We start from the raw sequence: 57,671 nt of genomic DNA, 5'->3' as shown, positions 1-57,671 counted from the left end.
TTCGGTCGCCGACCTGGCCGAGGAGCACGGCGTCCCGGTCGTCATCCGCAACAGGCCTGACGACGAGGAGCTGTTCCAGCGACTCAAGGAGGCAGACCCGGACATCATCGTGGCCAACAACTGGCGCACGTGGATCCCGCCGCGGATCTACGACCTCCCCCGCCACGGCACGCTGAACATCCACGACTCGCTGCTGCCCAAGTACGCCGGCTTCTCGCCGCTGATCTGGGCCCTCATCAACGGCGAGAAGGAAGTCGGCGTCACGGCCCACATGATGGACGAGGTGCTCGACGCGGGCGACATCGTGGACCAGCGCGCGGTGCCGGTGGAGCCCACGGACACCGCAACCGACCTGTTCCACAAGACGGTCGACCTCATCGCCCCGGTCACGGTCGGCGCCCTGGACCTGATCGCCTCCGGGCGGACCGAGTTCACCAAGCAGGACCGCTCCCGGGCCAGCTTCTTCCACAAGCGGGCCGAGGAGGACATCCGCATCAACTGGGACTGGCCCGCCGACGTCCTGGAGCGCCTGGTCCGCGCCCAGTCCGCGCCGTACCCGAGCGCCTTCACCTTCCACAAGGGCAAGCGCGTGGAGGTCCTGACCGCGGTCGTGTCCGAGGGTCGCTACGGCGGCACCCCCGGCCGCATCTTCTACCGCGAGGGCGACGGCGTGGTGATCGTCGCCGGCGCCGACGCCCGCACGGGCCGCAACCACGGCCTGGCCATCACTCGCGTACGGACCGAGGACGGCCAGGAGCTGCCCGCGACCGAGTACTTCACCTCCATGGGCGGCTACCTCACCAGCCGCCCCTGACGAACCCCTGAACTCCGGCGCCCCCCAGACGGTCCTGGGGGGCGCCGGCATTATTTCCGACTAGTTGGGTTAGGTTCACCTAACCTGCATGTGAACAGAGGTCAATCGATGAAGCAGCGGGTCACCTCGGGTACGGCGCAGGACGCGAACGGCGCGAGGTTCACCATCGTCGGCATATCGAACATGCCGACGGACTGGTCACAGGTCTTCAGCTCGCTCGCGAACGCCGATCTGACGATCGACAGCGGCACGGGCGCGCTTCCCGGCGCCCTGTCCGCCCTGGCCGCCCCGTCCGACGCGGGACGCGGAGGCGGCGCGGAGAGCGCCGACCCGGCCCAGGACGAGGAGCGTCCGTCCGGCCCGCGGTCCCTGCGCATGACACCGCCCAGTGTGCTGGACCTCAACGCCTACCTCATGTACGCGATCGGCAAGGCCGCACGCCGCAGGCTCAGCGAGAAGCTGACCGCCCACGGACTGCGCCTGTGGCATCTGACCGTGATGGCGATGGTCGCCGATCTCGGCCCCCAGATGAAGACCGTCCTCGCGTCGCGGCTGGACATGAACGCCAGCGACCTGGTGAAGATCGTCAACGATCTCGTCAGGACCGGCCATGTCGACTGCGGCCGGGATCCGGCGGACCGGCGCCGCGTCGTCGTACGGCTGACGCCGGCGGGCCGGTCCTTCCTCGCCCGGCTCAGCGCGGACATCGCATCGACCGACGACGAGGTGCTTGCCCCGCTGAGCGAACAGGAACGCGATCTGCTCGCCTCGCTCCTGCGCCGCGTCCACCGCCACCTCGACCCCACCCCGGCCGGCGTGGTCCACGTGCCCGCCCGGGAGGCGGAGACGGCTGCCCCGGGAGACTCGGTCGAGGACGGGCGGATCGACTGGACACGACCCGCCGAGGAGATCGCCCACCTCGTCGAATCCCGGCGCCTCAGGTACCCGACGGCCTACACCCACCACGACGGCCGCCGCCTCGAACTGCTGGCGGCGACGGTCTCCGAGGGCAGCTACGCCGGCGCCCCCGGTCTCGTGCTCCATCAGGAGAACGAGGGCTTGGTGATCGTCACGGGAACGGACGGGCCCACGGGCGGCGGACGCGGCCTCGTCCTGAGCCGCTTACGCACCGAAACGGGTCAGGAGATGTCGGCGCAGGAGTACTTCCCCTCGGGGGGCGCGGTGCTCGCCGCCCAGCCCTGACCCGAGCCAGGGGTACGGGGCGCCGGGCGTCGGAGCCCTCGGCCCCCCTACCCGGCGATCTCCGTACGCTCCCACCACTCGTACACCCGAAGCGTCCCCTCCTCGGTGTCCTGCCGGCGCGAGGTCTCCCTGAAGTGCTCGTATCCGCCGAGATACGGGATCTTCAGGTCCTCGCCGGGAGTCTCGATCGGGACGATCCGCTCGGGGAGGTCGCCCGGACCGCCCTCCAGAAATGCCTTGTGCGCCATGGCACCAGTCTCACCACCCCCGGCGCGCGTCGCATCCGGGGAGCGTCCGACTGACGAGCGGAGGCCCCCCGTCGGGCAGAGGATCCGCCGGTGACGGTGGCCGGCACCGGCGAGACCGCGCAGTCAGGCGGTGGCGTGACCCTGTCACGACCCCGCGCCGACTCACTGCCCGTCACATTGCTAACCTCGCGGCGAGTTGATCTTCAAAGCAAGGGAAGCGAACATGCGAGCAGCGAAGGCCACGGTCCTGGCCGTGCTGACGGCCGCTGTGCTGGCCGGCTGCAGCAACGCTCAGAGTACGGACGGCAAGAACGACCGCGACGCCCCGGCGGGCACCGAGGCGAAGCCGCTCGCCGCGATGAGCGTGCCTCCGGCGTACGACGGCGCCAAGGGCTGGGACGAGACCCTTCCCTGGGTGCCCGGGTCGGCGGACGCGGTGCCGGTGGCCGTGGTGCCGGGCGCCAAGGCCGTGGCCGTGCTGACGTTGGCCTCGAACGGGTTCGCCGTGCAGTCCAAGGCCGCCGACAGCGGGAAGGTCCGCTGGGTCTCCGCGACGTGGAGTCCGCCGCTGCAGATGGACGGCGCGAAGGAGGCGGGCGAGATCCCCGAGGTGACCGGTGTCGAGCAGGACGGCCAGGCCTTTGTCGTCGTGTCCGCGCACGGGATGGCCGGCAAGGACGACCTCCACGAGGGCACTGAGGTGGTGCGTCTCGCGGTGTACGCCGCCGAGGGCGAGGGCACCGGGCTCAAGCCGCTGCGGGAGATCGACGTGCCGGTGTCCGCGGACGCGGGTGACGTGCGGGTGAGCGCCGAGGGAAGCCGTCTGCTGGTGGCCTACGGCGAGCCGGGACCGTACCCGCAGCGGTCGGCCGCCGTGGACGTGGTCACCGGCAAGGTGACCCCGTACAAGAACGCCGGCGAGCTGCTGCCGCAGTGCGCCGGGAAGAGCCTCGAGTGCGGCTGGGCCCGCGTGGTGGCGGCGGGCTCCACGGGCCCGCTGGTCGGACTGGGCCGCGGTTTCGGTGTTCCGGGGGCCTGGTTCAGTGACGCCGTCCGGCCCGAGGGCGCGGACGCGACGTACGGCTTCGGCAGCTGGAACGGCGACGTGTACGGCGTGGAGGGTGGACGGTTCCTCGCCCAGTGGCACCGCTCCGACAAGGACGGCTCGAGCGAGCCGTCCGCGTGGTCGGTGCACGAGGTCGCGTCGGGCAAGCTGCTCGCCCGTACGGAGTGCGATTACGACGCGCTCCCTACGGTCACCTCGCAGGGCAACTTCCGTGATTTCCCGGTCGTTTCCTCTCCCTCGGGCCGCTTCCTGGCCGCCGGACCCGTCGCCTTCGACATGGAGCGCAAGCAGGGCATCTGTCTGCAGGGCGACGGCAACCGCAAGACGATCACGGTGAGTGCGATCGCCGACGACGGCGTCGCCTACGGCGAGATCGACGACGACGCCTCCGGGGCGAAGGTCGCGAAGGTCGCGCGGCTCGACCTCACCACCGACACCGGCGAGGCCGAGGTGCTCGGCGCCGGAGTCGAGATTCCTCTCCACACGGACCTGGGCGGAGCGGGCCTGTTCGTCGTCCGCGACCAGGACGAGAACGTCCGGGTGTCGGTACGAGCCCGCCGCTGAGCCCACGCGACGAGAAGCGGCCCCTCCTTCCGGTTCGGGAGAGGGGCCGCTCGTCGTCCGGCGACGCCGCGGGCTCGCGCCTACAGCTCCTTCACCCGGATGTTGCGGTAGGAGAAGACATCGGTCGTGCCGTGCACCTGGAGGCCGATGTAGCCGGAGGCGTAGCGGCGGCCGTCGGTGCCCGGGTCGTCGGAGCGCGGCGGCTCGAAGACCTGTCCGCCGGTGTTGTCGAACTCGTTGATCAGCTTGCCGTTGCGGAAGACCGAGTAGTGCTGGCCCTCCACCCGGATCTCGTAGTCGTTCCAGGTGCCCTTGGGGGTCACCGCGGCGCCGGCGAGGCCCACCCGGTCGAAGCCGTAGACCGAGCCGGTCTTGTACATGTCTCCGTCGGGCCGGTCGAGGACCTGGATCTCATGGCCGTACTTGATGGCGACCCACTCCGGTCGGGGCTCCTCGGGGTTGTCGTGGACGTACGGGAAGCGCACGAAGACACCGCCGTTGGCGTTGCCGGCGCCGGGTGCGTCGTCGCGCCACTGGAGCTTGAGGGAGAAGTCGCCGTACTGCCGCTGCGGGAACCACAGCATGCCCATGCCCGGCACCGTGGTGCTGCTGGTCATGGCCCCGTCCGCGCTCAGCGCGAACTTCCCGCCGCCGACGTGCTGCCACTTCGAGAAGGTGGCCTCGGTGCCGTCGAACAGATCGCGGTAGCCCTCGGTCTGGCCCGGCTTGCCGATGCCCGACTGCTTGGCGGCGCGGTAGATCTTCCGGTGTTCGCGCGTGTCGATGACGCCGTCGGCGAGCAGCCGGTCGACCACCGTGTCGACGTGCTTGAGGAACAGCGCGTGCGACGACCAGTCCTTCTCGTCCTCGATGAGTTCGTTGATGGTGCAGCGGCTGTTCGTCATCCGGTTCGGGACGCCGGTGTCCACGGTGCCGACGATCACCGTCGACCGCTCGTCGAACTCGGGGCAGTTCGGTGCGGGCACCCCGCCGCCCTCGGCGACGGAGAAGGCGACGGACTTCGCCGTGGAGGTGTTGCCCGCCTTGTCGGTCGCCCGGTACAGCACCGTGTGGTGGCCGACGCGGTCGACGATCACGGGGGTGGTGTACGCGAGGTACGGGCCGCCGTCGAGCGAGTACTCGATCCGCTCGACGCCCGAGTCCGCGTCGGTCGCCGACAGCGTCACCGTGGCGCTGGTGATGTACGCGCCGTCGGAGTTGCGTACGCCCGTGACCGAGGCGGTTGCCTCGGGGGCGGTGGTGTCCGGATCGGGCTGCGTCACGACCGTGAAGTCGACCGACTTCACGGCGGCGGCGTTGCCCGCCTTGTCGGTGGCCTTGTAGCGGACGGTGTGGGTGCCCGCCTCGTGCACCATCACGGGGGCGGTGTACGGCTGCCAGGCGCCGTCGCCGATCGCGTACTCGATGGTGTTGACGCCCGAGCCGGTGTCGGACGCGGTCACGGTCACCGTTGCCATGTCCAGGTAGCGGCCCTGGTCGTCCTGTTCGCCGGTCACGGTGGCCGAGGTCTCCGGCGCCGTGGTGTCGTCGGTCGGCGCGGCGACGACCGTGAAGGCGGCGGTCTTCGCGGTCTCCGTGTTGCCGGCCTTGTCGCTCGCCCGGTAGCGGATCGTGTGCGCGCCGACCTGGTCGACGATCACGGGCGCGGTGTACGGCTGCCAGGGGCCGTCGGCGCCCACCGCGTACTCGACCCTGTCGACGCCGGATCCTGCGTCCGTCGCGGCGAGCGTGACCGTGGCCTGGCCGATGTACGCGCCGTCGGCGTTGCGGTCCCCCTCGACCTTCGCGGTCGTCTCCGGCGCGGTGGTGTCCTCGCCGCCGCCTTCGGTGACCGTGAGGATGCCCTGCATCTGGCCGTGGCCGGGGATCGTGCACTTGAACAGGTACCGGCCCGGGGTCAGCGTCACCTCGGCCGTGTGCCGGCCGCCGTTCGCATCGCTCGGGTTGGCGAGGATGTTGAGCGGGACGTCGTTGTTGTACTCGGGGTCGGAGACGTCGAACGTCAGCGTGTGCGGCATGCCGGTCGTGTTGCCGGTGGCCGTGCTGTTCTCGAAGACGATGGTGGTCGGGCCCGCCACGGCCGTGGTGGGGAACTCCAGGTAGCGGTCGATGGGGTCGCCGGCCTTCCAGGTCAGCACCTGGGCGGCGGTCCGGGGGGTGTCGTCGGTCCTGCCGTACGCGGCGGCCGAGGTCAGCCCCACGACCATCGCCACGGCGGCCAGCAGGGCCGTCCACAGGCTCGCGCCTCTGTGTCTCGGGGTCACCGTGCCGCCTTCCTCGCGAGCTGGTCCGCGGCCGGGGTGGGCCCGCCGCCCTTGTAGGTCACGCGCCACAGCGCGGAGTCGGGGTGGGAGGTGAAGAAGCCGCGACCGTAGTCGAGGACGTACAGCGAGCCGTCGGGGGCGAACTTCCAGTCCATCAGGTTGCGGATGCCGCCCTGCCCGACCGGGATGATCCTCTTCAGGGACTCGGCGTGCACCGGCAGGCCGCCCTTGCCGACGGTCCTCGGGTCGGTCAGCACGGCGTGCCGCGGCTGCTCCCCGTCGTAGAAGTCGCCGACGAACCACTTGCCGTCCCAGTACGACGGCCACTTGACGGTCGAGTCGCTCGCGGGGTCGTAGCGGTACACCGGCCCGTTCATGGTCGCCTGGCCGCCACCCTTGAGCCACGGGAGCAGCAGCTTCTGCTCCTCCTGCTTGTAGCTCGGAACGCCGTCGGCATCCCTCGGGTAGTCCACGCCGCCGCCCTGCGGCGAGTACCAGATCGTGTTCCCCGTCACCGGCGGCAGGTTCACCAGACCGTCGTTGTTCGGCGACTCGTTCTTCGGGGCGTCGCAGTCGTACCAGCCGAGCGGCGTGTTCGGGTCGGGCAGATTGCGGTCCCGGTAGGGCTGCTTGTTGCCCATGCAGTACGGCCAGCCGTGGTTGCCCGCCTTGGTGATCGCGGCGAAGGTGTCGTACTTGGCCGGGCCCCAGGTCGTCGACGGCGCGCCCGCGTCGGGGCCGACCCAGCCGGCGTAGAGGATGTCGGTCTGCTTGTCGACGGAGATGCGCGCCGGGTTGCGCACGCCCATCACGTAGATCTCGCCTCGGGTCCTGCCGCCGCCCTCGGCCGTCTCCTCGCCCGTGAAGAGGTTGCCCTCGGGGAGGGTGTACGTGCCGTCGTCCTCGGGGTGGATCCGCAGGATCTTGCCGTTGAGATTGTTGGTGTTGCCCGCGGTGCGCCGCGCGTCCGCGAAGGAGACGCCCTTGAAGTTCGGCGCCGGGTTGTTGCCCGAGTAACCACCGCTGAATCCGGAGGAGTTGGTGTCACCGGTGGCGATGTAGAGGTTGCCCTTGGAGTCCCAGGCCATCCCGCCGCCCGCGTGGCAGCAGCTGTGGATCTGCACCGGCCAGCTCAGCAGCACCTTCTCGCTCGCGAGGTCGAGCGTGTTCTTCGCGAGGTCGAGGGTGAAGCGGGAGACCCGGCGCTCGCCCATGTGCGCCTCGCGGTCGATCCGGGAGTGCGGCGTGTAGTGCAGATAGACCCAACCGTTGGTCATGAAGTCGGGGTCGAGCTCGATGCCGAGCAGCCCTTCCTCGTTCTTGACCAGCTCGTCGCCGCCTCCTTTGTTGCCGAAGACGGTCAGCGCCCCGGCCTTGGTGACCTGCTTGGTCTTCGGGTCGTAGACGTGGATCTCGCCGTTGCCCTTGCCGATGTCGGGGTTGTTCCAGTCGGTGACGACCGGCACGCTGGCGTCGGCGCCGCCGCGGCCGATGTAGAGGATGCGCCCGTCGGGGGCGGCGACCAGACCGTGCGGCTCGCCGATCTGGTCGTTCCGGCCGGGCTGGTTGGGCTTGGTGACGCGCTCGGCGGTGTAGTTGGCGTCGATAGCCGCCGTGCAGTCCGCCCGGGAGATGCGGGAGGTCCAGGCGATCGCGCCGCGCAGATGGTCGCGGAAGTCCGCCTCTGCGAAGCTGTCGACGGTGCCGCCCATGGCGGTGTAGAAGGACCGGCCGCCGTCGTAGTCACGACACCAGGACACCGGGTGGTCCCAGCCGTTCGGCTTGGCCGCGGGTGTGTACGAGGCTTCCCGGACCCGCGCCACGGTGTGCACCGTGCCGGAGGGGTTGCGGTCCCAGTTGAACCACTTGTCGGGTCGCTTCCACTCCAGGGGAAGGGACTTGGTGGCCGGGTGCTGCCGGTCGCCCACCTCCACCACGGCACGCTGCGTACCGCTCGGGGCTCCGGTCGGCCGTGCGCCGATCAGGCCGGTGAACCAGGCCGAGTACGGCTCGGTCCGCGCGGCCTCGTGGACGCCGACGAACCCGCCACCGGCCTCCATGTACGCCTCCAGGCCGGCCTCCTGCTCCGGGTCGAGCACATCGCCGCCGCCGGTCAGGAACACGATCGCGTTGAAGCGGCCGAGGCGGGTGGCGTCGGTGAAGACGGCCGGGTCGTCGGTGGCCTCGGTGCGGAAGCGCCCAGCGGTCGGACCGGAGAGCCCGACGCTTTCGACGGCCGCGATCCCGGCGTCGACCGTGGGCGATTCCGGGGTCGCCGAGCCGTGGAAGACGAGGACGCGCACGTTCGCGCCGCCTGGCGGAGAAGGTAAGGACAACGTTGTCGCCGCACCGCTGGACGGCGGGTCCGGGTACGGCCTGGCGGAGGCGGGGGCGCCGCCGAGCAGGGAGGCGGTCAGCGCGCCCGCGCCAAGTACCGCCGTCACAAAGCCTGTTCTCGATCTCGACCGGTGATGTGGTGTGCGCTTCATGTGGTCACCCATCCCTCTGAGGTCACAACGACAGCCGTTGAAGCTAGACGTCTTTTCGCGGTTCGCCAAGAGCTATGACCACAGAAGGACGAACTTTGTCCTGACCGTGGATAAACCACGGGCACCCCGCTACGGTGTGGGCGTCCCCAGGGGCCCCACGCCCCGTCAATCTCCACCGCAGACCGGAGAGTTCGACATGGACAGACGCAGCTTCAACCGTCGCCTGCTCGCGGGCGGAGCCGTCGCCGCGGCCGGCGTGACATCGTTGTCGCTCACCTCCGCCTCCAATGCCGCACCCGGCGCGGCCACCGCTCTCAGAACTGCCCCCGCGGGCGGGGTGGTACGCCATCTCAGGCTGTACGCGGAGAAGTTGGCCGACGGAACCATGGGATACGGCCTGGAGAAGGGCAAGGCCACCGTCCCGGGACCCCTGATCGAACTCAACGAGGGCGACACCCTTCACATCGAGTTCGAGAACCTGATGGACGTGCCGGTGAGCCTCCACGCGCACGGGGTGGACTACGACATCGACAACGACGGCACGAGGATGAGCGGAAGCCACGTCGAACCGGGCGCCATCCGCACCTACACCTGGCGCACCCACACCCCCGGCCGCCGCTCCGACGGCACCTGGCGCCCGGGCAGCGCCGGTTACTGGCACTACCACGACCACGTCGTGGGCACGGATCACGGCACCGGCGGCATCCGCAAGGGTCTGTACGGCCCCTTGGTGGTGCGCCGCAAGGGCGACATCCTCCCGGACAAGCAGTTCACGATCGTCTTCAACGACATGACGATCAACAACCGCCCGGCCGACGATTCCCCCGACTTCCTTGCCACGGTGGGTGATCGGGTCGAGATCATCATGATCACGCACGGCGAGTACTACCACACGTTCCACATGCACGGGCACCGCTGGGCCGACAACCGCACGGGCCTGCTGGCGGGCCCGGAGGACGTCAGCCGGGTCGTCGACAACAAGATCACCGGGCCCGCGGACTCGTTCGGATTCCAGATCATCGCGGGCGAGCACGTGGGGGCCGGTGCATGGATGTACCACTGCCATGTCCAGAGCCACTCCGACATGGGCATGGCCGGTCTCTTCCTGGTGGCCAAGCCGGACGGGACCGTACCGGGTCACGAACCGCACCATCCGGCGAAGACGCCGGAGAAGCCGACCGACTCGGCATCCGCCGGCGCCCACCACCACTGAGGGCCGGATTCCCGGGGTCAGGCCCCGCCCGACGACTGGGCCTCGGCCTCGGCCCGGTACAGCCGCCGCAGGCGCACCACACCGAGGTCGTGCTGGTACAGGTTCTCCCGCTGGTCGGCGTCCGCGGGCATGGCCTCCAGCATGACGCGGTCCTGCTCGAGAACCTCCCAGTGCCGCCTCTCGATCAGCGTCCGGTACAGGAAGCGCCAGGAGTCGCGCTGCCAGTCCTGGACCCTGCGGTAGCGCCAGAAGAAGACTCCGGTGCGGGCGGCGTCCACCGGGCAGACCATGCCCACGATGCCGAACGGGCCGCCGGGGCCCGCGGACGGCGGGTACGGTATCGACAGGTCGACCCAGTCCACCCCGGTGCGGCACAGCTCCACCCAGTCGAAGTTGACGCCCCGCTGGTCGGTCTTCTCGAAGAAGTAGCCGCGGTCGGTCTCGCGGATGCGGAACTTGGCGGTGGTGTCGCCGTCGAACATCGTGTGCGACTCGTGGTGCAGGAAGGCGCCGTGCATCGGGTCGAGGAGGTTCTCCACCGCGTACCGCCACGGCACGTTCCACTCGGCGTAGCAGAGGAACGCCTCCGTCTGCGGGTCGACGAGCGGTTCGGGAAGTTCCAGAGGCACCGGCTCGGGATGCTCCTCGTCGCCGAAGTACGCGAGCACCGCACCCGCCACCTCGCGCACCGGCAGCGAGGTGACCAGCTTCTTGCCCTCGAGATTGCAGCCCGGCAGCCCCGGCACGGACGACACGGTGCCGTCCGTCTCCACCTCGACGCCGTGGTACCAGCAGGCCACCCGGTCGCCCAGGTGCTTGCCGAGGGACAGTGGCGCGCCGCGGTGCGGACAGCGGTCGGCCAGCATGGCGAGGGTGCCGTCGGAGCGGCGGAACAGGAGCCACTGCTCGCCGAGGGCGGTGACCTTGCGCATCGCGCCGGGGGCGACGAAGTGCGAGGGGACGACGGCATGCCACTGGTTGCGCAGGCCGTGGGCGTGGATGTGGTCCGCGGATGCGGTCGTGGACAGCGTCATGGTCAGGCTCCCAGTCGGTGCATCTCGGCGCGGAAGGACGTCTCGGTCCACGGCTGTCCGTCGGGGGCGTGGACCGTACGGGCGTTGAGCCCGCGCACGACGTCGGACAGTTCGTGGCCTTCGTGCGTGAAGACCTCCTCGAGCGTGGCGGCGAGCTTGTACTCGTACGGGCTCGGCTCGCGCGTACGGCTCTGGTGGATCTCCAGGTACGGCCAGGTGTCGGTCACGGTGTCTCCAAGGGGGAGGGCGAGGCGAAGGGGGTCAGAGGTCGAGGACGAGCCGGCCGGAGGCGCACCGCGAGACGCAGATCATCATCGTGGCGTTCGCGGCGTGCTCCGCCTCGCTCAGCAGGAAGTCGCGGTGGTCGGGGACGCCGTCGAGCACGCGGGTCTCGCAGGAGCCGCAGATGCCGTCCCGGCACGAGCTCCGCACGTCCAGACCCGCGGCCTCCGCGGCGTCGAGGATCGAGGTGTCCGCGCCGACGGCGAGTGTCAGTCCGGAGGCACGGCACTCGACCTCGAACCCGTCGTCCTCTCCCCCACGTTCGACGACGGGCGCGGAGAAGCGCTCCAGCCGCAGCCGCTCCGCGGGGCAGCGCTGCTCGACGGCGGTCAGCAGCGGCCCGGGGCCGCACGCGTAGACGAGGGTGTCCTCGGGCAGGTCGGCCAGGGCCGCGTCCAGGTCGATGTGCCCTTCCTCGTCCTGGGGTACGAGGGTGAGGGCGCCGCCCAGCGCTGCCAGCTCCTCGGTGAACGCCATCGAGTCGCGGCTGCGGCCGCCGTACACCAGCCGCCACCCGGCGCCGCGCCGGTCCGTCTCTCTCGCCATGGCGAGCAGCGGCGTGATGCCGATGCCGCCGGCCACGAACACATAGCCGCCGGCGTCCTCCAGGGCGAAGTGGTTGCGCGGCTCGGACACGGTGACCTGCTGTCCGGGGCGGAGCACGGTGTGCACATGGCGTGAACCGCCGCGAGAGGCGGGCTCGTCGAGCACACCGATCCGGTAGACGCCGACCGACCGCGGGTCGCCGCACAGGCTGTACTGCCGAATGTGCGCGCCCACGTGCACGTCGACGTGGGCTCCGGGCGTCCATGCCGGGAGCGGCTTTCCGTCCGGGTGGACCAGGTCGACGGAGAGGACGCCTTCCGCCTCCCACGTCATGCGGTGGACGACCAGCCGCAGCGACTTCTCGCTCATGGTCTGCTGCCTCCTGACTGTCTTGGGGAAGGGCCTACTGGCCGGGTATCCGCACGGGCGGGGTGAACGGGTTCTTCATGGGGCCGAGCGCCGCGAGGTCGACCTCGACGAGCACCGGCCCGTCGGAGGCCACGGCCTCCGCGACGACCGGCCCCGCGTGCTCCTCGGCCGCGATGCGCAGATACGGCAGACGACAGGCGCGGGCCAGTGCCTCGAAGTCGGGGGTGGTGAGGTCGACGCCGGAGCGGCGCTCGCTGTACCGGTCCTGCATGTTGCGCAGGACGCCGTAGCCGCCGTCGTTGAAAACGATCAGGGTGAGCCGCGGGCGCTCCTGGGCGAGCGTGAGCAGTTCGCCGAGGTGGACGGCGAGACCGCCGTCACCGGCGATGACGACGGTGGGCGTGTCGGGGCGGCCGAGCGCCGCGCCGATGCCCATGCCGAGCCCCTGCCCGATGCCGCCGCCGCGCGGGAACACGTTGTCCCGCGGGTCGTGGATGTCGAGGAGACGGTTGCCCCAGCTGCTCGACGGGATCGTGACGTCACGGGCGACGACCGCCTCGCGGGGCAGGGTGGCCCGGATGGCGTCGCAGATCGCGGCCTGGGGGCCGATGGCGTCGTGCAGCGCGGCCCGTACCTCCGTGCGTACGGAGGCGACGCGCTCGGTCCAACCGTCCTCGGCCGGCCGGGCGTACGGCAGCAGGCCGTCGAGGACGCCGGCGGCCTCACCGTGCAGGGGATGGGTGACGGGGTGGACCCGGCCGAGGGCGGCCGCGTCGGCGTCTATCTGGATGTGGGCGGCGGGCAGCGGGAGCGTGTAGTCGGCGGTCTCGTTGGAGCGGAAGTGCGTGCCGATCGTGAGGAGCAGGTCGGCGTCCGCGAGGAGGGCCCGGACGGCGGGCGTGGTGGCGAAGTTGCCGACGACCTGCTCGTGGTCCTCGGGGATCGCACCGCGCCCGGAGTTGGAGGTGACGAGGGCCGCGCCGGTCGCCTCGAGGAGTCGGGCGAGCTCTCGGCGGGCCCGGACCGCTCCGCCACCGGCCCAGATCACCGGTCGGCGGGCGGAGGCCAACAGGGCGCCGGCCGACTCCAGTTCACCGTCGGTCGGCACCGGAAGGACAGGGGCCGGGAGTGGGGACGGGAGGTCGGTCTGGGCCGCGTACTGGAGGTCGATCGGCCACTCGACGCTCGCCGGGCCGCCCGGTGTGGCCAGCGCCGCGTGCGCCGCCTCGCGCAGGATCCGTCCCGCCTGTTCCGTGTCGGGGATGCTCGCCGCGTACGCCGACACGGCGGTCAGCATGCCCAGCTGGTCCTTGGTCTCGTGGATGAACCCCCTGCCGCTGCCGAGGAATTCGCTCTCCACCTGTCCGGTGACGTGCAGCACCGAGCTGCCCGCGCTCAGCGACTCGATCAGCGATCCGGCGGCGTTGCCCGCGCCGGTGCCGGTCGACGTCAGCGCGCAGCCGATCGAGCCGCGCGCCCGGCCGTACGCGTCGGCGGCGTTGACGGCGGACGCCTCGTGCCGCACGGGCACGAACCGCAGTTCACGGTCGACGGCCTTCACCAGCGGCAGGTTGTGCACGCTGACGATGCCGAAGACGGTGTCGATGCCGAGTTCGCGCAGGACGGCGACCAGGAGGTCGCCTCCGTTGTCGTGACGCATGGTGTCTCCTCAGAGGATGGAGCGGCCGACGCCGCCACAGACGTCGATGCCGGTGCCGGTGATGTACGAGGCGCGGGGCGAGAGCAGCGCGACGACGGCGTACGCGACCTCCTCGGCGCGGCCGAGGCGGCCGAGCGCGATCCCGCGGTCGGCGGCGATCTCCGCCTGCCAGTCCTCGTAGCTCGTGCCGGAGTCCGCGGCGGCGTACCGGCGGGTCCACTGGCCGGTGTCGACGAGGCCCAGGCAGACGGAGTTGACCCTGATGCCGTCGGCGGCGAGCTCGATCGACAGGGACTTGGAGAGGTTGAGGATGCCGGCGCGTGCGGCGCTGGTGGTGAACAGGCGTGTCTCGGGCTGCTTGGCGAGTACGGCGTTGATGTTGACGATGCTCGCCGCGTCGGAGGCGGTGAGGTACGGGCGTGCGGCGTGCAGCGGGTTCAGGACCCCGGCGAACTTGAGCTCCAGCTCGTCGCGCCAGTCCTCGCGCGTCGAGTCGTCGAGCCCCTTCATCCGGGACTGCCCGGCGTTGTTGACGAGTCCGTCGACACCACCGAACTCCTCGACGGTACGCCGGACGAATCCGTGGACGGCGTCGGCGTCCCGTACGTCGCACACCGCGGTCAGCAGCCGGTCGCGTCCGGCACCGAGCGTTGCGGCCACCTTGTCCAGCCGGTCGGCGTCGCGGCCGCAGGTGGCGACGCGGGCGCCTTCGTGGAGCAGGGCGCGGACCGTGGCCAGGCCGACGCCCGAGCTGCCGCCGGTGACCACGATGGTGCGGTCGGCGAGGCCCAGATCCATGACTCGTTTCTCCTACAGCTCAGTTCATGGTGAAGCCGCCGTTGACGGCGATCACCTGTCCGGTCAGATAGCGGGACTCCTCGCCGAGCAGGAAGGAGACGATCCCGGTGATGTCGTCCGCCTGCTGCGGCCGGGAGACGGCGCGGTTCGCGCGGTAGAGGGCGTGCCGCTCGGCGGGCACGGTCTCCGTCGCCTCCACCTCGGTCAGACCGGGGGCGATCGCGTTCACGGTGATCCCCTTGTCGCCGAGCTCCCGGGCCATCGCCCGGGTGAGCGCGATGACCGCTCCCTTGGAGGCGATGTAGTGGGCCAGGCGGGGAGAGCCGTAAAGGGCCGCGTCCGAGGCGATGTTGACGATCCGTCCGGGGGTGGCGAAGAGCGGGTACAGCGCTTTCGCCACCAGCCAGGGACCACGGGCGTTGACCGTCATCAGCCGGTCCCACACCTCGATGTCGATGTCCTGGAACTCCTTGCCGCCCACCCCGTTGGCGAGGGCCGCGTTGTTGACCAGTCCGTACAGCGGTCCCATGGCCCGTACGGCCGCCGCGAGCGCGTCCACCGACGCGGGATCGGCGACGTCGCAGCGTACGAAGCGCGCGTCGACGCCCGCGCCGCGCAGCTCGGCGGCGGCGTGCTCGCCCCGGTCCTCGTCCAGTTCGGCGACGACGACCCGGAAGCCGTCGGCGCCGGCCCGGCGGGCCATGGCCAGTCCCAGGCCGCGGCCCGCCCCGGTGACGACGACGGTGCGGCCGTCGCCGGCCGGGCGCTCGTCGGCCAGGGGCTCGTCAGCCACGGGTGACGCCGTGCATCGGCGAGTACTCGGGGTAGGTCGGCACCTGCGGCTTCTGCGTGCCGATGACGACACAGAACAGCGCGTCGGTGTCGCCCTCGTTCTTCAGGGAGCGGGTCACGCCGGCCGGGACCACGATCATGTCGCGGTAGCCGAGGGTGCGGTACTCGGCCTCCTCGGGGCCGCGGTGGATGCCGACCTTGACCTCGCCCTCCAGGACGAAGAAGGCTTCCTCGACGTCGTGGTGGGTGTGGGCCGGGCCCTCGGCGCCGGGCGGCAGCAGCATGTTGGAGAAGGTGAAGCCGCCGGACGGGATGATGCGGCTGTCGCCCTCGTGATTGCCGGTGGCGCCCGAGCCGACGTAGCGGATCTGGCCGCGCCGGTACTGCGGGCCGGCCTTCTCCTGGAAGGAGAGGGTGTCGAAGTCCGCCACACGGGACTCCTTGGTGGCGATGAGGGAGTCGGTGTACGCGGCGAGGTCGCCGCCGTCGTCGTACGCGGTGGTGGTCAGAGGCATGGGAACAGCTCCTGTTCGGGGAGGGATGCGGTGATGCGGAGGTGGGCGAGCACCCAGGCGTTGAAGCGGCCCGGCTGCTCCTGGTTGGCCAGGTGACCGGCGTCCTTGACGATCACGAAGGCGGTCTTGTGGAGGGCTCCGGCGATGTCCTGGCTCGCCGCGATGCCGGTGACCGTGTCCTGGTCGCCGCAGAGGACGAGCGAGGGCGCGGCGATCGAGGGCAGTTCGGCGCGGAGATCGGCGGAGGCCATGGACTCGGCGGCGTACGCGTATCCCGGCAGCCGCACCGAGGCGGCCATGGTGTCGACGACCCGCCGGACCAGCGCCTCCGGGGCGCCGGGTGACACCAGGCGCGGTCCGCGGGCCTCGGCGAAGGCCCGTGGGCCCAGCTCGGCGAGTTCGGTGGCGCGCGCCCGCATGCCGGTCGCCCTGGCCTCGTCGGTGCCCGAGCCCGGGCTGGAGTCGGCGATGACGAGGGAGTCGACGAGATCGGGGTGGCGGGTGGCGAGCCGCAGCGCGATCACTCCGCCCCAGGACACGCCGAGGACGTGCGCGCTCGCGCCGCGCTCACGGATGACGGCGGCCGCCGCGTCCGCGAAGTCGTCGAGAGTGAGGGGGACTTCGGGGTCGGGGGAGGCGGCGTAGCCGGGGGCGTCCCAGGCGACGACCCGTACGTACGAGGAGAGCTCGGCGAGCTGCGGCGCGAAGGCGGCCGAGGACGACCCGATGCCGTGGAGGCACAGCAGCAGCGGACCTCGGTCGCCGGCTTCCTCCACATGGACGTCGACGCGCCGCTCGGCGGGGACGCCGGCCTGGACGGGGACAGCTCGCCCGGCGCGGTCGTGGGCCCGCGCCTCGGCCTCGACGTCGGCCTGGACGGCGGCGCGCGTGCTCACAGGATCTGTCCCGTCCGTCCGGCGAGCGCCGCGAGGGAACGGAGCACCGCGTACGGCACGACCTGGCTGGTCGCGGGGTTGTCGGCGTCCGGCACGTGCGCCACCTCGAAGCGGTACGCGCCGTGTGGGCCGGACGCCTCGATCACATGTCGCGTGTGGTGCGCCGCGGGATCGGCGACGACCCGGACCCGCACAGCGTCCAGGTCGCCGACGGCCAGCGCGACCGACGCGGCCACGTTCGTCGACTTGGGGAACTTCACCGGAACCTCGCGAGCGGTGCCGGCCATGACCTCGACCGGTCCGGTCGCCGTCCGCATGCGGGCCAGCAACTCCTCGTCCATCCACGGCTGTTCGAGGGTCGAGGGCAGCTTGGTGGTGGTCAGGCGGACCTCGTCGAGCGGACCGAGCGAGCGGGCCGCCTGGAGCAGGTCGAGACCACCGACGGCGCCGCCCGTGAAGTACACCCGCCCCGGTCCGGCCGCGAGCAGCCGCTTGGCGAGCTCGTCGTCGGTCATCGCCCCGCTGGAGGCGACGAGCAGATCGGTGCCGGAGGCGAGCACGCGCTCTCCCCACTCCCGTACGACACCCTGGCCCGCGGCCTCCACGATCAGGTCGCAGAGCTCCAACGCCTCCTCGAAGGGGACCTGGGGGGCGGGCGCCGCATCACCGAGCGGACGGTTGTCGACGACGCAGACCAGCTCGGCGCCGTCCACTCGGCCGTCGACGAGGGCGGTGCCGACGATCCGGCCGATCGCGCCCCAGCCGACCACTCCGACCTTGCGTACGGTGCTCATGCGATGTCCTTCCGGGCGTCGAACGGGGCGAGCGGGCCGGGGTCCGGCGTGCCCGCCATGTGGCGGCGGATCTCCTTCGACGGCGGTCCCGCCGTGCCCCACAGGTCGGAGAGCTCCGGCACGCGGCGCCACACGCGGGCGATCCAGGCGTCCTCGACGATCTGGGCGACCTCGGAGGTGTACTCGCAGACGAGGCCGGACGGATCGGTGAAGTAGGAGAAGGTGTTGTTGCCGGGGCCGTGCCGGCCGGGGCCCCACTGGGGGGTGATGCCGTGGTGGCGCAGGCGTCCGAGGCCCCGCATGAAGTGGTCGACCGAGCTCATCTCGTACGCGACGTGATTGAGCGAGGTCCACTCGGCCTGGTTGAAGGCGATGCAGTGGTGGTCGGCGTTGCAGCGCAGGAACGCCATCTGGTGCTCGGACCAGTCCGAGACGCGCAGCCCGAGGACGTCGGTGTAGAAGGCGACGGCGGCGTCGATGTCGGTGGTGTTGAGCACGGCGTGCGTGACGCCGACGGGTACCGCGCCGTCCCGTCCGCGCGGGGCGACGGCCTCGACCTGGGCGCTGATCTCGACGAGGCGCTGCTCGGGGTCGGTGAACCGCAGGCCGTATCCGCCGCCCGCCTGGTCGAGAGGTCCGGGGCCGAGGACGGGGACGATGCCCCGTGCTTCGAGGCGCCGGGCGGCCTCGTCGACCTCGGCGGGGGTGGCGACGGAGAACGCGAGCCGGCCGAGGCCCACGCGCTCGTGCTCCGTCAGGTGCAGGACGTGGTGCTCGTCGCCGGTGCCGCGCAGCCAGCGGGCTCCGCTGTCGGACTCGACGGTCTCGAGCCCCCAGACCTCCTCGTAGAAGTCGGCGGCCTCGGTGAAGGCGGGCGTGTGCAGCTCGACGTAGCGCAGTGAGCGGAGGCGGGCGATCGGGCCGGGCGGTGCGTGGTGCATGAGTCTCTCCAGAGGGGCGGATGCCGGTTCAGTTGGCCCAGGGAAGGGGAGCGTCGGAGGTGCCCCAGTACAGGGACTTCTGGCGCTGGTAGGCGCGGATCGCGTCGCGGCCCTTCTCGGTGCCGAGGCCGCTCTCCTTCCAGCCGCTGAACGGGGTGGAGGCGCTGAACTGCTTGTACGTGTTGATCCAGACGGTGCCCGCGTCGATCCGGCGGGCGAGCCGCCACGCGGCCCGGGCGTCCCGGGTCCAGATGCCGCAGGCGAGCCCGTAGACGGAGTCGTTGGCCTGGCGGACCAGGTCGTCCTCGTCATCGAAGGGGAGCGCCACGAGGACCGGGCCGAAGATCTCCTCCTGGCAGGTGCGGGAGGAGTTCGGCAGGCCGTCGAGGACGGTCGGCAGGTAGTACGCGCCGTCCCGGTAGCGCTCACCCTCGGGCTCGGCCCCGCCGCACAGGACCCGGGCGCCCTCGGACCGGGCGAGGTCGACGTAGGCGGCGACGGAGTCGCGGTGACGGTGGTGCACGAGGGGGCCGACCTGGGTGGACGGGTCGGTGCCGGGTCCGACGCGCAGTTTCCTGACGCGCTCGACGAGCTCGCCGACGAAGGAGTCGTGGATCTCGCGGGCCACGAAGAGCCGCGATCCGGCGATGCAGGACTGGCCGCTGGACGAGAAGATCCCGAACAGCACACCGGCCAGGGCCTGCTCGATGTCGGCGTCGGCCCGGACGATGGTCGGCGACTTCCCGCCCAGTTCCAGCGAGGCGGGGATCAGCTTCTGCGCCGCGACGGCGGCGATCGACCGGCCCGTCGAGGTGCCCCCGGTGAAACCGATACGGGCGACGAGGGGGTGGCGTACGAGGGCGTCGCCGACCACCCGGCCGCTGCCCGGGAGCACGGACAGCAGCGCGGTCGGCAGACCGAACTCCTCGAGGGCCCTCGTGATCAGCCGGCCGAAGGCGAGGGAGACGAGCGGTGTCCAGGCGGCCGGCTTGAGAAGGACCGCGTTTCCGGCGGCGAGCGCGGGCGCGATCTTCTGCGCGTCGCTGGCGATGGGCGAGTTCCAGGGGTTGATCGCGCCGACGACACCGATGGGCTCGTGCACGCTCATCGTCATGTACGCGCCGCGGGAGGGGGTGACGGCGTCCTCGGCGGTCTCCAGGACGGCGGCGATGTAGCGGAAGGTGCCCGCGGCGCTGAGGGCGAGCGCCCGGGTCTCGGTGAGGGTCTTGCCGGTGTCGGCGGTCTGCAGTGCCGAGAGCTCGTCCGCCGCCTCCTCGGTGAGCGCGGCGATCCGGTGCAGGAGACGGGCGCGCTCGTGCGGGAGGAGCTCCCGCCACCTGGGGTCGGCGGCCGCCTCGGCCGCCGCCTCGGCCGCTTCGGCGACCTCCTCGGCGGAGGCGGAGTGCACGGTGGCGAGGAGGCGGCCGGTCGCCGGGTCGACGGTGTCGAGCGGTTCGCCGGCGCCACGCCGCCACTGGCCCGCGATCAGGATGTCGGTGGGGTGGTGCAGCACGGGCGGACCTCCGGGCGAGGCGGGGCGGGTGGGGAGCTTCGGGGTTCTTCTCGAAGCGCTTGAAATCTAAGCACTTAACTATCTCGACGCAAGACCCCCGGATCGAAATCGTTGCCCGGCAGGTCTTGAGCGTGGAGTGCGGCCCTGTGAAGGATGGAGGCCGAGTCTGCGGATTCTAGATTCCTAAGCCCTTAACCATTGACCACTTAGACACCTGAACCTACTGTCTCCGCAACTCCTCTGCTCGCGGAAGGACCCCCTCCATGACGACTGTGGCCGGCAAGCCAGCCCTTGGCTCGATAGCCGCGCGACTCGAACGACTGCCGCACTCGCGCTGGCACGTCAAGGTCCGATTCCTGATCGGCGCCGTCACCTTCTTCGAGGCGTTCGATCAGCTGTTGGCCGCCTCCGCACTACCCGTCCTGATGAAGGAATGGGACCTGACCACCGCGCAGGCCACCTTCGCCGTGACCGCCGCCTCGATCGGCATGCTCCTCGGCGCCCTCGCCGCCGGATGGCTCGGCGACCGGATCGGCCGGGTGCGCACGGTCGCCCTCGGTGTCGCCGTCACCGGCCTCGCCAGCCTCGCCGTCGCCTTCTCCGATTCCATCGAGACCTTCGCGCTCTTCCGGTTCGTACAGGGGCTCGGCATCGGCGGCGTGGTCCCCGTCGCCGCGACCTACATCAACGAGATCGCCCGCTCCGACAAGCGCGGCCGCTTCGTCCTGCTGTACGAGATGATCTTCCCTGCCGGCCTCGCCGCGGCGACGCTGGTCGCGGTATGGGTCGTGCCGAACCTCGGCTGGCGCGCCATGTTCGTCATCGGCACCTTCCCCGTGCTGATCGCCGCCGCGCTCCCCCGCCACGTCCAGGAGTCGCCGCGCTGGCTGCTGGCCCGGGGGCGTACGCAGGAGGCCGAGGAGGCCATCGCCCGGATCGAGGCGGAGGTCGCCCGCGCCACCGCCGGACCGCTGCCGTCGCCGGCACCGTCGCAGTCGCAGTCGCAGTCGCAGTCGCAGTCGCAGTCGCCTGCCGCCGGAGCTCCCGACGACACCGCGCAAGGCCGACTGCGGGACCTGTTCCGGGGCCGCTACCTGCGGCGCACGGCGGTGCTCTCCGGACTGTGGTTCGTCGCGTACTACGTCAACCACGGCATCTCCACGTGGCTGCCGTCGCTCTACACCAAGCAGTTCGGCCTGGATCTGACCACGGCCCTCGTCTACACCCTGCTCAGCAATGTCACGGGTCTGCTCGGTACCTTCCTCGTCGCCCTGCTGATCGACCGCATCGGCCGCCGGCCGGCCCTGATGGGCGCACTCGTCGGCGGCGCTCTCTCCCTGGGTGTGCTCGCCCTGGCGGGTGCGAGCTCGGGCGGCCAGGTCGCCGTCTTCGCCTCCTGCACGACCTTCTTCCTGTACGCGATCAACGCGGGGCTCTACCTCTACTCCCCCGAGCTGTACCCCACGGCCAACCGGGCCAAGGGTGCGGCGTTCGGCGGACTGTGGAACCGCCTCGGCGTCATCGTCGGGCCCGTCGTCGTCGGCGCGATCATCGGCGCGGGCGGCAGCCTGCCCCTGGTCTTCGCGCAGCTCGCGGTGATGGCGGCGGTCGGTGCCGTGATCGCCTGGTTCGCGGTCGAGACGAAGGGCAGGACGCTGGAGGAACTCAACCCCTGAGACGGCCCCTCAGCCCCCTCCTGCCACCGGCACGTCCGGCCGCCGGGCCCCCCGACACCTCAGCGGTAAGATTCTCAGCGCTGTGAGATGCCGGAGGGGTGCCGGCCGGAGCCGTACGAGGGGATGGACATGGCTGCATCGAAGCCGGCGAGCCCGGACGCCGTGGCGAAGGTGATCGAGGACTGGGCACGCGAACGTCCGGAGCTGGACACGAGCCCTCTGGACGTGCTCGCCCGGCTCCACCGTTCCTTCCTGCGCTACAACACCCAGATCACGGCTTCGATCGAGCAGCACGGCCTGTCCGTGGCGGGTTTCGACGTGCTGACCGCGCTGCGGCGCTCGGGAGAGCCGTACCGACTGACGGCGGGGCAGCTCGCCGACTCCGGCCTCGTCTCTTCCGCAGGGGTCACCCTGCGGATCGACCGGCTGGAGAAGGACGGCCTGATCGTGCGCGAACGGGACGCCGACGACCGACGGGTCGTCTACTCCCGCCTCACGGAAAAGGGCCTGGCCACCGTGGACACGGTCTTCGCCGAGCACCTCGACAACGAGCGACGGATGCTCGACGGGATGTCCCCCGCCGAGCGCCGGCAGCTCGCCCGCCTGCTCCGGAAGCTCGAGACGTCGATCCTGGCCGCGGACGAGGCTCCGGACCCCACGGCGTGACGGTGGTGTGAGCGGACGGTCGCGGTCATCGCTGGGTTGGGCGAAAGCAGGAGGCGACGACCACGAAGGGCCATAGGGACTGCATGCAGGTCACGAAGCGTTCGGCGACACCGGGCGCGCCGTGGCGGTTGATCTCGATGAGGAACCACGCCGCGCCGAGGCCCATCAGAGCGGTCGCCATGAGTGAGGGCAGCGGACGGAGGCCCCAGGGTGCGGCTCCGTCGCGCTCGGCGGCCAGGACCGGCCAGACCGCCAGGAGGATGAATCCGACCGCGGCCACCGAACCGTGGCGCAGGGATCCCCCGCTGCTCGGCGCCGGGAGCAGGACCACCGCGAAGGCCGCCAGTCCACCGGCGGCCAGCGTCACCCGCCCGGCGAGCGCGGCGGGGCGCAGCCCCCAGGCGGTCAGCAGGTGGCAGGCGCCCAGCGCGAGCAGCGCTGCCGACATCACCCAGAATCCCTGGGCCCCGTAGGCCCCGAGGACACTGATCGTCTGCGTGACGGGATCGTACGCGGGCCCCTCCAGGACTGCCGCGATCGTCCAGCCTCCGGCCAGCAGCACAGGGGCACACCCCGACGTGAGAAGGGCCCACCTGGGAACGGGTCGCATCAGCACACCGTAAGGCGTGGATCAGGCGTCTTTCGGGAGCGGCGGGTTTCACGGGGCGTCGGTCGGTCGTGTCCGACGGCACGTCCGAAATCCGACGCCGGACCGGACTCAGCCGGTGACGAGGCCGACGAAGAGATTGATGGCGGTGGCCAGGATGCTGGTGCCGAAGACATAGGACAGCACCGAGTGCCGTAGTACGACCGCGCGGATCGTCGAACTCGAGACATTGGTGTCGGAGACCTGATAGGTCATGCCGAGGTTGTATCCGAAGTAGAGGAAGTCGCGGTACGCGGGCGGCTGGTCGGAATTGAAGTCGATTCCGCCGGCGGAGCTTTGGTAGTAGAGGTACGCGTAGCGGGTGGCGTACATCAGGTGCAGCGCCGCCCAGGCCATGAACACACCGCTGAGCGCGGTCACGGCGGCGGCGTGGCCGGTGTCGGACGCGCTGCGCAGGAGCAGGACGACGATGCTGCCCAGCCCGCACAGGGCGACCGCGACGACGATGATCTCGTCGACGGCGGGCCGGAAGTCCTCGCGGCGGGCGTCGCGCCGGGTAGTGGCCGCGTCCATCGGCCACAGCACGAGCCAGCCCGACACGACGAACACCGTCTCCGTCACGGCGATACCGGCGAGAATTCCCAGCGGCACGTCGTTCAGCACGCCGACGACGACGCCGATCGCGGCGCCGACGGCCAGCGCACAGGCGAGTCGGGGAACCGCGGACTGCGGCAGCAGACGTTTCATGGTCGTGGCTCAGGCCTTCAGGACGACGACGGCCTCGTCCGTGTACGTCAGGAAGGTCAGCGTCTGCTGGAAGTACAGCTCGATGCCCTTCGCGTCGTGCGCGGTGTAGCCGATCGCCAGGTCCTGGCCGAGGAGGAGCTCGAAGTCGCCCCCTCGGGTGGACAGGACGAACGCGCCGTCGAGCGCGGGCGCCCAGATCGGGTCGCCGCCGAGGATGCGGCCCAGGTGCGCGGCGATCGGGTAGCCGTGGTCGGAGGTCTCGCTGACCGCCGTGTACGCGTCGGCGCCGAGCAGGAGCGCGTACGGCCCGTCGACGCCGGCCAGGCGCAGCGATGTCAGGGCCCTGGTGATCGCGTCGGGGTAGTCGCGCGGCTCGACGGGCAGGGTGAGCTCCGGGTTGGACGATCGCGACCGCAGCCCTTCGATGCCCGCCGCCGCGTACCCGTCGAAGACGGCCCTGTCCTCCGCGAAGGCCATGGCCCGTGCCGCGTCCTTGACGGGCTGCCAGTCGGAGTCGTGCGAGCCGCGTTCGACGTCGTCGACGGCAGCCCGGCTCACGGTGAACGGGACGCGGAGTTCGACCAGTGGCCGCGCCTCGCGCAGCCGCGCGGCGACGCCGGGGGCGGGCGACGGGATCTCCGAGAGGTGTCCGGTGCCGGCGGCGGCGAACCCCGGGCCCGCCGGGTCGGGGACGTCGACGACGCGGCGCCCCGCGACATGGCGGCGGAACGTGCGGCGGGCCTCCTCCTCGATCTCGGCCCAGGCGGCGGGGGTGATCGGGGCGAGTTCGCGGTGCAGATTGTCGGGGGCGGCGGGGTTCGTCATGACACTCGGGCTCCTTTCAGACTGCCGATGCCCAGGGAGTCCTCGCGGGGGGCCGTACCGGTGACCGGGGCGGGGAGGTCGCCGAGGAGTTCGGCACTGGGCACGAAGAAGAGGCCGCCGGTCACGGCCGTGGAGAAGTCGAGGATGCGGTCGGTCACGCCGGGCGGGTCGCCGAGGAACATGTTGCGCAGCATCCGTTCGGTCACCGCGGGCGACCTGGCGTAGCCGATGAAGTACGTGCCGAACTCGCCGCGGCCGACCTCGCCGAAGGGCATGTTCTCGCGGACGATCTTCTGTTCGTTGCCGTCGTCGTCGGTGATCGTGTTGAGCGCGACGTGCGAGTCGGCCGGCTTGACGTCGTCGGAGAGCTCGACGTTCGCCGACTTCCTGCGACCGATGACGCGTTCCTGTTCTTCGACGGTCAGCGCCTGCCAGGCCGTCATGTCGTGGAGGTACTTCTGCACGATGACGTAACTGCCGCCGCGGAAGTGCGGATCGTCGTCGGCGACGAACACGGCGTCGGTCGCCGCGCGGCCCTCCGGGTTCTCGCTGCCGTCGACGAAGCCGAGGAGGTCGCGCTCGTCGAAGTAGGCGAAGCCGTGCACCTCGTCGACGACGGTCACGGCGGGGCCCAGCGTGTCGACGATGAGCCGGGCCAGCTCGAAGCAGAGGTCCATGCGCCGGGCGCGCATATGGAAGAGGAGATCGCCGGGCGTGGACGGCGCCCGATGGCGGGGGCCGCGCAGCGGTGGGAAGGGGTGGAGCTCGCGCGGGCGGGGCCCGCCGACGAGGTGGTCCCAGGCCTCCGACCCGATGCCCGCGACGCAGGTGAGGGCGTCCTCGGGCGACCGGAAGGCCACCGAGCGCGTCAGTCCGGCCAGATCGGCGAGCGCCTCCCGCACCGCGGCCTCACGGCCGGGGGTCAGGGTGGCCACGAGGAACACGGCGACTCTCGAGGGCGGCACGACGACGGGCTGCGTGGTGACCATGCGACTCCCGGCAGACGATCAGTCACAAAAGCGACAAAGAACGCCGCCAGCCTATCCGCCCCCGGCCCGGCACGCGTTCTCACAGGCGCCGACCACGGCGCGTTGGAGGCCACGTTGAACCCTCCCGGTGCTCCGGGCGGTGGCCTTCAGGCGAGCCCGACCACCGCCTTGTGCGTGGCGGCCAGGGTCCCCGGGGTGATCCGCAGCTGGAGCGTGGCGCCCGTGCCCACCACCTGGACCGTCGCGTCCTTGGAGATCACGGCCGAGACCGGGCGGTTCCACGTGAGGTCGATGGTCGCCCCGTCGCGCAGGGGGCCGGAGACGCAGACCGTGGCCGTCGTGCCGGACTCGCGGATCAGCACGGACGCGGGGGCGCCGGCCGTGACCTCGCCGACCGTGCCGGGGAGCCAGAAGTTGATCCCGGTGAAGCCAAGCGTCGGGATCCGGACACCCTGCTGCTCGTTGGTGTTGGTGAGGACGGTGAGCCAGTTCGTGTCGGCCGCGCGGGCAGCCGTCTGCGCCTGGCTCGCACCGGGCATCAGGACGTAGGAGTACGCGGCCCAGGTCGGATCGGTGCCGTGGTCGAACCAGAGCGTCAGGTACCGGCGCGTCACCGGATCGGTGACGGCGCCCTTGTTGATGTCCGACCAGGCGCCCGTACGGGCCTGGCGCAGCGCCTTCAGGGTCGTGGCGCCGCCGGGGAAGACGTAACCCGCGTGTCCGGCGAGGTGCGCCCATCGGGCGCCGGTGAGGGTGGCATTCCAGCCGAGCGTGGTGGGCTGGGCCGTGCCGTCGACGGTGAAGGCGTGGACGCCGGTCTCGCCGAGGTTGCGGTTCTCCACGACCGATTCGACGCCGGTGCCGTCGCGGCCGTGGATCCCGGAGCCCAGACAGACGACCGCATCGTCCAGGAAGAACCAGGACTTCTTGGCCAGCAGCGTGGAGGACAGCCCCTTGAGGTACTGGCCCACGGCCGCGTACGTGCCGTCGGTGGTCCCGCCGACCCAGCGGACGTCGGGCCGGGCCGCGCCCCAGGTGCCGCCCTCTCCGTCGGCGAGCGGCTTGCGGGAGGCCGTGGTGCCGGGCAGCCGGTAGGGGTCGACCGTCGGCCAGAAGTGGTCGCTGTACTGCCCGTTGGCGAAGTCGTCTCCCCACCAGTAGAGCATTCCCGAACCGCTGTGCCAGGCACGCAGGTTCTCGCCGTTGCCGTTCTCGTAGTACGTGATCCGGTTCGACGCCATGGAGAGCGCGGCGGCCCAGCCGGCACGCCGGTGCACGGACCGGTCCATCCCGGGGAAGAGGCGGTGGCCGGACGGCTCGGGGCTCGCAGCGGTCGTGCCGTCGTCGACGGCCTTGAGGCGGGCGAGCGCGGAGACGCCGAGCGCGGGGCTTGCGAGCAGCGGACTGTAGTAGTCGCGGGCGATCCAGCCCTTGACCATGCCGTCCCAGCGGCTCTTCTCCGCGGCCGACGCGCTCTGCGCGAGCAGCGCGACGCACGCGATGATCGAGTGGCCCCGCAGGTGGTCGTCCTGGCGGACGCCCCGGGTGTCCGACTTCTGTATCCCGCGGCTGATCGCCCGCCCCGAGACGGAGTCCATGGCCAGGCCGTTGAAGAGGAAGGGTGCGTACGCCTTCTCCACGGAGTCGAGGACGACCTGGCGGCCGCTGTCGGTGACCTCCCAGGTCGACCCCTTGAGCAGGGCGAACAGCATCGAGAGACCGCCGAGCATGACGGCTCCGTACGAGCCCGCGTAGGGCACGTAGGTGTGCTGGATGAAGCTCCCGTCGGCGTAGAGCCCGTCTCCCGCCGTGACGTACGGGAACACCGGCGACAGCGCGTCCCGTGCGAGGGAGAGTTTCGCGGAGGACTTGCCGACGACCCCTCTCAGGGCGAGGACCCGGCACAGGTCGACCCGGTTGGCGCCGGTGGAGGTGCCGGTGTAGTTCGCGACGGCGCTGTCGGGGACGAAGTGGTCCACGGCGGCGCAGTGTTCGGCGATGCGGGCCGCGCCGAGGAAGTCGTACAGGAGGACGTCGATGTCGAGCAGCGCCTGCGGGATGCCGATCTGCCAGCTGTACCAGTTGCCGTAGCGGGCCTGGGTCGCGTTGTAGGCCTGGTCGTGGAGGTGGTCGAGTCCGGCGAGGATGTCGGCCCGCAGGGTCGCGTCGCCGGTGAGGCCCGTGCCGGGTTGGGAGTAGGCCTCGGCGAGCGTGCGCAGCCGGCTGTAGCTGGTGTTGAGGTTGCCGGAGTACGTGTACGACTCCGCGTCCGTGTCCGGCTCGGGGTCCGCGTAGGGCAGGTCCGGCCAGAGCGACCCGCTCGCCGGGGTCATGGCGGAGCGCAGGTCGCGGGCGGTGACGCCGAGCGCGGCGAGCTTCGAGGCGAAGGGCTCGGCGGTCGGCACGACGTTCGTGCCGAGGAGCAGGTTCCGCCACGTCAGGCGCACGGTGTCGTACGCGTCGGCGGCGTGGGCGGGTGTCGCGGCGACCGCTGTCGCGAGCGGTGCGACGGCGGCAGCGCCCAGGGCGGCGCGCAGCAGACCGCGTCGGGACAGCAGGGAGGCGGGCACGGAGGAGTGCATGGCGGAGCGGACCTCCTGGCGGGGGGGAAGAGCGCCCGGCGGCGGCGCTGTGGCCGACAGCATGCCTGGGACAGAAAGCGATTGCTACCCCCTGGGAGGCGAGACTCCCGGACCGCACGACCGGAATCGGAGCCAGGCGCTCCACGGCCCCACGCGGCTGCCGCTCGACCGCCCCACGCGGCTGCCGCTCGACCGCCCCACGCAGTGACGCTCACACGGTGACCCCTCTCCACCGGCTCACACGGCGAGGCGTCTTCACCGCCTCATGCCGTGACGCCTCTCCACCGGCTCACGCATCGACGCTTCTGCTGAACCAGCCGCTGAAGGCTTCCTCCTCCTCGGCCGAGTGCTGCTCGGCCCGCTGCAGGACCTTCTCGGCCTCCGCCCGCCAGGTCGCCGCGTCCGCGCGGGGCGGCGGCAGGAACGGGCCGCGCTCCGGCGCTTCGGCGGCGGCCGCGAAGAAGTCGCCGCCCTTGCGCTTGAAGTCTCCGTTCCCCAGGCGCGGCCGGATCCGTGCAGGGGCACCTTCTGCAGATGCGGGATGTGCTTGGCGCAATGGATGTACGCCTCCTCGACCGCGACCTCCACCCACACCTGGGCGCGGCGGCCGGGCACGGGGTCGAGCGCGAGCCCGAAATGGGTGCGGCGCATCTCGTCGTCGGCCACCACCCGTGCCCTGCCGTTGACATGGAGCCCGATGCGGTCCTGGAGGAAGTCCATCATCAGGATGCCGACGTGGGGGTTCTCCTCGATGTTGCCGAGGCTGGCCTGGACGCCGTTGCCCCGGTACTCGGGGTAGGCGAGGGTCCGGTCGTCGAGGACGTGGAGGAAGCCGGGCGGGCCGGCGCGGAAGGTGTTGTCGCACTCGCCGTGTCTGTCGGAGGTGGCCAGGAAGAACATCTCCTGGCGGGCCGCGAACTCCCGCATCCGCGTGTTGAGCCGGTCGAGAACCTGCTCGGCGTAGAACCTGTCGGCGCGCTCGGTGGTGCCCATGCGCTGCTGGACCAGATGTTCGCCGTCGCTCCCCGGGCGGGTGGTGCGTGCCGGCGTGGCCTGCCGGTGCCCGGTCTGTTCGAATGTGCTCAATTCCTTGCCCCGACCAGTTCCTCGATGGAGTCGTGCCGTATGCGGTGGGTGGGGATGCCGATGCCCACCAGGGTGTCGACGCCGCGGCGGATCATCCCGGGCGGGCCGGACAGGTACGCGTCGTAGGTGTGCCACGGGCCGTACTCGCACACGGCCTCGGGGAGCCGGCCGCCCAGGTCGCCGCCGGGGCCGTCGTCGACGACCGGACGGACCGACAGCCAGGGGTGCGACTGCTGGAGGCGGAGCATGGTCTCGATGTCGTACAGGTCGTGGTCGCGGCGCGCTCCGTAGAACACCTGGACGGAGCGGCGGCGGCCGTGCTGGGCGACATCCTCGACCAGGGCCTTGATGGGCGCGATGCCGGTGCCGCCGCCCACGCACAGCAGCCCGTTGTCGGTGCTGTGGTCCACGGTCATGGAGCCGCCAGGGGCTCCGAGACGGATCACGTGCCCCGGGCGGGCTCGGTGCACGAGGGCGTTGGAGACCCAGCCCGCCGGCACGGCCTTGACGTGGAAGGAGAGCAGCCCGTCGGAGCGGGGCGCCGAGGCGAAGGAGTAGTGCCGCCAGACCCGCGGCCACCAGGGGGTCTCCATGGCGGCGTACTGGCCGGCGAGGAAGGGGTAGGGCTGGTCGGGCCGGACCGTGACGACCGCGATGTCCTGCGTACGCATCTCATGGGCGACCACCTCCGCCTGCCACCAGGCGGGCGCGCGCAGTTCGTCCTCGGCCGCCGCGTCGATCATGATCTGCGAGATCGCGGTGTAGGCGCCCACCCAGGCGGCCTCGGTCCTCGGGCCCCAGCTCTGCGGGGCGTAGCGGGAGAGGGCGCCGATGAGGCACTCGCCGACGGCCGGATAGTGCTCGGGAAGGGTGCCGTACTTCCGGTGCCCGCGGCCGAGGTGGGACAGGTACGTGGTCAGGGTGACAGTGTCGTCCGCATGGGTCGCGGCGGTGAGCAGCGCCTTGAAGAGGCGGTCGCGCTGGGTGTCCATCGCCGCGGGGAAGAGGGCGCGCAGCTCGGGGTGCCGGAGGAAGAGCAGGGCGTAGAAGTGCGAGGTGACCTTGTCGGCGATCGGCTCGATCTCGGCCATGGTACGGCGCAGGAGCCCGGCGTCGGACGTGTCCTCGGGCGCCGGGGTGAAGGCCGGCGCGGCGGCCGGTTCGGGCGCCGGGGCGGGTGCCGGTCCGAAGGCCGGCGCGGGTGCCGGTCCGGGGGCCGGGGCCGGCGGCGGCTCGGGTGCCGGGAAACGTGCCGGCCTGGGCGCCGGGTCTGCCGATGTCGGTGTCGGTGGCTCGGGTGCCGTGCGGCTCCTGTCCGCACCGCTGCCCACCGGGCGTATCGGCGTGACGGGCCGGCTGGGTATGCGGTCCCCCGCGTCCCGCTGTCCGTCCTGGTGAGGCTGTGGGCTTCGGCCGAACCAGCCCGCGTCCCGACGGCTGCCGCCGGTGCTGTCGCCGGACCTGTCACCGCCGGCCGACGTGGTGGTCGGAGCATCCATCGGTTTGCCTCGCCTCGAACATCGTGCGGTCGGTCTTCGTACGCGGGGTCCGAGTGTGCCCCGATTTACCTCTCCCTTTCGGAATTCCCGGCGATTGACCCCCATCTCTTCAAATGCGATGGTCTCGACCGCACTTGACGCACACGGGGGCGCCCGGGTGTTCGAACGGGCTCGACCATACCCCGACCTCGTGAATCCACGAACGGTTCTTCGGTCATCACCGTTGCCCCGGGTAACCGCTGGTCAGCGCAGCACGAGGTCATGAACTCGAACATCGTCACGAGTTACCGATGAGTTCGAGCGATAGAACAAGCCGTTCGGAGCGCGATGCTGAGGAATTCACTGACGGAAAACATACGAGACGACCCGAACCCCTCACGGCGCGTGCGCGGCTTCTTCACCGTTCCTGCACGCGAGATGCTGCCGGAGAAAGGTATGCACCAAGGCGTTGTTGTGGGCGGCCTGTTCGTTGTCGCCGGCGCCCGCGTGGCCGCCGCCCACGTTCTCGTGGAGCAGGACGTCGTGGCCGAGTTCGCGCAGCCGCGCGGCCGTCTTGCGGGCGTGGCCCGGGTGGACGCGGTCGTCACGGGTGGAGGTCATCAGGAGCACCGGCGGATAGCCCTGGCCCGCGGCGAGCTGGTGGTAGGGCGAGAGCGCACGCAGATGGCGGCGATCGGCTTCGTCGTCCGGGTTGCCGTACTCGGCAATCCAGGAAGCGCCGGCGAGGAGCTTGTGGAAGCGGCACATGTCCAGCAACGGCACCTGGGCGACGATCGCCCCGAACAGTTCCGGGTACCGGGTGAGCATCGCGCCCATGAGCAGGCCGCCGTTGCTGGCTCCCATCGCACCGAGCATGGCGGGGGTGGTGATGCCCCGTGCGACGAGGTCCGCGGCGACGGCGGCGAAGTCCTCGAAGGCGCGCGGCCGGTGTGCGCCGAGCGCCGCCTGGTGCCAGTCCGGTCCGTACTCGCCGCCGCCCCGGATGTTCGCGATCACATGGGTGCCGCCGTGCTCCAGCCACGCCCGGCCCGTCACCGCACCGTAGAAGGGGGTGAGGGAGACCTCGAAGCCGCCGTAGCCGTAGAGCAGGGCGGGGCCCGGCCCGGTGGAGGCACGGTCGGGGCCGATGACGAAGTACGGCACCCGCGTCCCGTCCGCAGAGGTCGCGAAGAACTGCTCCACCACCACACCTGTCGTGTCGAAGCGGGCGGGCGCCTGCTTCAGGATCTCCGTGTCGGCGCCGATCCGTCCGCGGTACAGGGTGGAGGGCTGCAGGAACCCCGACACGTCCAGGAAGTACTCGTCGGAGACGTCCGGGTCCGTGTCGACCACGGAGACCGCGGACAGGGCCGGAACGTCGGCGAGCGGTGCGCGCGCCCAGGCACCGTCGGAGGTCGGGGTGAGGACCTCGACACGGGTGCTGACGTCGCGCATCGTCTCCAGGATCAGATGGTGGCGGGTCCACGAGTGCCCGGCCAGAGCGGTCCGGTCGTCCGGGGTGAACAGCACCGTCGCGGTGCGGTCGCCCGCCAGGAAGGCCTCGAAGTCGAAGGCCAGCAGGGATCCTGACGGGTGTCCGAGCCAGTCGGACTTCAGGGTGACGACGAGATGGCGGCGGTGGACGTAGGCGTCGGCGTCGTCGGGGACCTCGATCCGTACGAGCGTGGCGTCGGGGTTCAGGAGGTACGTCTCGCCGCGGTGGAAGTCCAGCGAACGGGCGACGAAGTCCCGCTCGAAGCCGGGGGTGGTGTCGCGCCAGCCCGCCGCCGACACATCACCCGTCTCCGCCTCGAAGACCGGCTCGGCCTCCGTCAGGGGCGTGCCGCGCCGCCACCGCCGGACCGTGCGCGGATAGCCGGCGTCGGTCAAGGAGCCCGGGCCGAGGTCCGTACCGACGAAGACGGTGTCGGCGTCGATCCAGCCGATCCGGGTCTTCGCCTCCTCCACGTGGAAACCGCCCTCGACGAAGGTCCGCGCGGCGAGGTCGAATTCGCGCACCACGACGGCGTCACCACCGTCGCGCGACAGACACACCAGCGCCAGGTCGTGGTCGGGGTGGCGCACCCGCGCCCCGGCCCACAGCCACTTCTCGCCCTCCGCGGCGGCGAGCGCGTCGAGGTCGAGGACGACCTCCCACTCGGGCGCGTCCTTGCGGTACTGCTCCAGCGTCGTACGCCGCCATACGCCGCGGACCTGCTCGGCATCCCGCCAGAAGTTGTAGAGGAACGCTCCGCGTCGCGTGGTGTAGGGGATACGGTCCGACGCGTCCAACACCTCGCGCAGACGCTCCTTCAGGACGGCGAAGCCCGTGTCGGCGGCGAGCGCGGCCTCGGTCTCGGCGTTCCGCGCGGCCACCCACTCCAGCGCGGCCTCCCCCTCGACCTCTTCCAGCCACAGGTACGGATCGTCGACGTCATCGTGCGGAGTCATGATGCGTCACCTTACGGCCGGGCGAGCGGAATCACCTGGCAGTTGGAGGTGACGGAGCTCTGTGCTCCCCCCGGCCCGGTACGAGGGGACGGGCAGGAGGGCACGGACCCGCCGTACCTCGTGGTCCGGACTCCACCCGCGTGGGCGGACGGCGGCCGGCGCGTCAGCCTCGCCCCCCGTGGTGGGCGCATCCTCTTCATCAGGTCATCGCACCTTCCGAAAACCTGCACAACGTGCGCGTGTCCGGGATGCGCCCCCTTCATTGCTCCTCGAACGACCGGAAGGATCCCGTCCGGTCTGTGGCGGCTCTGTCCGTTTGGTTCCCCGCGCGTCACGGGTCGCCCGGATCTGTTACTCGTTCCTGCGGAGAAGCTGTCACCGTTCGGTGAAATTAGCTGCACGGCTGCTGGCGGAGGTACACAACCACCCGCGTGGAAGCGTCAACGGAATTAGCCGGGTAGCCCGTTCGCGTGCTTGGATCATCCGCGCTGCGGCAGTCGTGAAAGCACGGCCGAGTTCTGGCCTGCTGAATCGCCGCAGGAATGGAATCCCCCCAACAAACGAAGGGTGCGCATCATGCGTCACGACCTTGAGACCCGCGAGATCGCCGACACCGACCTGGACGCCGTTTCCGGCGGTCTCGTCAGCATCTCCGGCGGCCTCGCCGGCGCCGCGACCAGCGACGTCACCAACATCCTGGGCGCCGTCGGCTCCCTCCAGACCGTTCAGGGTGTCGAGGGCCTCGCCGCCGGCGTCCCCGGCCTGGCCTCGGGCGTCACCGGCCTCTCGGTCAACGCCTCCGCGGTCACCGGTCTCGCCGGTCTCTGAGCGGAATACCTCCCATGAACCCCGGAACCGTCCCGGTTCCGGGGTTCATGGCCCCCCGCGCACACCGAAACGAATGCAGTTGAAGGAATAGTCCGTGCAGTTCCGCCAAAAGGCACTTTCCAAGCTGCAATCGCCCGAAGAACTCGACGTGCCGGTACGTTTCGCGCGTCCCCAGGGCCGTCTCGTCCTGGCCGTCACGGTCGTCGTCATGGCCGTCGCGGGATTCTGGGCGCTCACCGGCACGGTGTCGTCCAAGCTGAGCGCGCCCGGCATCCTCACCCGCGCCGAGGGCAGTTACCTGCTGCAGAGTCCGGTCGCCGGACAGGTGACCGACGTCCTCGTCGAAGAAGGTCGTGCGGTGTCCGCCGGGACACCCCTGCTCACCGTCCGTACGACACAGGGCGACCAGCCCGTGCGCGCGGTCGCCGACGGCCGGGTGACCACGCTGTTCGCCAGGATGGGTTCGGTCGTCACCACCGGCGCCGACGTGGCGACGGTGGAGCGCGTGACGCGCCCCGACGATCCGCTCGTGGCCATGCTCTACCTGCCCGGCGACAGCGCGTCGACGATCCAGGTCGGCGCCCCGGTCGACCTGAGCGTCCAGTCCGCCCCCCGCAACCGCTTCGGCGTGCTGCGCGGCCATGTCAAGGCGGTGGGCCGCGCGCCCCAGACGCAGGCGCAGATCGGCAACTTCCTCGGCGACAGCGGACTCGCGGCCCAGTTCTCCCGGCAGGGCAACCCCGTCGCGGTGCTCGTGACCTTGGACCGCTCCTCCGTCACCACGTCCGGCTACACCTGGTCCTCCACGGACGGCCCCCCGAACGCCATCGACTCCGGTACACCGGTCACCGGCGCCGTCCACCTCACCGCGCAGCGCCCCGTCGACTGGCTGCTGCCGTGAGCGCGCGCAGGGAAGCGGCCCAGGAGTCCGCCCGTACCCGCGCCCGTTCGCGGTCGTCGGCCCGTCGGCTCCCGCCCGCCGGGCGCCGCCACCGCCCCGCCCCCAAGGGCAGGAAGCCCCGGACCGTCCGCACCCCCACCGTGCTGCAGATGGAGGCCGTGGAGTGCGGCGCCGCCGCGCTGGCCATGGTGCTCGGCCACTTCGGCCGCTTCGTGGCACTGGAGGAGCTGCGCATCGCCTGCGGCGTGTCCCGCGACGGGTCCCGGGCGAGCAACGTCCTCAAGGCGGCGCGCAGTTACGGACTCCAGGCCAAGGGCATGCAGATGGACCTGGCCGCACTGGCGGAGGTCAGCGCCCCGGCCATCCTGTTCTGGGAGTTCAACCACTACGTCGTCTACGACGGCATGGGCCGGCGGTTCGGCCGCAGGGGCGTGTACGTCAACGACCCCGGCAAGGGGCGCCGGTTCGTCCCCATGGACGAGTTCGACACCAGTTTCACCGGCATCGTGCTCACCTTCGAGCCCGGCGCGGGCTTCCGCCGCGGCGGGCGCAAGCCGGGCGTCCTCAGCGCCATGCCGGCGCGTCTGCGCGGCACGTCGGGCACCATGGCGGCCGCCGTGATCTCCAGCCTCCTGCTGGTGGCCGTCGGCGCGTGGGTGCCCGCGCTGAGCCGTACGTACATCGACATGTTCCTCATCGGGAGCCAGACCTCCCTGCTGGGCGTCCTCTTCGCGGCGATGGCGACCACACTCGTCCTCACCGCGACGCTCACCGCGGTGCAACAGGCCAACCTGCTGCGCGGGCGGATCATCTCCTCCACCCTGGGCAGCGCCCGCTTCCTGCGCCACCTGCTCAGACTTCCCATCACCTTCTACGCCCAGCGCAACCCGGCCGACCTGGTCCAGCGTCTGCAGTCCAACGACGCGGTCGCCGAGACCCTCGCCCGCGACCTGGCCGCCGCGGGCGTGGACGCCGTGGTCGTCCTGCTCTACGCGGTGCTGCTGTGGACGTACGACCCGCAGCTCACGGTCGTCGGGGTGCTGATCGCGCTGCTCAACGTGGTGGCGATGCGGATCGTGATCCATCTGCGGGCCACCAACACCCAGAAGCTGCGCGCCGAGAGCGCCCGGCTCACCAACACCTCGTACAGCGGTCTCCAGCTCATCGAGACGATGAAGGCCACCGGCGGCGAGAACGGCTTCTTCCGCCGCTGGGCCGGGCAGCACGCGACCACCCTCGACGTCCAGCAGCGGCTCGGTGTGCCCAGCGCGTGGCTGGCGGTCGTGGCGCCCACCCTGGCCGCGCTCAACAGCGCGCTGATCCTGATGATCGGCGGTCTGCGGGCGGTGGAGGGACACCTCTCGGTCGGTCTGCTCGTCGCCTTCCAGGCCCTGGTGACCAGCTTCACCGCGCCGATCACGCGTCTCAACGGTGTGGCCGGACGGATCCAGGACTTCGCCGCCGACGTCGCGCGCCTCAAGGACGTGGAGAACTTCCCCGTCGACCCGCTCTACACGCGGCGCGAACCCGCCGCCCGCACCCGCCGGCTCAAGGGCCATGTGGAGCTGGAGGACATCACCTTCGGCTACAGCCCCCTGGACGCCCCGCTGTTGACGGGCTTCTCGCTCTCGGTGGGCCCCGGGCAGCAGGTCGCGCTGGTCGGCGGCTCCGGCAGCGGCAAGTCCACCGTCTCCCGGCTGATATCCGGCCTGTACGCCCCCTGGGAGGGCGCGATCCGCATCGACGGGATGCGACTCGAGGACATCCCGCGCAGCGCGCTGGCCGCCTCCGTCTCCTTCGTCGACCAGGACGTGTTCCTCTTCGAGGGCACCGTCCGCGACAACATCGCGCTGTGGGACCCCTCCATCCCGGACGAGGCCGTGGTCGCCGCCCTGGAGGACGCCGCGGTGTACGACGTGGTCGCCCGGCGCCCGGGCGGCATCCACAGCCGCGTGGAGCAGGACGGCCGGAACTTCTCGGGCGGCCAGCGCCAGCGTCTGGAGATCGCCAGGGCGCTCGTGCGCCGGCCGAGCATCATGGTCCTCGACGAGGTGACCAGCGCCCTGGACGCGGCGACGGAGCAGGTCATCATCGACAACCTGCGGCGCCGCGGCTGCGCCTGCGTGGTCATCGCGCACCGGCTGAGCACGGTGCGCGACAGCGACGAGATCGTCGTGCTCGACCGGGGCACGGTCGTGGAGCGCGGGCGGCACGAGTATCTGGTCGCGGCGCAGGGCCCGTACGCCGAACTGGTCAAGGAGCACTGAGGTGACGTTCCCTCACCACCCCACGGTCCACGGCGACGACGCGGCGGCCACCGGCCACGGCGCGACGGCCGTCACCGGCGCACCGTACGGCGCCGTGGTCCACGACCCGGTCGTCGCGGCCCTGGGCGGGCTCGGGTCCGCGGTCGACTGCACCGGCATGCGCAGCATCTCCCTCGAAGGCCCGCACGTGCTGTGGCTCGTCGTCGACGGCGCCATGGACCTGTTCGCAGTCGACAGCGCCCAGCTCGGCCCCTGGCACTTCCTGGGCCGGCTGGACGCGGGCACGCTGCTGCTCGGCCCGGTCGAGGGACCCGAGCACACGCTGATCGGGCGTCCTCTGCAGGGCTGCCTGCTGCGCCGGGTCGAGCTGCGGGAGCTGTACCGGCCGGAGTACGGCGAGCAGTGGGACACGCAGCAGTGGGAGACGAACCAGTGGGCGTCGCCTCAGTGGTACGGCGAGCAGGGGCAGTACGGCGCCGCCGAGCCCCAGCTGAGCCCCCTGGAGCACGCCTTCGCGCTCGGCATCGGACGTGGGCTGCGCGTGCTGTACCAGGCGCCGCTGGACGGCCGCGCCACCACTGACGGGGCCGGCGCGGACGACGACATCCTGTGGATGCAGATCACTCCCGGCAGCGTGCAGTACGGCGCCGCGTACGAGGGATACGGCGAGGATGCGGCCGGCACCCTGCTCGTCGACCAGGCGATGTGGCACGGCATGGTCGACCAGCAGTACCGGCTGCTCTACGCCCTGGACACCTGGATCGAGCAGCTCGAGCGCGCCCACGAGGACCGCACGGCGGCCGGGATCGAGGCCGGCGAGGCCGCCCGCACGCAGGCGGACCAGGCGCTGCTCGACTCCATCGGCCGCTCCGGCGCGTCCGGCAAGGGCTCGCGCCGCCGCGCGAGCGACGACGCGACCTACGCCGTGTGCCGTCTCGTCGCCGACGAGGCCCGCATCACCCTGACCGAACCGACCGACGCGGGCGCCGCCTCCGCACGACTCGACCCGGTCGAACGCATCGCGCTCGCCTCGCGGATCCGCACCCGTGTCGTCAAGCTCAGCGGTCGGTGGTGGCGGGAGTACAGCGGGCCCCTCGTCGGTCGGCGCGAGGACGACGGGGCCCCGGTCGCGCTGCTCTGGCGGCGCGGCCGGTACGAGGCCGTCGACCCGGCCACCGGCGAGCGGGAGCGCGTCGGCAGGACCAACGAGGCCTCCTTCGAACCACGCGCCGTCATGTTCTACCGCCCCTTGCCCGACCGGCCGCTGGGCCTGCCGGCGCTCGTGCGCTTCAGCGTGCGGGGCACCCGCACGGAACTGCGGAGTCTCCTGCTGGGCGGTCTGGTCGCGGTCGGCCTGGGTTCGCTGGTGCCCATCGCCACCGGCAAGGTGCTCGGCGAGTACGTGCCCGAGGCCGAGAACGGCCTCATCGTGCAGACCGCGCTGGCGATCGTCGCGACCAGCGTCGTGTCCGCCGCGTTCATGCTGATGCAGAACATCTCCATCCTGCGCATGGAAGGCCGGATCGAGGCCACGTTGCAGCCCGCGGTGTGGGACCGGCTGCTCCGGCTGCCGACCCGGTTCTTCGCGGGCCGCTCCACCGGCGAACTGGCCAGTGCGGCCATGGGCATCAGCTCCATCCGCCGGGTGCTGTCCGGCATCGGACCGATCGTCGTCCAGGCGGGCACCGTCGGCACGATGAACCTGGTGCTGCTGCTCGTCTACAGCGTGCCGCTCGCGTTGGCCGCGCTCGCCATGCTGCTCGTCATCGCGGCGGTCTTCCTGGCCCTGGGACTCTGGCAGCTGCGGTACCAGCGGCAGCTGATCAAGCTCGGCAACAAGCTCAACAACCAGGCGTTCCAGACCCTGCGCGGGCTGCCCAAGCTGCGCGTCGCCGCGGCCGAGAGCTTCGCCTACGCCGCATGGGCCGGCGAGTTCGCCCGCACCCGAGAACTGCAACAGAAGGTCGGCCGGCTCAAGAACGTCGTCGCCGTGCTCAACGCGGTCTGTCTGCCGCTGTGCAGCCTCGTGATGTTCATGCTGCTCGCAGGGCCGGCTCGGGGCTCGATGTCCGCGAGCGAGTTCCTCACCTTCAGCACCGCCGTGACGATGATGCTGTCCTCGGTCACGCAGCTGACCGGCGCGCTCCTGTCGGCGGCCGCCGTGCAGCCGATGTTCGAGCAGGTCAAGCCGGTCTTCCGGGAGACCCTCGAGGTACGCGGCTCCAGCACCCCGCCGGGTGAGCTGAGCGGCGCCGTCGAGGCCCGGAGCCTCTCGTACCGGTACACCGACGACGGTCCCCTGGTCCTCGACGACGTCAGTTTCCAGGTGCGGCAGGGCGAGTTCGTCGCGATCGTGGGGGCGAGCGGCTGCGGCAAGTCGACGCTTCTGAGGCTGCTCATCGGCTTCGACAAGCCCGTCTCGGGCAGCGTGCTGTACGACGGTCAGGACCTGGCGGCCCTCGACCAGGCGGCCGTGCGCCGCCAGTGCGGCGTCGTCCTGCAGAACGCCCAGCCGTTCTCGGGCTCCATCCTCGACTGCATCTGCGGCACCGAGACGTTCCCGCTCGAGGACGCGTGGGCGGCCGCCGCGCTGGCGGGCCTGGCCGAGGACATCAAGGCGATGCCGATGGGCATGCACACGATGCTGTCCGACGGCGGGGGCACCATCTCGGGCGGTCAGCGTCAGCGGCTGATGATCGCGCAGGCCCTCATCCGCAGGCCCCGGGTCCTCTTCTTCGACGAGGCCACCAGCGCGCTGGACAACGAGGCCCAGCGCGTGGTGATCGAGTCCACCCGCGCCCTGAACGCGACCCGTGTCGTGATCGCCCACCGCCTGTCCACGATCATGGACGCCGACCGCGTGATCGCGATGGCGGACGGCCGGATCGTCCAACAGGGCCCGCCCGCCGAACTCCTCGCCGACACGGACGGCCTGTTCCACGAACTGGTCCGCCGCCAACTGCGCTGAACCGGCACCCTGATCCGCCGGACAGGCCCTAGGCGCCTCCGAGTTGCCAGTCCAGTTCCCAGAGGCGCATGGTTCCGTCGTCGCTTCCCGATACCAGGAAGCGGTCGTCCGGTGTCAGCGCGATGCCCTGGACGTCAGCCGCGTGTGCGTCGAGGGTGCGAAGGCAGCGTCCGGTGGCGGTGTCCCAGATGCGGAGGGCTCCGGCCCGCTCGGCGGAGACCGCGAAGCGGCCGTCGGAGGTCAGCCGGGCCATCAGGACCTGACCCGACCTGTCCATGTCCTTCTCGCCGTCGCCCCCCGAGGGGTCGGCCACCTCGAAGCCGCGGACGAACTGCCCGGTGGCGGCGTCGAGCAGCCAGAGCGTGTGGCCCTTGTGGTCCCCTGCGCACAGCACGTGGCGGCCGTCCGCGGCGAGGCACACCGAGTCGATCCAGGTGCCCTCGTGCGGGATGCTCAGACTCGTACCGGCCTCGACGTCCCACACCCTGACCTCCCCGTCGGATCCGCCGGAGACCGCCCGCCGCGCGTCAGGGCTCAGCCACACGGCGTTGGACCAGGTGCCGTGACCCGTCAGGGTCCGCACGCAGCGGCCGCTGGTCAGGTCCCACATCCGCAGGTCGTTGTCGCCGCAGACGCCCAGGGCGAGCAGTCCGTCGGCGCCGAAGGACACCGCACCGCGGTCCCCACTCGCCCCGATGCCTTGCGGCCCCCACCGGCCGTCGGGCTTGCGGGTGTCCAGGCGGACCGGCCAATGACCGTGCGGCGCCGTCCACATGGTGATCCTGCCGCCCCCGCTGGCCATCACCCGCCGCCCGTCGACGCTGAGCGCGACCGCGGCGCCCCCTTCGCCCTCCCACTCCTTGAGCCGCTCGCCGTTCGTGGCGTCCCACACCCCGACCCGCTCTCCACCGCATGCGATGCGCCGGCCGTCCGCGGAGATCGCCACCGACATGTCGGACACGGCTCCTGGGAAGGTGCGTACCGGTGTGACGGCGCGCAGCCCCACCCGGACCGTCGCCGCCCCCAGGGCTCGCCACGCGTCCAGCACGTCCGGGGTGCGCTCGTGGCCGGGCACCGCCCGGGCCCGTTCCAGGAGTTCGAGGGCCTCGGCGTGGCGGCCCGCGGCCATCGCTTCCCTCGCCGCGGCCAGCAGCGTCGCCGCCCGGCGACCGTGCCGGTCGAGGTCGTCGTGGCGGCGGGGGACGCCGAGCAGGGGTGCCGCGGTGAACGCCCCCGGGAAGTCCCAGCTCCACCACCGTGCTTCGTCCCGGTCGACGGACACCGCGGAACGGGCGTCGGCACCGAACAGGACGCGCTGCACCCCGCCGGGGTGCCCCCGGAAGGTGCGCAGGCAGCGGCCCCGGTCCAGGTCCCAGAGTCGTACGCCGTCGTCGTCCCAGTTCGCGGCCAGAGCGAGGCGACCGTCCGGGCTCAGCGCGAGCGTCGTCACCCTCCAGTGGGGCCCGGTCACCGCTCCTTCCTCCCGACCGCTGTCCACGTGCCAGCGCTGGATCCGATGGCGGTTGACGCCGACGTTGGACGCCAGGGCGACGTAGCGTCCGTCGGCGCTCAGGGACATGGCCTGCACGTACGCATCGGCGGGCACGCTCCAGAGAGAGCGCGCCGATTTCAGGTCCCATACGGCGATGGTGCCGGTCTTGTCCTTGCCCTCGCCGTTGCTGGACTCGGTCAGGACGCGGCTGCCGTCGGCACTGACCTCCACGTGGGTGAACGGCGCATCGCGGCCGGTGCCCAGCCTGCCCAGACCCTTGTGCCACGGGCCGGTGGGAAAGTCCCAGGCGCCCAGCGTGCCGTTCACCAGGGCCACCACGATCCGGGCGTCGCCGCTCAGCCGCAGGTCGTCGACGCGGGCGAGCCTCGGGCTGACCCTGGGGACGCGCAGGCCCAGGCTCCGCCCCTCGGCGAGGTCCCAGAACCGGAGGACGCCGTCCTCGTCGGCGGAGACGGCGTTGCGGCCGGTGGCGTCGACGTCGAGAGCGACGACCTCCTTGTCATGGCCCTCCAGGGTGAGTCGGCACTCCCCGCTCCGCAGGTCCCACAGCCGGATCCGCCCGTCACGGCCGCCGGTCACCGCAACGGTCCCGTTCGTGGACAGCCGGGAGCGGGCACCGAACATGGTCGCGTCGTCCCGCCAGGGAAGCGGACGCGTCAGGGTGAGGCGGGCGTCGGCCACCCGTCCGGATCGCAGGGCCTGCCGGATGGCTTCGACCTCCCGTGGCGCGGGCCGGTCCCGGTCCGTCTCCTCCAGGAGAGAGCGGGCACTGTCACGGTCACCGCGCTCGAGGTGCACCTGGGCCAGCATCTGCCGGGCCTGCCCGGGGTCGGTGTCGGTGTCGCCGCGCAGGGTCTCCAGGACGGCGACGCATTCGTCGTCCGTGATGGCACCGCCGCGCCACTCGTGCAATCCCTTGTTGTACGTGGCCCGGAGATGCCGGGGGTCGGCGGCGAGGGCGGCGTCGAACGCCCGCTCCGCCTCCCGCGCCCTCCCGAGGTCGAGCAGGGACAGGGCCCGGTTGTTGAGCTCGTCGGCGCGCAGATCGGCGGCCACGGGCACGGGCCGGTCGTACGACGTGCCCGTCATCTGTCCGTACAGTTCGGCCAGTTCCTCCGCGAACTCGGCCGCCGAGGCGGGCCTGCGCGCCGGGTCCGGGCGCAGGCACCGCGCGAGGAGACCGGGGAGTCCGTCCGGCATGGCGGGCAGCCGCCGCCCGTCCCCGGCCTCGCCGCCCATGCCGCCCTCCGCGAGGTACGACTCCAGCGCGGCCCCCGCCACGGGCCCGGCCATCCACGTCACGCCGCCGGTGAACATCTCGAGGACCGACACGGCGAAGCTGTAGAGGTCGGTACGCCGTCCCAGCCGCCCGCCCGCCACCTGCTCGGGTGAGGCGTAGGGCAGCGACAGCCCTCCGCGCGTGACCAGGACCGTTCCGCCCGGCAGGTCGGTGCCCACCGGAGCCCCGGGAGAGACGGCGCCGGCCCGGGCGAGTCCGAAGTCGGTCACCTTCACGGTGCCGTCCTCGTCGACGAGCGCGTTCCCCGGTTTGACGTCCTGGTGCACCAGACCCCGGCTGTGGGCGTGCTCGAGCCCCCACGCCATCTGGATCGCGAAGTCGAGGATCCGCGCCCGAGCCGTCGCCTCGCCGCCCGCGTACAGCCGGCCGTCCCTGATCCACTCCGCGAGGCTGCCGCCCGCGACGTACTCCGCGAACACCCGCGGAGTGCCGTCGAGGTTGCGGACGTAGTGGCATCCGCAGACGTGCGGATGGAGCCCGAGCGACACCCAGGTCTCCGCCTCGGCCACGAACCGGTCCAGAAAGCCGTCCGTCGCCAGCAGCTCCGGGCGTGGGGACTTCACCGCCAGATCCGTCCCCCACTCCAGGTGGCGCACGCGGTACACGAGCCCCATCCCGCCCTGCTCGTGGACCCGCAACACCTCGTACCGGCCGTCGACGACCTCCCCGACCCGCCACAGTTCAGACGCCCGGGCCGTTCCCCCGGCCCCTCCCCCGGTCACACCCATCGTTCCCCCGCTTTCCCTTCCTGCGCCGCGAGCTCCCAGTCGAGCTCCCACAGCCGCAACGCCCCGTCCTGGTCGCCGGACAGCACGAATCGCCCGTCCGGGGTCAGTGCCACATCGGTGATCGGCCGCGCGTGTCCGGTGAGGACGGACAGACAACGACCGGTGCCGGCGTCCCAGACCCGTACGGCGCCGTCCCCTCCACCGGACACCGCGAACCGTCCGTCGGCGGTGAGCCGCACCACGGTGGCCTCGGCCGGTTGTTCGTCGAAGACGCGCAGACACGCGCCGCCGGCCGCGTCCCACAGCCGGATGGTGGGGTCGCCGCGCGTCCCGCTGGACAGGATCCGGGTCCCGTCCGCGCTCAGGCACACGGACGCAACCGGTCGGTGATGGCCTCTCAGGGTGCGGACGCATGCACCGCTGTCCAGGTCCCACAGCCGCAGAAGTCCGTCCAAGCCGCCGGAGACGGACGTCCGGCCGTCGTCGCCGAGCCAGATCACCGAGACACCGCCGCTGCCCCGCAGGGTCTGTACGCGGCGCCCGGTGTGCACCTCCCACAGCCATCCGGGGTAGTGGTGGTTCGCCGCCAGCGCGTAGCGTCCGTCGGCGCTGAAGCTCACGTGCTGGGCGCCGCCCACCTGGTCCTGGTCGAGCCCCGTCAGCCGGGCGAAGTCGTGGACGGACCACACGTCGACCCGGCCCATGCACGCCGTGAGGAGGCGTTCCCCGTCGGGGCTCAGCGCGACCGTCTTCACGTATCCCGCGCCGTGACGTGGCCGACAGGTGCCGGTCGTGACGTCCCAGACGCGTACGGGTTCGTAGCCGCCTGCGGACACCGCCCACCGGCCGTCGGCGCCGAGGGCGACCGCCGCGACGTGGGACATTCCCTCGGCGGTGAACGTCCGCACCGCCCAGGCCGCGCGCAGCCCGGCCTTCGGAAGGACCTGGCCGAGCGCGTTCCACGCGTCCAGCAGCCGTGGGGATCGTTCGTGGCCGGGAACGGCGCGGGCTCGGGCGAGCAGGTCGCGCGCGGCGGTGTGGCGGTGCTCCGCCCGTGCCCGCTCGGCCTGCGCCACGAGGGCGTCGACGTCCCCGCTCAGCCGGTCCAGCTCGGCCGGGCGCCGTGCCCGGCTGAACTGAGGTGCGGCGACCGGCTCTCCCAGCGGCTCCCACTCCCACCAGCGGGCCGTGTCGTCGGAGGCGACGGACAGACCCGAGCTCCCGGCCGCCCCGATCAGTACGCCGCGCACCCCACTGCGATGACCGCGGAAGGTCCGGAGGCAGCGGCCGCGGTCCAGGTCCCAGAGCCGGACCGAGCCGTCGGCCCCGCCGGTGAGCAGGGATCGCCCGTCGGCACTCAGGGAGAGGGTCGTGACTCTGTGGTTCGTCGAGAAACGGCGTACGCAGCGTCCTGTGGCCAGGTCCCAGACGCGCAGCACCCGGTCGCCGGTGGCGGTGACCGCCCTGCTCGCGTCGGCGTCGAGGCACACGGCCGTCATGGAGGTTCCGTAACCGTGGTCGGGCAGGACGAGCCTGCTGCGGCCCGTCTCCAGGTTCCACAACGTGGCCGGGCCGCCCTGCTTGCGGGTGGACAGCGCCCACCGCCCGTCGTCACTGACCTCGACCCACCGCGTGTCCTGCCAGCCGTCGAGGCGGCGCCGCCGGATCGGTTCTCCGGTGCCGACGTCCCACACCCACACCTCGTCGTCCACGACCACGGTCACCCGCTGCCCGTCGCCGCTCAGCCGCACGAGTCCGGCCTTGCGCTCCGGGTCGGTTCCGCGGAGGGGGAGGCTCCGCAGGCAGCTGCCGTCGGCCAGGTCCCAGAACCGTACGGTGCCGTCGGCGCCGGCCGAGACCGCGATCCGTCCGTCCGCGTCGGCGTCGACCGTGTTCGGCTGCGCGGTGACGGTCAGCCGGCACGCGCCGCTGGTGAGATCCCACAGCCGCGTCGTACCGTCGCCACTGCCGCTCGACATCGCCCACCGGCCGTTCTGCGCCAGGCGGCTCGCGTGCAGGATGCCGTCCCGCTGCCAGGGCAGTTCCCTGGTGCCGAGGCAGCGGCCACCGGGCACCTGTCCGGCGAGGAGCGACCGTCGTGCCGCGCGGACGTCGGGGTCGCCCGGGCGCTCGCCTTCCAGCTCGTCGAGGTGCGCGCGGGCGGCGTCGAGGTCCCCGCGTTCCAGATGGACCTGCGTGAGGAGAAGGCGGGCCTGCCACGGGTCGTCGGTGCGGGCCCGCAGGGTGTCGAGGTCGGTGATGAGGGCCTCGTCGGTGAGCACGACGGCGGCCTCGTGGTGGCGGGTCGCCGGTCCGTCGGGCGCCGCGTCGCCGCGCCGCCAGCGCATCAGGCCGCGGTGGTACGTGGCGGCGAGGTGCTGAGGGTCGCGTTGCAGGGCCTCGGTGAAGAGGGACTCGGCCTCCTCTTCCCGGCCCAGTTCGAGCAGGGACAGGCCCCGGTTGTTGAGCTCGTCGGCGCGGGCGTTGTCGGTGACCGGCGGCGGGGGTGGAGCGGCGCGACCGGTCGAGCGCTCGTGCAGGGCGGTCAGTTCGTCGGCGATCTCGCCCATCGACCGTGGCCTGAGGGTGGCGTTGCGCTGAAGGCAGCGCCTGAGGAGTTCGGCCAGTTCGTGCGGCATGGGCGGCGTCCTGCCCATGGTGGTGCCCGGGTCGGCCAGGTGCTCCTCCAGTGCGGCGCCCGCGGCCGGTCCGGCCATCCAGGTCACCCCGCCGGTGAACATCTCGAGCACCGAGACGGCGAAGCTGTAGACGTCGCTGCGCCGCCCCAGCACCCACCCGACCGTCCTGCCGCCGGCCTGCTCCGGCGAGGCGTACGCGGCCGTGTGCCACGCGCCCGCTCCGCCGGCCGGATCCGGACTCGCCGACGCTCCGACATGGGCCCCGGCGAGTCCGAAGTCGGTCACCTTCGCGGTGCCGTCGAGGTCGAGGAGCACGTTCGCGGGCTTGACGTCGCGATGGACCAGACTCCGGCGGTGCGCGTGATCGAGGCCCCACGCCATCTGCGCGGCGACCCGAAGGATCCGCGCGAGTACGTCGTCCGTTGCTCCCTCGTACAGCCGGCCGTCGCGGATCCAGTCCGCGAGGCTCCCGCCCGGCACGTACTCGGCGAAGACGCAGGGCACCCCGTCGACGACCCGCACGAAGTGGCAGCCGCACACGTGCGGATGGAGGCCGAGCGAGATCCACAGATCCGCCTCGGCGACGAACCGCTCACGGTCCTCCGGGCCGCGCAGGTGGGCGGGGCGCGGGCGCTTCATCGCGAGGTCGGTGCCCCAGGTCAGATGCCGTACCCGGTACACCAGGCCCATGCCGCCCTGCTCGTGCACGCGCAGCACTTCGTACCGGCCCTCGATCACGTCCCCGACCCGCCAGACGGCGGCCGGGGGTGGCACCGGCCCGTGGTGGTCCGACGTCACGAGCGCGGTACCGCCCCTCGGAGGGCCTCGCGGAATTCTGCCGCGCTCGCGAACCCGATCCGCGGCTGCTCGCGAAGCGCATGGTCGATGACGTCGGCGAGGGCGCGCGGGATGCCGGAATCCCGTCGGCGGATCGGTACGGCGGGCGACTGCAGGATGATCTGCCACGGGTCCTGGTCGCGGGGGAAGTCGCGCGGGGTGTACCCGGTCAGCGACTGGTAGAGGCAGGCGGCGAGGGCCCACACGTCCACGGCGGGCGGCGCCTTCTTGAAGTTGACGACCTGTTGGCGCGGCATGAAGTGGGGCTTGCCCGCGGTCGTGCCGGTGCGGGTGAGTCCGCTGAGGCCGGCCTGGTCGAAGGCCTTGGCGATGCCGAAGTCGCCGGCCTTCGCGGTCGTGGAGCCGTCGGCGTTCTCGTGCAGCAGGATGTTGGAGGGGCTGAGGTCGCGATGGACGACGCCCTGGCGGTGGGCGTGGTCGAGTCCGTCGAGCACCTGGAGGGCGATCGGGACGGCCTCGGCCACGGGCAGCCGGCCCTGCCTCCGTCGTAGGACGCGGTCCAGGCTGCCGCCGGTGCAGTACTCGGTGGTGAGGTAGAAAGTGCCGTCGGCGAAGCCGGAGTCGTACAGGGTGGCGATGTTCGGGTGCCGCAGGGCCCGCGTGATCTCCGCCTCCCGGAGGAAGCGGGCCCGTGCGTCGGGGTTCGCCGCCACCTTCGGCAGCATCACCTTCAGCGCCACCTCGCGGCCGGTCGCCTCGTGGCGGGCGAGGTACACCGCGCCCATGCCACCGCGGCCGAGTTCGCGCAGCAGGGTGTGGCCGGCGATGGGGGCGAGGTCGGGGCGCCCCGTGTCGGCGAGTTCGAGCAGGTGCTCGATCACGGCGGAGGGCTCCGACCGGCAGTCCGTGCAGAGGTGGTCACCGGCCCTGGTTCCGCCGTCCCCGTCGGCCGGGCCGCCGCAGTTCGCGCAGCGGGCGAGGGGCAGCGTGCGCGGTGCGTGGATGTCGACGCGGAAGACGGTCTCACCGAGCCGGATCTCGTCGCCGTCGGCCAGGTCGTGCTCGGGGAAGGTCATGGCCGCACCCTCTTGCGGCGTCTGGTGGCTCTCGCGCTGGCCGATCTTCTTCCCGTTGACGTAGGTGCCGTTGAGGCTGCCGAAGTCCCGGATGCGGATGTCGGGCGGGTTGATGTCGAGCAGGCAGTGGTGGCGGGAGACCGTGTCGTGGTGCTCGTCGCTCGGCAGCCGCGGCGAACAGTCCTTGCTGCGGCCGACCACGCACGTCGTGCGCTCGTCGAAGACGTACGTGTCCGGGTCGAGCCTGCCCTCGACGAGCGTCAGGGTGACCGTGGCTGTGGGGGCGGCCGTCATCGTGCCGTTTCTCCTTCTACGAATTCCAGGTCCGTGGCTCCGCCGTCGACGACGACCTCGGAGCCGTCGTGGAAGCGTCCGGACAACAGCGAGGTGCCGAGCGGCTGGACCAGCAGGAGCTCGACTGCCTGCTCCAGCGCACGGGCGCCCGACGGCACGCCATCGGTCTGTCGCAGCACCAGGTCACAGGCGTCGTCGGTCAGCGTGAGGGTGATCCTCCTGGCGGCGAGGCGGTCACGGACGCGGTCGACGAGCTTGTCGAGGATGCGCCGCAGCGCGGGCCGGGACAGGGGCTCGAAGACGACGACCCGCCCGATCCGGCCGAGGAGTTCGGGACGCAGGGCCTCGGCGAGTGCGGCCCGGACCCGGTCGGCGGCTCGGTCGGCCTCGGGGACTTCGAGGACGTCGCCCGGTCGCGGCGACGGGGCGAAGCCCAGCAACCGGGGTCCGGGGACCGGGCCGACCGGGCCGGACCCCAGGTTCGAGGTGAGGATGACGACGGTGTCGGTGAAGGAGACTCGGCGCCCACGGGAATCGGTCAGCTGCCCCTCGTCGAAGATCTGCAGGAAGACGTCCAGGATCTCCGGGTGGGCCTTCTCCACCTCGTCGAACAGCACGACGCTGTGCGGATGGTCGCGCAGCGGGCCGCTCAGTTGCCCTTCGCGGTCGTGTCCGACGTAGCCGGGTGGGGCACCGAGGAGCCGGGACAGCGCGTACCGCTCCTTGTACTCCGACATGTCGATCCGGACGAGTCGACGCTCGTCGCCGAAGAGGAACTCGGCCACCGCTTTGGCCAGTTCGGTCTTGCCGGTGCCGGTCGGGCCGGCGAGGAGGAACACACCGATGGGCCGGCGCGGGTCGCCGAGGCCCGTTCTGGCGGTGCGGACGGCGTCGGCCACGACGCGGACGGCCGCGTCCTGGCCGATGACCCGGCGGCGCAGGTGTTCCTCCATGCGGAGCAGGCGCCGCGCCTCGCCCTCGGTGACGCGCTCCAGCGGGAGCCGGGCGCGGGCCGCCACCGCGGCCGCCACCTCGTGGCTCCCGACGGTGGCCCGGTCGCGCTGCCCGGGCTCGGAGGCGGGTGACGCTGCGGGGGACGACGCGGGGGACGGCGCGGGCACGGGGCTCAGCGTCTCGATGCGGGCGGTGGAGCAGGCCTGGTCGACGATGTCGATGGCCTTGTCCGGGAGGCGTAGCTCAGGGAGGTGACGTATCGTCAGATCGATGGCCGCCGCCGGGACGTCCTCGTCGATCTCCACCCCGTGGTGCGCGGCCAGCGTCGCGCACACCTTCTCCAGGATCTCCACGGCCTCCGACCTGGTCGGCTCGTCGACCCAGATCACCTCGAAGCGGCGTTCCAGCGCCGGATCCGCCTCGATGTCCCGCCGGTACTCCCCCGGAGTGGTGGCGCCGACGCAGCGTAACTCTCCCCGCGCCAAAGCGGGCTTGAGGATGTCGGCGGCGTTGCTCGCTCCCTTTCCGCCGGCACCGAGCACCGTGTGGAGTTCGTCGATGAAGAGGATCAGCTCCGGAGACTCCCGGGCCTCGTTCAGCACGGCCTCCACGCGCGCCTCGAACTCGCCGCGGTATTTCGTGCCCGCGACAAGCGCCGCCATGGACAGCTCCACCACGCGGGCACCGGCGAGTCCCGCCGGCGCTCCGGGCGCGACGAGACGGGCGGCGAGGCCCTCCACGATGTTGGTCTTGCCCACCCCGGCGTGCCCGACGAGGACGGCGTTGGCCTTGCGCTGCCGCACGAGGACCCGAGCCAGGATGCGCAACTCCTCGCGACGGCCGATCAGTTGTGGCAGCTTGGCGGCGCGGGCGAGCCGGGTGAGGTCTCTGCCGTACGTGTCGAGGGCGGGCGTCTCCCGCCGTTCCGGCTCAGGAGCAGCCTCCGGCTCGGGCTCGGCTTGCTGATCGGCCTCGGGGGCGCGATCGGGCTCCCGCTCACCCTCGGGAAAGAGCGCGGCGAGCGGATCGTCGAGGCCGAGCTTCGCGAAGAGTTCGGCCGCCCTGGGCATGGGTGATTCGAGGACGGCCCGGAGCAGGTCGCCGGCGCCGAACGCCTCGGTCCCGGCGATCTCACCGGCCCGGACGAAGGCATCGCGTGCGGCGGGGCTCCGGGGCGGGCCCGCTTCGGGCGGGGGCGCGGGGGCGAGGGCGGGCGCGTCGGTCTCGAGGACGGCGCGCAACCGGCGGCGGAAGAGGTGCGGATCGATGGCGGCCCGCTCGAATCCACGGCGTATCTCCTGGGCGTTCGCCCCGATCTCCGCGCGCTGCGACGGGGACATCCTGCTCGCTTCGAGAATGCGGCCGAGGTCGGAACGGCACAGTTTGGTGAGGGCCAGCAGCAGATGTTCCGGCCCGACGTGCGAACTCCGCACGGCCCGCGCCTCGATCCGGGCCAACCCGAGCACCAGCGCCGTGCCGTCGGTGTACGCCTGCATCCCGCCCCCGTGTCCCCTCGTGTCCCCCCGTAGGACCCCTGATCGATTCTTCCGCCGACGCCGCCGAGCGGAGCGTGTATCCGGAAGATTTCTCCGGTCATTTCGATCACGAGCCGCGCGGGAGGCGACACCGGGATGGCGTCCGGTGGGCCGCCGGGTGAACCTAGGCGGCCGGGCGGCGGGCCAGATAGAGGCCGGTGGTCGCCGCGAGCAGCGTGACGCAGCCGGTGAAGGTCAGCCCGGCGGCGTCCAGACCGATCCACATCGTCAACGCGCCGACACCCACGACCGGCAGGGAGATGCCCGTGTAGGCGACGACGAAGAACGAGGAGATCGTCGCCGCCCGGTGCGCGGGCGGGGCCGCGTCGCCGACGGCGGTCAGTCCGGCCCGGAAGGAGAGGCCCTGGCCGAGCCCGCCGCAGGCGGCGCCGGCCACCAGGAGGGGCAGCGCCTGCGCCCAGAGCGAGGCACCGACGAGGAGGAGACCGAGCACGAGGACGAGACAGCCGAGCGGCAGGGCGGCCCGCACCGACAGCTTCCCCGTCAGCGACTGCCCCACGGTCGAGGCGAGGAACACCGAGAAGACCACGAGACCGGTGACGGCCAGGTTGGTGATGCCGAGGGTCTCGGAGACGAAGCTCGGCGCCACGGCGGTGAACAGGCCGAGGAGCGAGAACCCGGCGAAGGCGGCGAGCGCCGAGGGGGTGAAGACGCCGCGCACCTGGGGCGGTACGTACAGACCCTGCGGCCTGGGCCGGGTCCGGAGGCGGGCGTGGGGGACCGTCTCCGGCAGGAGCAGGACGATGACGCAGGCCACGCAGACCAGCCCGAGGTGGGTCAGGAACGGCAGGGACAGGGGCCTCGGGGCGTACTCGGCAAGGAATCCGGCCAGCAGGGGTCCGCAGCCGAGGCCGCCCATGTTCGCGGCGGTCGCGGCGAAGCCCGCGCGCGATTTCCGCTCCGGCCGCGCCAGTTCCAGGACCGTGACCGTGCCCGCCCCGCTCAGCAGTCCGGCGGAGAAGCCCGACAGCAGCCGGCCGGCGAAGAGGAACGGCAGACCGCCCTCGAGGAGGAAGCACGCCGCGCTCGCCGCGGCGAGGCCCAGTGCGGCCAGCAGGACGGGGCGCCGCCCCGCCTCGTCCGAGTAGTTGCCGACCAGCAGCAGGGTGGCGATCACACCCACGGCGTAGCTGGCGAAGATCACCGTCACCATCAGCTCGGAGAAGCCGAGTTCCTCGCGGTACAGCCCGTACAGCGGTGTGGGCAGCGTCGTGCCGGCCATGCCGATGGCGAAGACCGCTGCCGCCGCTCCGTAGCCGAGGTGTCGTCCGTGAAGCGAGGGCGTCACGCCGTGCTCACCCCGCCACGTGCCAGTGCGAACACGCCGAAGACGATCAGGCCGACGCCGAGCACCTCCGGGAGGAGCCACCATCCGGTCCGTACGTGCTCCTCGTACAGCAGGACGCCCAGCATGAGGCTCACCGTGGCGTCCCCCAGGGTCAGGGCCGGTTGCGAGGCGACGAGCGGGCCGCCCTGCATGGCGTGTTCGAGCAGCAGGAGGGCGGCGATCCCGGTGACGCAGAAGGCGTACGTCTGCCAGGTCGTCAGGAAGGCGCTCAGACCGCCCTCGTCGAGGATGTGCATCGAGGCCTTCATCAGCGCCGCGGTGAGCGCGTAACAGATCGCCGTGGCCGCGCCCAGGCATCCGGCACGGGCGCGCCCGGCCGGCCTTCGCAGCCCGGCCGCCGCGAGCGCCACCGCCACGGCGCCGCTCACCGCGAGCGCCGGAATCCAGCGGTCCAGTTCCACGTGCGTACGGTTTCCGGTGGGCGAGGCCGCCATGAGCGCGATCCCGAGCCCGAGCACCACCCCTCCCACCGCCGGCCAGAGCGCGGCGGGCAGCCGCTCCCGAGTCATCAGCGAGGCGATCAGGAGCGCGAGCGGAAGCTCGAGCACGAACAGCGGCTGTACGAGCGAGAGCGCGCCGGTCGCCAGGGCCGCCGCCTGCCCGACTCCGGCGGCGATCACCGCGACGATGCCGGCCAGCCACAGCGGTCGTCGCAGCAGATCGAGGATCAGTCCGGGCCGGAACGAGTCGGACTGGGGAACGGTGAGCGCGGCCCGGCGCTGAAGCACCGTGGCGAGCGCATTGCTGAACGCGGCGAACACCGCGAACAGGACCGGCAGGACGATGCCCATCCCCCGATACTCACCGCGCCGGATGACGGCCGCCGCGACGACACCGGCCGGGGCCTGGGGTTCACCCGCGGTATTCGCCCGTCCGGACCCCCCGAGCACCGATCTCGGGCGAATGTGGCGGCGCGCACGTGGTCCGCCGGGCCCCCGGTGGTACGTCGTTGGCCATGCAGCCAGGCACACCACCGCAGGTGGTCCCCTTCCTCCGCACCGCCGCCGCGTACGCATGGCGTCTGCTCGTCGTCGGAGCAGTGGTGTACAGCCTGTTCGCGCTGCTCGGGCGCTTCCACGAGATCGGGGTGGCGGTCTTCCTCGGTCTGGTGGCCACCGCGCTGCTGCGCCCGGTCGCCGACGTGGTCGCCCGGGGGCTGCCCCGCCCGCTCGCGGTCGCCCTCACCCTCCTCGGCAGCATCGCGCTCGTCCTCGGGGTGCTCGCGCTGGTCGGCGAGGCGGTGGAGGGTGATCGGACCACGCTGGTACGCGAGTTCCGGGACGGCGTCGACCGGATCGAGGACTGGCTGGAACGGCCCCCGTTCCGGCTGAACCCGGAGGCGCTGTCCGACGTCCAGTCCAGGATCGGGCGGTTCCTGTCGAGCCACCGGTCGACGCTGTTCAGCGAGGCGGTGAGCGGCGCGCACCGTCTGGTGGAGGTCCTCACGACGCTGGCGCTGGCGTTGTTCTGCTCGGTGTTCTTCATCCACTCCGGAGACCGGCAGTGGGGCTGGCTCCAGGAACAGTTGCCGTCGTCCGTGCGCGGCCGGGTGGCGATCGGCGGGCGCGCGGCGTGGCGCACCTTCACCGGCTACACGCACGGAATCGTGCTGGTGGCCGCGGTGAACGCGATCCTTGTCGGGCTCGCGCTCTGGCTGCTGGGGGTCCCCCTCGCGGTCCCGCTGGCTCTGCTGGAGTTCATGGCCGCGTTCATCCCGCTGATCGGCTCGCCGGTCGCACTCGCGGTCGCCGCCGTCGTCGCGCTGGCGTCCCAGGGTCCCTGGGTGGCGGCGATCGTGGTCGCCCTGATCGTGGTCATCGGCCAGATCGAGGGACATCTGCTGCACCCCCTCGTCATGAGCTGGGCCGTGCGGCTGCATCCCCTGGTGGTGGCGATCTCGGTGATCGCGGGCGCGATCGCGGCGGGCGTCGTGGGCGCGGTGGTGGCCGTGCCGCTGGTGTCGGTGATCTGGTCGGTCCGCACGGCGTTGCGCGAGGCCCATGAACCGCAGAAGGGCTGAGCCCGCCGGCCCCTCCACCCGGCTCACGGCGCCGTTGGACGCCGGTGGCCCCGGTTTGGATAGGGTGCCGGTCGACAACGGGGAACTGTGTGGGAGACATGAGTTGATGAGTGGTCAGCAGGCGGGCCGTGGCGGCGCTTCTCAGATTTTCCAGCCGCTGGCCGGGGACGATCCGACCACCGTCGCCGGCTACCGGCTGGCCGCGCGGCTCGGCGCGGGCGGTATGGGCAAGGTGTACCTGTCGTACACGCCCGGCGGGCGGCCCGTCGCCATCAAGGTGATCCGGCCCGAGTTCGGTGACGACGCCGAGTTCCGGCGCCGGTTCGCGCAGGAGGTGCAGTCGGCGCAGCGGGTGCAGGGGCTGTTCACCGCGCCCGTCATCGACGCCGACACCGACGGCCCCATGCCCTGGCTCGCGACCGCGTACGTGCCCGGGCCCTCGCTCGCCGACGCCGTCCTGGCCCACGGGGCGCTGCCCGTCGAGACGGTCCTGCTGCTCGTGGCGGGCATGGCGGAGGCCCTGCACGTCATCCATGGCGCGGGCATCGTGCACCGCGACCTCAAGCCGTCCAACGTCCTGCTCGCCGCCGACGGGCCCCGCGTCATCGACTTCGGCATCGCCTACGCCGCCGACGCGACCTCCCTCACGGGCAGCGGCGTCACCATCGGCACCCCCAGCTTCATGGCCCCCGAGCAGGCCCAGGGCGGCGGCCGGGTCACCCCGGCCACCGACGTCTTCGCGCTGGGGCAGGTCGCGGCGTTCGCGGCGACGGGAACGCCGGCGTTCGGCGAGGGGACCTCGCACGGCGTCCTGTACCGGATCATCCACGAGGAGCCCGATCTGAGCCGGGTCCCCGAGCGGTTGCAGGAGCTGGTCGTCCGCTCGCTCGCGAAGGACCCCGCCGCGAGGCCGTCGGTCGCCGAGATCATCGCCCTGTGCCAGGCCGCGAACGCCGAGACCGTGCTGCGGCGCGCCGAGGACTGGCTGCCGAGCACGGTGGCCGCCGACATCACCGTACGTGCTGCGGCGCCCGCCCCCGCCTCCGACCGGACTCCGCCGCCTCCGGGATACGCCCCCACGGCACCGGCCACCCCGCCGGCGGGCTACACCCCCACGGCTGCGCCGACCCCGCCGGCCGGCTACACCCCCACGGCAGCGGCGACGCCTCCTCCCGGGTACTTTCCCTCCGCCCACTCCGCTCCTGCTCCCGCCCACTCCCCCGCGGGGCCCGCCGCGCCGGGGCCGACCCCGCCCGCCGGGCTCGCCTACGCCCCGACGCACGCCGCACCGCATGCCCCGCATGCGCACCAGTTCCCCGGTATGCCGATGCCGCCTGCGCCGCGGCCGCCGGCGGCACCGCGCAAGCGGGGTCCGCTCGTCGCGCTCGCCGCCGCGCTGGTCTTCGGTGTCGCCGCGGGTGGCACGGCGTACATGCTCCTCAAGGAGAAGGATCAGCAGACGCAGGGCGGCAGCTCCTCGCCGAGCGGCAGCTCCTCTCCGGGCGGGCAGGGCGGCGGCGGCACGGACGCCGGGGCGAAGCCGAGCACCGCGCCGCAGCCGAAGCCCGCCGAGTTCAAGGGCATCAACCTCACCGCCGGGTACCACCTCACGCTCGGGGACGACGCCGTCCGACCGCAGCAGGGCGAGGACGGCATGTACGAGCTCTCCTACGACACCGGTGGCTACCTCGACGCGGAGAGCTCGGGCGGGAACCTCGTCCTGCTCGACGCGGGGCAGCAGGGGTCGCTCGCGACCTGCCGAGCGGACACCCGCTACACCCAGAACGTCTATCTGGAAAAGCTGTCGAAGGGGCGGCAGGTCTGCGTCACGACCGGCACCGGACACATCGGCCTGGTCACGGTCCGGGGCTTCTCGGCCGAGGACTCCCCGAGCGACTACATGACCCTGGACCTGACCGTGTGGCGCAACGCCGTCGAGTCGTCGGGCTGAGGCCTCACTCGGTGCGGTGGGCGCCGACGACGGTCTGCGAGGCCGGCCCGGCGGGCGCGGTGGTCGGCGCCTCCGCGGTGCTCACCAACGCAGCGGTCAGCCGGGGCGGCGAGACCCGGGACCGACTCCGGTCCCCGCCGCGTCGACCAGCTCCGCCAGGGCCGCGGCGAGTGCTTCGAGGCCCGGCCCGGCGGGGCCGCCGGGCTCCTTCATGTAGACGTCGCGGCGGATCTCCACCATCAGCGCGCTGACCCGCGTGTCCCGGCCGTAGTGCTCCAGCGGCACGTACGTGCCCGCGAAGGGGCTGTCCGTCCCGACCCCGCCGAAGCCGGCGAACGCCGTCCGCGCCGCCGCGAGCAGCGCGGGCGGCGTGTGGCGGCGGTCCGTGCCCAGACAGATCGGCGGGCGCGGACCCTCGCCGTGCAGCTCGTACGGCAGGGGCTCGGTCGGGTACGAGTGCACGTCGATGATCACGGCGCTGCCCACGGTCGCCAGCCGATCGGCGACGGCGGCGGTCATGGCCCGCGCGTACGGCTCGAAGTACCGCTCCAGGAGCGGCCGCGGGTCGAAGCCGGCCGGCCGCAGCTCGGCACGGTGGGTGGTCCGGGTGTACACCGCGCCCATCCCGACGGCGATCATCTCCTCCCGTTCGTCGGGGAAGCGTTCGGGGTCGACGACCAGCCGCGAGAGCCGGTTGACGAACCGCCAGGGAGTGACGCCGGCGGCGCTCGCGGCCAGGTCGGCGATCCGCTCCGTGTGGGAGTCGGTGATGTGGTCCAGTTCGCGTGCGAGTTCCTCGTCGCCGAGCACGATGCCCTCGCGCACGTCCGGAGGCACCGTGCGGGAGGAGTGCGGCACGTGGAGGAGAACAGGGGATTCGGGATCCCCGGGGAGGAGGTGGAAGGAAGGCGATGTGTCGGTCATCCGTCGGTCCCAGCGGTGCGGTTCGCCCCCGAGGGCTCTCGGGCGCGTGTACGAGCTCACTGAAATAGAATGGATCCGTGACCGAGAACCTTCCCCCGTGCCCCGAATGCTCCAGTGCGTACACCTATGAGATGGGCGCGCTCCTGATCTGCCCCGAGTGCGGCCACGAGTGGTCCCCCACCGCGGCCGGCGCCGCTGCGGCCGGCACCGCCACGGGCGGGGAGAAGGTGATCAAGGACGCGGTGGGCAACGTGCTCGCCGACGGCGACACGGTCACGGTGGTCAAGACCCTCAAGGTGAAGGGCAGCCCGTCGGGCATCAAGGCGGGCACCAAGGTGCGCAACATCCGCCTCGTGGACGGCGTGGACGGCCACGACATCGACTGCAAGGTCGACGGGTTCGGCCCCATGCAGCTGAAGTCCAGCGTGGTGAAGAAGGCCTGAGCCGGGGCGCGGCACCGCCCCCAGCCTTGGGGGG

General features: G+C 71.8%; 42 protein-coding genes (1 of these 42 running past the window's edge). 13 read left to right on the top strand and 29 right to left on the bottom strand.

The features are described 5' to 3' along the window. Both ACFV9D_RS30035 and ACFV9D_RS30030 read left to right on the top strand, forming a co-directional pair. A protein-coding gene (locus ACFV9D_RS30035; protein WP_385153026.1) for a methionyl-tRNA formyltransferase crosses the window boundary here: on the top strand, positions 1–814 show its 3' portion. 134 nt of this gene lie to the left of the window's left edge; 814 of the gene's 948 nt are visible here — the last part of the coding sequence; its start codon lies off the left edge, out of view; it ends in the stop codon at positions 812–814. Positions 815–922: 108 nt separating this feature from the next. Continuing rightward, a complete protein-coding gene (locus ACFV9D_RS30030) occupies positions 923–2,017 on the top strand; it encodes a winged helix DNA-binding protein (RefSeq protein ID WP_385153023.1) in 1,095 nt (364 codons plus the stop codon). Between the two features lie 47 nt (positions 2,018–2,064). Here the strand turns inward: ACFV9D_RS30030 and ACFV9D_RS30025 are convergent, their stop codons facing one another. After that, positions 2,065–2,265, bottom strand: a complete 201-nt coding sequence (locus tag ACFV9D_RS30025) for a DUF5988 family protein (RefSeq protein WP_385153020.1) — start codon at positions 2,263–2,265, stop codon at positions 2,065–2,067. Between the two features lie 223 nt (positions 2,266–2,488). Between ACFV9D_RS30025 and ACFV9D_RS30020 the strand changes: the two genes are divergently transcribed. Beyond that, positions 2,489–3,895, top strand: a complete 1,407-nt coding sequence (locus ACFV9D_RS30020) for a hypothetical protein (protein WP_385153017.1) — start codon at positions 2,489–2,491, stop codon at positions 3,893–3,895. Positions 3,896–3,975: 80 nt separating this feature from the next. Here the strand turns inward: ACFV9D_RS30020 and ACFV9D_RS30015 are convergent, their stop codons facing one another. Further along, a complete protein-coding gene (locus tag ACFV9D_RS30015; RefSeq protein ID WP_385153110.1) occupies positions 3,976–6,123 on the bottom strand; it encodes an OmpL47-type beta-barrel domain-containing protein in 2,148 nt (715 codons plus the stop codon). 53 nt (positions 6,124–6,176) lie between these two features. After that, the gene (locus tag ACFV9D_RS30010) at positions 6,177–8,669 is read right to left on the bottom strand and encodes a ThuA domain-containing protein (RefSeq protein WP_385153014.1); all 2,493 of its coding nucleotides are present in this window, start codon (positions 8,667–8,669) and stop codon (positions 6,177–6,179) included. Between the two features lie 196 nt (positions 8,670–8,865). Between ACFV9D_RS30010 and ACFV9D_RS30005 the strand changes: the two genes are divergently transcribed. Next, positions 8,866–9,882: a multicopper oxidase domain-containing protein gene (locus ACFV9D_RS30005; RefSeq protein WP_385153011.1), complete on the top strand. Its 1,017-nt coding sequence runs from the start codon at positions 8,866–8,868 to the stop codon at positions 9,880–9,882. 17 nt (positions 9,883–9,899) lie between these two features. Here ACFV9D_RS30005 and ACFV9D_RS30000 read toward each other — a convergent pair whose 3' ends face one another. The 11 genes from ACFV9D_RS30000 to ACFV9D_RS29950 form a co-directional block, all read right to left on the bottom strand. Further along, the gene (locus tag ACFV9D_RS30000) at positions 9,900–10,916 is read right to left on the bottom strand and encodes a Rieske 2Fe-2S domain-containing protein (RefSeq protein ID WP_385153008.1); all 1,017 of its coding nucleotides are present in this window, start codon (positions 10,914–10,916) and stop codon (positions 9,900–9,902) included. A gap of 2 nt (positions 10,917–10,918) precedes the next feature. Beyond that, on the bottom strand, positions 10,919–11,143 hold the full coding sequence (locus ACFV9D_RS29995; protein WP_385153005.1) for a recombinase-like helix-turn-helix domain-containing protein: 225 nt from the start codon (positions 11,141–11,143) through the stop codon (positions 10,919–10,921). Positions 11,144–11,177: 34 nt separating this feature from the next. Beyond that, positions 11,178–12,113 (bottom strand): PDR/VanB family oxidoreductase, encoded by a 936-nt coding sequence (locus tag ACFV9D_RS29990; RefSeq protein ID WP_385153002.1) that lies wholly within the window; start codon positions 12,111–12,113, stop codon positions 11,178–11,180. Positions 12,114–12,147: 34 nt separating this feature from the next. Continuing rightward, positions 12,148–13,773, bottom strand: a complete 1,626-nt coding sequence (locus tag ACFV9D_RS29985; protein ID WP_385152999.1) for a thiamine pyrophosphate-binding protein — start codon at positions 13,771–13,773, stop codon at positions 12,148–12,150. A 9-nt stretch (positions 13,774–13,782) separates the two neighbouring features. Next, positions 13,783–14,571, bottom strand: a complete 789-nt coding sequence (locus ACFV9D_RS29980; RefSeq protein WP_385152996.1) for an SDR family oxidoreductase — start codon at positions 14,569–14,571, stop codon at positions 13,783–13,785. Between the two features lie 19 nt (positions 14,572–14,590). Next, positions 14,591–15,364, bottom strand: coding sequence for an SDR family oxidoreductase (locus ACFV9D_RS29975; RefSeq protein WP_385152993.1), 774 nt, complete (start codon positions 15,362–15,364; stop codon positions 14,591–14,593). After that, on the bottom strand, positions 15,357–15,878 hold the full coding sequence (locus ACFV9D_RS29970) for a cupin domain-containing protein (RefSeq protein ID WP_385152990.1): 522 nt from the start codon (positions 15,876–15,878) through the stop codon (positions 15,357–15,359). Before ACFV9D_RS29970 ends, ACFV9D_RS29975 begins: the two co-directional genes overlap by 8 nt. Then, a complete protein-coding gene (locus tag ACFV9D_RS29965; RefSeq protein WP_385153107.1) occupies positions 15,869–16,654 on the bottom strand; it encodes an alpha/beta fold hydrolase in 786 nt (261 codons plus the stop codon). Before ACFV9D_RS29965 ends, ACFV9D_RS29970 begins: the two co-directional genes overlap by 10 nt. 116 nt (positions 16,655–16,770) lie before the next feature. Then, a complete protein-coding gene (locus ACFV9D_RS29960; RefSeq protein ID WP_385152987.1) occupies positions 16,771–17,568 on the bottom strand; it encodes an aspartate dehydrogenase domain-containing protein in 798 nt (265 codons plus the stop codon). Further along, entirely contained in the window at positions 17,565–18,509 is a 945-nt protein-coding gene (locus ACFV9D_RS29955; RefSeq protein ID WP_385152984.1) for a VOC family protein, read from the bottom strand. Before ACFV9D_RS29955 ends, ACFV9D_RS29960 begins: the two co-directional genes overlap by 4 nt. Positions 18,510–18,537: 28 nt before the next feature. Continuing rightward, on the bottom strand, positions 18,538–20,022 hold the full coding sequence (locus tag ACFV9D_RS29950) for an aldehyde dehydrogenase family protein (RefSeq protein WP_385152981.1): 1,485 nt from the start codon (positions 20,020–20,022) through the stop codon (positions 18,538–18,540). Positions 20,023–20,285: 263 nt separating this feature from the next. Between ACFV9D_RS29950 and ACFV9D_RS29945 the strand changes: the two genes are divergently transcribed. Next, the gene (locus tag ACFV9D_RS29945) at positions 20,286–21,698 is read left to right on the top strand and encodes an MFS transporter (protein WP_385152978.1); all 1,413 of its coding nucleotides are present in this window, start codon (positions 20,286–20,288) and stop codon (positions 21,696–21,698) included. Between the two features lie 129 nt (positions 21,699–21,827). Beyond that, complete coding sequence (locus ACFV9D_RS29940; protein WP_385152975.1) at positions 21,828–22,364, top strand: MarR family winged helix-turn-helix transcriptional regulator; 537 nt, start codon at positions 21,828–21,830, stop codon at positions 22,362–22,364. A 25-nt stretch (positions 22,365–22,389) separates the two neighbouring features. On the opposite strand, the gene ACFV9D_RS29935 is transcribed toward ACFV9D_RS29940, so the two are convergent. From ACFV9D_RS29935 to ACFV9D_RS29900, 8 genes are all read right to left on the bottom strand, one after another. Continuing rightward, entirely contained in the window at positions 22,390–22,974 is a 585-nt protein-coding gene (locus tag ACFV9D_RS29935) for a DUF998 domain-containing protein (protein ID WP_385152972.1), read from the bottom strand. Between the two features lie 108 nt (positions 22,975–23,082). After that, the gene (locus ACFV9D_RS29930) at positions 23,083–23,718 is read right to left on the bottom strand and encodes a DUF1345 domain-containing protein (protein WP_385152969.1); all 636 of its coding nucleotides are present in this window, start codon (positions 23,716–23,718) and stop codon (positions 23,083–23,085) included. 9 nt (positions 23,719–23,727) lie between these two features. After that, entirely contained in the window at positions 23,728–24,543 is an 816-nt protein-coding gene (locus ACFV9D_RS29925; RefSeq protein ID WP_385152966.1) for a family 1 encapsulin nanocompartment shell protein, read from the bottom strand. Next, entirely contained in the window at positions 24,540–25,532 is a 993-nt protein-coding gene (locus tag ACFV9D_RS29920) for a Dyp-type peroxidase (protein ID WP_385152964.1), read from the bottom strand. Before ACFV9D_RS29920 ends, ACFV9D_RS29925 begins: the two co-directional genes overlap by 4 nt. Positions 25,533–25,678: 146 nt before the next feature. Further along, positions 25,679–28,114 (bottom strand): polysaccharide lyase 8 family protein, encoded by a 2,436-nt coding sequence (locus tag ACFV9D_RS29915; RefSeq protein ID WP_385153104.1) that lies wholly within the window; start codon positions 28,112–28,114, stop codon positions 25,679–25,681. 255 nt (positions 28,115–28,369) lie between these two features. Continuing rightward, on the bottom strand, positions 28,370–29,200 hold the full coding sequence (locus ACFV9D_RS29910; RefSeq protein ID WP_385152961.1) for a pyridoxamine 5'-phosphate oxidase family protein: 831 nt from the start codon (positions 29,198–29,200) through the stop codon (positions 28,370–28,372). Continuing rightward, on the bottom strand, positions 29,197–30,699 hold the full coding sequence (locus tag ACFV9D_RS29905) for a globin domain-containing protein (RefSeq protein WP_385152958.1): 1,503 nt from the start codon (positions 30,697–30,699) through the stop codon (positions 29,197–29,199). The genes ACFV9D_RS29910 and ACFV9D_RS29905 overlap by 4 nt, the downstream gene beginning before the upstream one ends. 375 nt (positions 30,700–31,074) lie before the next feature. After that, on the bottom strand, positions 31,075–33,129 hold the full coding sequence (locus ACFV9D_RS29900) for a prolyl oligopeptidase family protein (RefSeq protein ID WP_385152955.1): 2,055 nt from the start codon (positions 33,127–33,129) through the stop codon (positions 31,075–31,077). A gap of 576 nt (positions 33,130–33,705) precedes the next feature. Between ACFV9D_RS29900 and ACFV9D_RS29895 the strand changes: the two genes are divergently transcribed. The 4 genes from ACFV9D_RS29895 (at position 33,706) to ACFV9D_RS29880 (ending at position 40,093) form a co-directional block, all read left to right on the top strand. Then, complete coding sequence (locus tag ACFV9D_RS29895) at positions 33,706–33,957, top strand: hypothetical protein (RefSeq protein WP_385152952.1); 252 nt, start codon at positions 33,706–33,708, stop codon at positions 33,955–33,957. 94 nt (positions 33,958–34,051) lie between these two features. Next, positions 34,052–34,858 carry an HlyD family efflux transporter periplasmic adaptor subunit gene (locus ACFV9D_RS29890; RefSeq protein WP_385152949.1) on the top strand — a complete coding sequence of 269 codons (807 nt, stop codon included), beginning with the start codon at positions 34,052–34,054 and terminating at the stop codon, positions 34,856–34,858. Positions 34,859–35,007: 149 nt separating this feature from the next. Then, the gene (locus tag ACFV9D_RS29885) at positions 35,008–37,125 is read left to right on the top strand and encodes an NHLP family bacteriocin export ABC transporter peptidase/permease/ATPase subunit (protein ID WP_385153101.1); all 2,118 of its coding nucleotides are present in this window, start codon (positions 35,008–35,010) and stop codon (positions 37,123–37,125) included. A 94-nt stretch (positions 37,126–37,219) separates the two neighbouring features. Then, positions 37,220–40,093, top strand: a complete 2,874-nt coding sequence (locus ACFV9D_RS29880; RefSeq protein ID WP_385153098.1) for an NHLP bacteriocin export ABC transporter permease/ATPase subunit — start codon at positions 37,220–37,222, stop codon at positions 40,091–40,093. A gap of 28 nt (positions 40,094–40,121) precedes the next feature. Here ACFV9D_RS29880 and ACFV9D_RS29875 read toward each other — a convergent pair whose 3' ends face one another. The 6 genes from ACFV9D_RS29875 to ACFV9D_RS29850 form a co-directional block, all read right to left on the bottom strand. Continuing rightward, entirely contained in the window at positions 40,122–43,628 is a 3,507-nt protein-coding gene (locus tag ACFV9D_RS29875) for a protein kinase (protein WP_385152946.1), read from the bottom strand. After that, positions 43,625–47,071 carry a protein kinase gene (locus ACFV9D_RS29870; RefSeq protein ID WP_385152943.1) on the bottom strand — a complete coding sequence of 1,149 codons (3,447 nt, stop codon included), beginning with the start codon at positions 47,069–47,071 and terminating at the stop codon, positions 43,625–43,627. The genes ACFV9D_RS29875 and ACFV9D_RS29870 overlap by 4 nt, the downstream gene beginning before the upstream one ends. Continuing rightward, on the bottom strand, positions 47,068–48,441 hold the full coding sequence (locus ACFV9D_RS29865; RefSeq protein WP_385152940.1) for a protein kinase: 1,374 nt from the start codon (positions 48,439–48,441) through the stop codon (positions 47,068–47,070). The genes ACFV9D_RS29870 and ACFV9D_RS29865 overlap by 4 nt, the downstream gene beginning before the upstream one ends. Continuing rightward, the gene (locus ACFV9D_RS29860) at positions 48,438–50,891 is read right to left on the bottom strand and encodes an AAA family ATPase (protein ID WP_385152937.1); all 2,454 of its coding nucleotides are present in this window, start codon (positions 50,889–50,891) and stop codon (positions 48,438–48,440) included. The genes ACFV9D_RS29865 and ACFV9D_RS29860 overlap by 4 nt, the downstream gene beginning before the upstream one ends. A 163-nt stretch (positions 50,892–51,054) precedes the next feature. Beyond that, on the bottom strand, positions 51,055–52,239 hold the full coding sequence (locus tag ACFV9D_RS29855) for an MFS transporter (RefSeq protein WP_385152934.1): 1,185 nt from the start codon (positions 52,237–52,239) through the stop codon (positions 51,055–51,057). Beyond that, a complete protein-coding gene (locus ACFV9D_RS29850) occupies positions 52,236–53,090 on the bottom strand; it encodes a DMT family transporter (RefSeq protein ID WP_385152931.1) in 855 nt (284 codons plus the stop codon). Before ACFV9D_RS29850 ends, ACFV9D_RS29855 begins: the two co-directional genes overlap by 4 nt. A gap of 164 nt (positions 53,091–53,254) precedes the next feature. Between ACFV9D_RS29850 and ACFV9D_RS29845 the strand changes: the two genes are divergently transcribed. Both ACFV9D_RS29845 and ACFV9D_RS29840 read left to right on the top strand, forming a co-directional pair. Beyond that, complete coding sequence (locus ACFV9D_RS29845) at positions 53,255–54,319, top strand: AI-2E family transporter (protein WP_385152928.1); 1,065 nt, start codon at positions 53,255–53,257, stop codon at positions 54,317–54,319. Between the two features lie 106 nt (positions 54,320–54,425). Further along, positions 54,426–56,270, top strand: a complete 1,845-nt coding sequence (locus ACFV9D_RS29840; protein ID WP_385152925.1) for a serine/threonine-protein kinase — start codon at positions 54,426–54,428, stop codon at positions 56,268–56,270. Positions 56,271–56,366: 96 nt separating this feature from the next. On the opposite strand, the gene ACFV9D_RS29835 is transcribed toward ACFV9D_RS29840, so the two are convergent. Continuing rightward, complete coding sequence (locus tag ACFV9D_RS29835; RefSeq protein WP_385152922.1) at positions 56,367–57,194, bottom strand: N-formylglutamate amidohydrolase; 828 nt, start codon at positions 57,192–57,194, stop codon at positions 56,367–56,369. Between the two features lie 77 nt (positions 57,195–57,271). Here ACFV9D_RS29835 and ACFV9D_RS29830 point away from each other — a divergent pair, with 77 nt between their 5' ends. Next, positions 57,272–57,637 carry a zinc ribbon domain-containing protein YjdM gene (locus tag ACFV9D_RS29830; protein WP_385152919.1) on the top strand — a complete coding sequence of 122 codons (366 nt, stop codon included), beginning with the start codon at positions 57,272–57,274 and terminating at the stop codon, positions 57,635–57,637. Positions 57,638–57,671: the final 34 nt, after the last annotated feature.

The organism is Streptomyces sp. NPDC059875 (genome assembly GCF_042731085.1).
Classification (GTDB): Bacteria; Actinomycetota; Actinomycetes; order Streptomycetales; family Streptomycetaceae; genus Streptomyces.
This window is presented reverse-complemented; position numbering and strand designations above follow the sequence as displayed.

Excerpts from the sequence above, each read along its gene's own strand:
- ACFV9D_RS30020 (WP_385153017.1), top strand. The coding sequence starts at position 2,489 with ATGCGAGCAGCGAAGGCCACGGTCCTGGCCGTGCTGACGGCCGCTGTG.
- ACFV9D_RS29900 (WP_385152955.1), bottom strand. The coding sequence starts at position 33,129 with ATGACTCCGCACGATGACGTCGACGATCCGTACCTGTGGCTGGAAGAG.
- ACFV9D_RS29895 (WP_385152952.1), top strand. The coding sequence starts at position 33,706 with ATGCGTCACGACCTTGAGACCCGCGAGATCGCCGACACCGACCTGGAC.
- ACFV9D_RS30030 (WP_385153023.1), top strand. The coding sequence starts at position 923 with ATGAAGCAGCGGGTCACCTCGGGTACGGCGCAGGACGCGAACGGCGCG.
- ACFV9D_RS29970 (WP_385152990.1), bottom strand. The coding sequence starts at position 15,878 with ATGCCTCTGACCACCACCGCGTACGACGACGGCGGCGACCTCGCCGCG.
- ACFV9D_RS29920 (WP_385152964.1), bottom strand. The coding sequence starts at position 25,532 with ATGGTCACCACGCAGCCCGTCGTCGTGCCGCCCTCGAGAGTCGCCGTG.
- ACFV9D_RS30025 (WP_385153020.1), bottom strand. The coding sequence starts at position 2,265 with ATGGCGCACAAGGCATTTCTGGAGGGCGGTCCGGGCGACCTCCCCGAG.
- ACFV9D_RS29955 (WP_385152984.1), bottom strand. The coding sequence starts at position 18,509 with ATGCACCACGCACCGCCCGGCCCGATCGCCCGCCTCCGCTCACTGCGC.
- ACFV9D_RS29850 (WP_385152931.1), bottom strand. The coding sequence starts at position 53,090 with ATGGGCATCGTCCTGCCGGTCCTGTTCGCGGTGTTCGCCGCGTTCAGC.
- ACFV9D_RS29865 (WP_385152940.1), bottom strand. The coding sequence starts at position 48,441 with ATGACGGCCGCCCCCACAGCCACGGTCACCCTGACGCTCGTCGAGGGC.
- ACFV9D_RS29990 (WP_385153002.1), bottom strand. The coding sequence starts at position 12,113 with ATGAGCGAGAAGTCGCTGCGGCTGGTCGTCCACCGCATGACGTGGGAG.
- ACFV9D_RS29940 (WP_385152975.1), top strand. The coding sequence starts at position 21,828 with ATGGCTGCATCGAAGCCGGCGAGCCCGGACGCCGTGGCGAAGGTGATC.
- ACFV9D_RS30010 (WP_385153014.1), bottom strand. The coding sequence starts at position 8,669 with ATGAAGCGCACACCACATCACCGGTCGAGATCGAGAACAGGCTTTGTG.
- ACFV9D_RS29935 (WP_385152972.1), bottom strand. The coding sequence starts at position 22,974 with ATGCGACCCGTTCCCAGGTGGGCCCTTCTCACGTCGGGGTGTGCCCCT.
- ACFV9D_RS29845 (WP_385152928.1), top strand. The coding sequence starts at position 53,255 with ATGCAGCCAGGCACACCACCGCAGGTGGTCCCCTTCCTCCGCACCGCC.
- ACFV9D_RS29985 (WP_385152999.1), bottom strand. The coding sequence starts at position 13,773 with ATGCGTCACGACAACGGAGGCGACCTCCTGGTCGCCGTCCTGCGCGAA.
- ACFV9D_RS30000 (WP_385153008.1), bottom strand. The coding sequence starts at position 10,916 with ATGACGCTGTCCACGACCGCATCCGCGGACCACATCCACGCCCACGGC.
- ACFV9D_RS30015 (WP_385153110.1), bottom strand. The coding sequence starts at position 6,123 with ATGGTCGTGGGGCTGACCTCGGCCGCCGCGTACGGCAGGACCGACGAC.
- ACFV9D_RS29905 (WP_385152958.1), bottom strand. The coding sequence starts at position 30,699 with ATGGATGCTCCGACCACCACGTCGGCCGGCGGTGACAGGTCCGGCGAC.
- ACFV9D_RS29980 (WP_385152996.1), bottom strand. The coding sequence starts at position 14,571 with ATGGATCTGGGCCTCGCCGACCGCACCATCGTGGTCACCGGCGGCAGC.
- ACFV9D_RS29885 (WP_385153101.1), top strand. The coding sequence starts at position 35,008 with ATGGAGGCCGTGGAGTGCGGCGCCGCCGCGCTGGCCATGGTGCTCGGC.
- ACFV9D_RS29860 (WP_385152937.1), bottom strand. The coding sequence starts at position 50,891 with ATGCAGGCGTACACCGACGGCACGGCGCTGGTGCTCGGGTTGGCCCGG.
- ACFV9D_RS29840 (WP_385152925.1), top strand. The coding sequence starts at position 54,426 with ATGAGTGGTCAGCAGGCGGGCCGTGGCGGCGCTTCTCAGATTTTCCAG.
- ACFV9D_RS29960 (WP_385152987.1), bottom strand. The coding sequence starts at position 17,568 with ATGAGCACCGTACGCAAGGTCGGAGTGGTCGGCTGGGGCGCGATCGGC.
- ACFV9D_RS29930 (WP_385152969.1), bottom strand. The coding sequence starts at position 23,718 with ATGAAACGTCTGCTGCCGCAGTCCGCGGTTCCCCGACTCGCCTGTGCG.
- ACFV9D_RS29925 (WP_385152966.1), bottom strand. The coding sequence starts at position 24,543 with ATGACGAACCCCGCCGCCCCCGACAATCTGCACCGCGAACTCGCCCCG.
- ACFV9D_RS29835 (WP_385152922.1), bottom strand. The coding sequence starts at position 57,194 with ATGACCGACACATCGCCTTCCTTCCACCTCCTCCCCGGGGATCCCGAA.
- ACFV9D_RS29915 (WP_385153104.1), bottom strand. The coding sequence starts at position 28,114 with ATGCACTCCTCCGTGCCCGCCTCCCTGCTGTCCCGACGCGGTCTGCTG.
- ACFV9D_RS30005 (WP_385153011.1), top strand. The coding sequence starts at position 8,866 with ATGGACAGACGCAGCTTCAACCGTCGCCTGCTCGCGGGCGGAGCCGTC.
- ACFV9D_RS29945 (WP_385152978.1), top strand. The coding sequence starts at position 20,286 with ATGACGACTGTGGCCGGCAAGCCAGCCCTTGGCTCGATAGCCGCGCGA.